This is a genomic window from Prochlorococcus sp. MIT 1303, assembly GCF_001631965.1.
Classification (GTDB): domain Bacteria; phylum Cyanobacteriota; class Cyanobacteriia; order PCC-6307; family Cyanobiaceae; genus Prochlorococcus; species Prochlorococcus marinus_D.
Map to the genome: position 1 here is coordinate 1 of NZ_LVHK01000032.1, position 54603 is coordinate 54603.

Consider the following 54603-nt stretch of genomic DNA (forward strand, 5'->3'; position numbering starts at 1 on the left):
CAACTTGCGGGTCTCTGGATTGACTTCTAGGAAGGCCACACCAAGGGTTTTTCCGAGAAGCGCTTCGTGATTCTCTCCATTTTGGAGCTGAGAGCGGGGGATAAATCCTCTCAGGCCTTCAAGGTCGCAGGTCACTCCACCACGGTTGAATCCATTGACCTTGACCTGGGCGACCTTGCCTTCCTTCTCCATCTGCTGCACCTTGGTCCAGCTCTTACGCAGCTCTAGAGCTCGACAGCTGATGGTGACCATCCCATCGGCATTTTGCTCTCGGGTGACGAGTACTTCGACCTCTAAACCCTTTGGGAAGCGCTCTTTGAGGCTGGTAATTACGCCAAGGCCGCATTCATTTTTGGGCATAAAGCCTGGTGCTTTCCCGCCGATGTCGACGTAAACACCATCACTTTCCAAAGCGATGACCTTGCCTGTAGCCACTTCCCCTGTGGTTCCAATTGGTTCGTTTTCATCTAGAGCAGCCAAGAAGGCGTCTTCATCGAAGTCGAAATCGTCGACACTGCGTGCTGGGTTGGATTGCCCTTCTTCGTTTCGATGATCGTTGCCCTTGGGGGCCGCACCGCTTCGGCGTGACTGATCGACCGGACCAAGTAGATCGGCCATCGTCATGTTTTGCAGCTCGCCGAGATCAAAACGACTCTCATCTGAGGCTGCATCAGCTGAGACGGATCGATTGGGGGCGTTGCTGAGCTGGCCTGATCCTGTAGTTGCTTCGCTGCCAGGGGACGTTGTTTCTGCGGCTTCTCGCAGTAGCTTTTCTTGCTCCCCACGCCTGCTGATGTGCATGACCTGCAGGGGCTTGCGAGGGGCTTCCGCTGCGGGCTTAGGGGGCTTTGGTCTATTGGGCTGCGGACTGCCTGATCCGGCCATGGGGGCCTTGGGGTCGTCGATCAAGCATTCTGACAGGCAGGGTGGGGTTCTGTTCGCAGATTGGTGCTGATGTCTATTTCTTGCAGGCGCTTTGACCATCTCAGCTGGCCAGAGGCTGCAGAGGCGGTTGGTCTGGGGGGATCCACCTTGGTTTGGCCATTCGGGGCCTGTGAACAGCATGGTCCGCATTTGCCTCTGATAACGGACGCTTTTTTCGCAGAGCGCATGTTGGTTGAGGTCCTGGAACGCTTGCCTGCAGACCTGCCGATCTGGATGTTGCCAGCCCAGTCATTGGGATTTTCTCCGGAACATGAGGCATTCCCCGGAACTCTTTCCCTTTCAGCGAACCTGATGTTTCAGCTGGTCATTGAAGTTGGTCAGCAATTGGCGGCCATGGGAGTTCGTCGTTTGCTGCTTTTCAATGCACATGGAGGCCAGATTGGCTTATTGCATGTGGCGGCTCGGCAGCTTCGTGCTCAATGCCCTGCGATGGCTGTATTGCCCTGTTTTCTCTGGAGTGGTGTGGGGGCATTAAAGGATTTGCTCCCTGAAAGTGAGCGTGAGGTAGGGCTGCATGCTGGTCTGGCTGAGACCAGCCTGATGCTGTCCATGGCGCCTGAGTTGGTAGGGCTTGAGCGCCCTATCGATGGTGACCACTACACCCCTGGCCTATCCACCACTCCGCCGATGGGTTGGAGCCTTGAGGGGCATGCTCCATGTGCTTGGCTTACGGACGATTTCAGTGAGTCCGGGGTGATCGGTGATAGTCGAGAGGCTAATGCTGCGCTAGGGAAAGCATTGGAGCAGGCTTTAGCCGATCACTGGGTTAATTTGCTGATCAGCCTGATGGGAAGCCAATGGCCTCCGGTGAGAGAACCAGAAGGCTTGTGATATTAACGGGCAGCTTGAGTCGATTTTCTCAAAGAGAAGGTTAAAGTCTCTCGACTGCCGACTCCTAAAAAGATCCATGCCTACGCTAGAGATGCCTGAGGCTGCTGTTCTTGACAGCACTGTTGGATCTTCAGAAGCCCTGCCAGACTTCACTTCAGATGCATATAAGGATGCCTACAGTCGAATCAACGCAATAGTCATTGAGGGCGAACAGGAAGCCCATGACAATTACATCTCGATTGGCACGCTGCTTCCCGATCATGTCGAAGAGCTCAAGCGGCTTGCCAAGATGGAGATGAGGCACAAGAAGGGCTTCACGGCTTGCGGCAAGAACCTTGGTGTCGAGGCTGACATGGACTTCGCAAGGGAGTTTTTTGCTCCTTTGCGTGACAACTTCCAGACTGCTTTAGAGCAAGGGAAAACACCTACCTGCTTGCTGATCCAGGCGCTTTTGATTGAAGCCTTTGCTATTTCGGCTTATCACACCTATATCCCTGTTTCTGACCCCTTTGCTCGCAAGATTACTGAAGGTGTCGTGAAGGACGAGTACACACACCTCAATTATGGCGAGGCTTGGCTCAAGGCCAATTTGGAGAGTTGCCGTGAGGAGTTGCTTGAGGCCAATCGCGAGAACCTGCCTCTGATTCGCCGGATGCTTGATCAGGTGGCAGGCGATGCTGCCGTGCTGCAGATGGACAAGGAAGATCTGATTGAGGATTTCTTGATCGCCTACCAGGAATCTCTCACCGAGATTGGCTTTAACACTCGTGAAATTACCCGTATGGCAGCGGCAGCCCTTGTGGGCTGAAGTGCTGCCTTTGGGCTTCCTTTCCGCTTATATCCATTTGTGAGCAGCTTGGTTGAAGGTCAAGCAATTGACCCTAAAGACCAGCATCCATGGGATTATGGTTGACTTGGCCCTCTCTAGGGCTTATAGGCTGAGCTCAGCTTTTCCGTACGTCAGCACTACATGTTTGGTCTGATCGGTCATTCCACCAGTTTTGAAGATGCCAGGAAGAAGGCACTTGAGATTGGCTATGACCATCTAGATGGAGATCTCGATGTTTGGTGCAGTGCTCCTCCCCAGTTTCTGGAAGAGATTGAGGTCGAAAGCCTTACAGGAAAGAAAATAGAAGGGGCTTATATCGATTCATGTTTTGTGCCAGAAATGTTGAGTCGGTTCAAAACTGCCCGTCGCAAAGTTCTCAATGCGATGGAATTGGCACAGAAGAGAGGCATTGAAATCAGTGCCCTAGGTGGATTTACCTCAATTATTTTTGAGAACTTCAATCTTCTTAAGCATCAACATGTCCGAAACACCACTCTTGAATGGGAGCGCTTTACGACTGGCAATACTCATACAGCATGGGTTATTTGTCGTCAGCTTGAGAACAATGCCCCACTTTTAGGCATTGATTTAAGTAAGGCGCGTGTTGCGGTAGTTGGTGCCACTGGCGATATAGGTAGTGCTGTTTGCCGTTGGCTTTCCTCTCGAACTGGCGTCGCCGAACTTCTATTGGTGGCTAGACAGCAAAAACCTCTTATTGAACTTCAAGCTGAATTAGCTGGCGGCAGAATACTGAGTCTTGAAGAGGCCTTGCCTGAAGCTGATGTTGTGGTTTGGGTTGCCAGCATGCCTCGAACCCTTGAAATTGATATGGAGAGTTTGCGCAATCCTTGCCTGATGATTGATGGGGGCTATCCGAAGAACTTAGATACAAAGTTTGCTGGGGGTGGGGTGCATGTGCTCAAAGGAGGAATCGTTGAGTTCTGCAATGACATCAGCTGGGATGTTGGCTGGATGGCAGAGATGGATAAGCCTGAGAGGCAAATGTTTGCCTGTTTTGCAGAAGCAATGCTGTTGGAGTTTGAGAATTGCCACACAAATTTCAGTTGGGGGCGTAACCAGATCAGCCTTGAGAAGATGGATTTCATCGGCATGGCGTCTTTGCGTCATGGCTTTTCAAGCCTCAATCTCAATCACCAACTTCAGGCTGCTGCAGCCTGAACCTTGTTTCCGGATCTTCTCTTGTTATGGCTCGTCGTTATCTGTTTGAGTTCGAAAAGCCATTGGTAGAACTAGAGCAGCAGATTGAGCAGATCCGAGAGCTTGCACGCGATTCCGAAGTCGATGTCAGTCAGCAGTTGCTCCAGTTAGAGACCTTGGCGGCGCGCAGACGGGAGGAAATTTTTCAAGCTCTTACACCGGCCGAGAAAATTCAGGTGGCTCGCCATCCTCATCGGCCGAGCACTTTGGATTTTGTCCAAATGTTTTGCGACGACTGGGTTGAGTTGCATGGTGACCGTCGTGGTAGCGACGACCAGGCGTTGGTTGGTGGTGTGGGCCGTATTGGTAAGCGCTCTGTGATGCTGATCGGACATCAAAAGGGCAGGGATACAAAAGAAAATGTGGCTAGAAACTTTGGGATGGCGACGCCTGGTGGTTACCGCAAGGCTCTTCGCCTGATGGATCATGCCGATCGTTTTCGTTTACCCATCCTCACTTTCATCGATACGCCGGGTGCATATGCAGGACTTCTTGCCGAGGAGCAGGGGCAAGGTGAAGCCATTGCAGTCAACTTGCGTGAAATGTTCCGTTTGCGCGTGCCTGTGATTGCCACGGTGATTGGGGAAGGAGGGTCCGGTGGCGCTCTTGGAATTGGCGTAGCTGATCGTTTGCTCATGTTTGAGCACAGCGTCTACACCGTGGCTAGTCCGGAAGCCTGTGCTTCGATTCTTTGGAGAGATGCCGCCAAAGCTCCTGAGGCGGCTGCTGCTTTGAAGATTACTGGTCCAGACCTACTTAGCTTGGGAGTGGTGGATGAAGTGCTTCCAGAACCAGCTGGAGGTAACAACTGGGCACCTCTTCAGGCGGGAGAGGTGCTCAGAGAGGCTATCGAGCGGCACCTCGATGATCTTCTTGGTTTAAAGGTTAATCAGCTTCGCGAATCGCGGTATCGGAAATTCCGGGCTATGGGTCGTGTTCTCGATCCAAGCTCGTCGGAAACCGGCTTGCCTGCCTAGGGTGATTGGGCTGCATTCGCTCCTTGCCTACTGCCCTGATTACTGGAGCATCTCGCGGTATTGGGGAAGCAGCTGCGCGGTTGTTTGCAAATTCCGGTTGGGATTTGATGTTGGTAGCCCGCAGCCAAGATGCACTTCAGGCACTTTCCCAAGAGCTAAAAAGTACAGGCCAGAATGTTCTTTTTAAATCAATCGATTTGGCTGATCCAGAAGCCATTGCTCCTGGTATCGAGGATTTGCTTGGACAGGGCCATTGCCCATCGGTGTTGATCAACAATGCTGGGGCGGCTTGGACAGGGGATCTTCTATCCATGCCTTTGAAGCGTTGGCAATGGTTGCTTCAGATGAATCTCACTAGCGTCTTCCAGTTGTGTTCTGTTGTGGTGCCTGCGATGCGTACCAGCGGTGGATTGGTGATCAATGTGAGCAGTCATGCCTCTCGCAATGCTTTCCCACAGTGGGGTTCGTACTGCACCACCAAAGCAGCATTGGCTACTTTTACTAGTTGCTTGGCGGCGGAAGAGCGCAATCATGGGATACGTGCTTGCACCCTCACGCTTGGTGCGGTCAATACCCCTCTTTGGGATACTGAAACCGTGCAAAGTAGCTTCGACCGTGATGCCATGCTGTCTGTTGAGCAGGCGGCCGCCGCCCTTCTACACTTGGCTCAGCAGCCACCATCACAGGTGATTGAAGATCTCACTCTAATGCCAGCCACTGGCGCCTTTTAACCAGCCTTTAATGACTTCCATAATCCCAGCATCATCTAAAGACCTAGGTCAGCATCGCAATGGCTTGCCTGGGAATGGTCAGCCAAAAAATGAAAATAAGATCTCTGAACGTATACGTGCCCGCCTTGTTGCAGAAGATGTTTCCTTCCTCGCCAACGACAATATTGCAGAACACATTCAACCTGGAGAGCTGAAGGAACTTGAAGCAGAAGTTGCTGATCGCGTGCGAGAACTGCTCCAAAGCCTAGTGATTGATATTGATAATGACCACAACACACAAGAGACTGCCGAGCGGGTTGCTCGCATGTATTTAAATGAAGTATTTAAAGGTCGATTCTATGAGCAGCCAGATGTTACTAGCTTTCCAAATACAAAAGATTTAGATGAAATTTATACTGTTGGCCCCATAACTGTTCGTTCTGCTTGCTCTCATCATTTGGTTCCTATCCTTGGTAACTGTTGGATTGGCATTAAGCCTGGCAGTCGTGTGATTGGGCTCTCAAAGTTTGCGAGAGTGGCTGACTGGGTCTTTTCAAGGCCACATATCCAGGAAGAAGCTGTAATGATTCTTGCTGATGAAATAGAGCGTTTATGTGAGCCTAAGGGTTTAGGGATAATAGTAAAAGCACAACATTATTGTATGAAATGGCGAGGAGTGAAAGAGCCAAATACCAGCATGGTGAACTCAGTTGTCAGAGGAGTTTTTCGTCATGACCCTAGCCTTAAGCAGGAATTTTTCGAGCTTGTTCGCCAGCAGGAGTCCACGCTAGGAGCTTAAAAGTTCTTTCTAGGTCTTTTAGAGGTATAAGGCTTAATAATGGCCAGCTCTGATTAACATGTGTGTATCAGCTTGGCTTGTTACTAGCCAAGTCGATGAAGCTCTGTCAAGCTAATTCTTGTATTTACAATTTAGGGGTTAATGTTTTCACCTTTGTTTGCAATGGCTCTTAATCTGAGCCCATTGGCGATTGGAGTGATTGTAGTTGCGACTGTCTTGGTGTTAGGCGCGAATGTCTTCTTTGGAATTCAGCAACGGCAGGAACAGCTCAATGATCAAGCTAAAAAATAATTAGTCGAAATCTTCAGATGGGTCGTTCTAGGAAGATTGTTTAAAGTTTTGGCTTAGGCATGTTTATCTTGACTTGATTGAAATTCTTATTGCCTACTCGCCCTTTATCGCCGAAATTCAATTTCAACCCATTGAAAAAATCTGCTGCAGCTCAAATTGTTTAAGAGCCTTGATTACATCACTGAATCTATTTTTGCTGCTGACGTACCGCTTGAACCAGGGCCTCAACCAGTTTTAGATCCTTGATCCCTGGCGAAATCTCGAGACGGCTTGAGGCATCCAAGCCCCATGGATTCACCTGGCTCAAAAGTTCTGGAATCCACTCTGCGGAGACACCACCCGCTAGCCACCAGGGCAGTTCAAATTGGCTTTGGTGGAGCCAGTTCAGGGGAAGGCGATGGCCTGTGCCACCTAGTTGTCCAGGCCTCCATGCATCGAGGAGTAGCGCGTCGACCTGGCCTGCATAGGTATGGGCAAGGGATAGATCCTCATGGCTACGTATGCGCAGGGCTTTCCACCACTGCGTGTTGGGGTGTTGCCTGCGCAGGTTTGCGCAGTGTTCTGGAGTTTCTTGGCCGTGAAGCTGGATTGTCGACGGTGCACCTTCTCCTTGCAGGGCTTCGGCTAGGTCGAGGTCATTTGGATCAGCGACCACCCAGACCCGTTGGAGTTCTGGCTTGAAGCTGTTCAGTTGAGCGAAAAGGTCTCGCCGTTGCTGTTCTGCGAGATAGCGGGGTGAGCTTGCAACGCCGATTACGCCAATGGCTTCGACACCCAGTGCTGCAATCGATTTGGCTTGGTCAATGTTGGTGAGACCGCAGATCTTCACTGCGGTGGATGTGGGAGACCCCATAGGCAAGACCATTGGCTCGAGACTTTTCTAAGATTGATTTGCTACTGGCCGCTGATCCGGCTCGATGGAGATGAAAGGGTGGGCGAAGGCTGGGAGCTGATGAAGATTCGGGGAATCCCTTTAAGGGTTCATCCCAGCTGGTTTGTGATCCTGTTGCTTTTTACCTGGATTTCACAAAATCAGGTGTCCGCTGCAGCTGAATCTTCGCTTCCAGCTTGGATCAGCTGGGGTCTGGGGTTGATTACGGCCCTGCTGTTGTTTTTGTCTGTTCTCCTGCATGAGCTAGGCCACTCTTTGGTTGCACTGCGTGAGGGGGTCAAGGTTCGCAGCATCACGCTTTTTTTCCTGGGAGGTGTTGCCAGCGTTGAGAGGGAGTGCTCTACACCGATGGCCTCTTTAAGGGTTGCTGCAGCCGGACCATTGGTGAGCTTGGTGTTAGCTGTTGCCTTGCTGACGGGAGGGGTGTATGCAGCTGATCACGTCAATCCGCTGCTTGCCAATCTCGTTGGGCAGTTGGGTGGGCTCAATTTGTTGCTAGCCCTTTTTAACTTGCTGCCTGGGTTGCCTCTTGATGGAGGCTTGATCCTTAAGGCTTTGGTCTGGCAGTGGACTGGCAGTCAGAGGAAGGGTGTCCAGGTCGCGACAGCAACTGGCCGTGCCCTGTCTCTCTCGGCAATGGTGTTGGGGGGTTGGTTGCTCTTCTTTAAAGGTGGTGGGATAGGTGGGCTTTGGCTGTTGATGCTCGGTTGGTTTGGTCTCGGTGCATCTCGCTCTCAAACCCAGCTACTTGCCTTGCAGAAGGTCTTACGTGAGCTCAACGTGGGCCTGGCGGCTGGGCGCAACTTCCGTGTGCTTGAAGATGACCAGTCGTTGCGCAGGCTTAGTCAGTTGCGTTTGTCTGGCAGCGAGGAGCAGTCTCCTCAGGAGTGGGTTTTGGTTTGTCGCTCTGGTCGATGGGTTGGTTACATGACGGACCAACCCTTAAAAGAATTGCCTGTGCAGCAATGGGATAGGCAATGCCTGGCGGATCACATGAAGCCGATATCTGAGTTGCCTTCCATTGGCGAGAAAGCCCCGTTATGGCAGGCGGTGATGGCACTAGAACAGGCTGAGGAGGGCAGGCTTCTTGTTTTTAATGTTGCTGGTCTTCCTTGCGGAACATTAGATCGAATTGACCTCTCCGAAGCTGTGCTTAAGCGTCTTGGGGTAAGGCTTCCTGCTCAGTTTCTCGAAGCTGCTCGCCGTCAGAACACCTATCCCCTGGGAATGGCACTGCCTAAAGTTGTGGAGTCGATGGTCTCGGGCGGATTGGTTGAGCAGCCTGAGGCATCCAGCAGTACTTCATAGTTCGGTGCTTTGTTGGCAACTGAGCTCCATTCATCGTTAGTGATAGGGCTCTCTTGCCAGTTCACCTCTGGCCAACAGGAGCGAAACGTTATTTGCAGGAGATGGCTCAGTTCCTCTCTAGGGATTGATGCTGGTGCGTCGCTAGGTGGTTCGCAATCGAAGACTTCTCGCCAGAGTCTTTGAGGGGGATTCAGGATGATCTCGCCATGTTGAAGGAGATGACCCTGCCGCCAGAGTTGTGCACTGCCGATGCGTTTGTGACCCTGAGAATCCACAAGATCAGCGGCTGTGGCTGTGGCGAAGCAGTTACTCTCGCTGGCCCCCCTGGCTGGGTGATCGCCAAATTGCAAAGGTAATTCGAGCTCTTTAAAGCCCCGTATGAGCCATTGACAAGCTTGTTTATAGGCTTGTTGTCTCTGGCGGGGAGGAGAGGGCCAGATCAGTGCATAAGTGAGCCCTCCTGCATGCAGGACTGCACTACCGCCACTGGGTCGCCGAACCAGCTCTAGATCTCCTCGTGTGGCCAGGGCATTCCAGTGCTCGGGCCAGTGGCGTTGGTTGCGACCAAGGGAAAGCCATGGACCGTTCCATTGATAGAAGCGCAGTGTTGGCAGTGGTTTCGCATCTGCTTGGTAAGACTCGAGCAGCACCTCATCGAGGGCCATCTGTTCTGGGCCAGACAATCGCAAAGGGGAGATCAAGCGGCCGCGACCTGGCGAGATGGGTAGGCAGGATGCGGCTGTTGGCATAGAGCAGTGATGGTGTTGTGGGATTTGCTGGTGTTTGTGCCTTTGGGGCTGTTGGCTGGTGGTCTGGCTGGTCTCCTGGGCATTGGCGGCGGTCTGATCTTTGCGCCCCTCCTGCTGTGGATGGGGCTTAGCCCTCATCAGGCTTTAGCAACCAGTACTTTTGCCATTGTTCCTACTGCGTTGAGTGGCACGCTGACCCATCTCTTCGCTGGAGGATTTCAGCTTCGGGCTGGATTGAGCATCGCAGTGGCCGCATTTTTGTCTTCGCTGCTGTTCAGCAAGATTGGTTTAGATGTTTCTGGCTGGCTTTTGCTGACGCTTCAGGTGGGGCTCTATCTCTTGGTGGCTGCCACGATTCGTTCAGAGCCTCATCAAGTAGTTCAGCAGCTCAAATCCACTCTTTTCCTGCCGGGTCTTGCAGTTGTTGGCGGTGTCGCAGGATTTTCAGCAGGCTTGCTTGGTTTGGGGGGTGGTTTGCTGATGGTGCCTTTGATGGTGAATGGTTTGGCTGTTCCTATTCACTTGGCGATCCGTTTAAGCACTCTCGCCGTGACATGTTCAGCGACTGCGGCCTCTTTACAGTTTCTTAGCGAGGGCCGTGGTTATGCTGGGATTGGGCTTTTGCTGGGTGGCGTGGCGGCTCTGGCCGCTCATTGGTCAGCGTCTCGGCTTGCAAGGGTTTCTGGCAATCTTCTGGCATGGATGTTGAGAACTCTTTTGCTGATGCTTGCTTTTGGCACTGGCTGTCAGGCCTTGATTCTGGTGTTGGGGCATTAACTATTCCTCGCGCAAGTTTCGGCGCGAAGCCTCGAGTTTCAAGAGCCCATGTTTTTTGCTGCAAGGCGTTATTAATGAGTTGATCTCAGGAACCCTTTCCCTCCGAGAAAGACGCTTCGAGACCTTGCTCTCAAGGGGCTTTGTGAGGCGTCTTTCCAGTCAGTGGATGGTGGGGAGATTGATCTATCAATGCCATTCGACGGAGGAGTTGCCATTGATAGGTGTGACAGGCCTTTGCGAAGACTGGTCTTAGGTACCGTTTTGCTAGGAGAATATGGATGCTTCTAGCGTTCCCCTTCCATCATGGGCATCACTGATATTGCAAATGTCGACTTGGCCGGTTTGTGCCTCGTGGTTGTCTTTCATTGCGGTGTGCTAGCTCTTCGCCTTGGCGTAACCCTTCATGAGGCTTGATTGAGGCCTTGATCTAATTGGGTCTAGCCCCTTGGCAGTTGAGGTTTGCTGCGCTACAAGCGGTCAACCGTTGAATAAACTTGGGCTCCTCCCTGGCTAGACCCAGGTCAAAACAGAAAAGCACAGCTCGGCGTCAGCGTAAGCAGATTCATCCTGAGGTGATGGATGCATTCACTATGGCGTCTACTTTGCAGCTGCAAGAGCAGCGCAGAGAGATTAATTTCAGCCTTTTGGCATTGACCATGAAGCTGGGATTGGTTTCCCTTTGTGTTGTGACTCTGGTCAAGCTCTCAATCGCTTATCAGGAACGTCTTGATCGTCATGGTGAACTTGTCGCCGTCTTGAACCTTGAATCTGCTCAGCTGAATACCCTTCAGCAACGTTTTGATCGTTTGTTCACCCTTGGAGGCGGCATTCGTCTGATGGACGAGCATGATCAGTGGATCGCCCCGAATCGTTTGAGGGTCATCTGGCGCTGAGTTTTGTTTTGCTTGCGTCGAGAGAGAAGCTCAGCGCTTAGTTTTATATCTATACCAACCTGCTGCTCTCAAGGCTGCGTCGATGGCTTCTTCTCAAGCTTCTCCAGGCACCGTCTTAATCACGGGCACGACCTCTGGCGTCGGGTTGTATGCCTGCAAGGCACTCGTCTATCGAGGCTGGCAGGTGATCACTGCAAATCGACATCCATTGCGAGCTGTTGCCGCTGCTGAGAGGGTGGGTATCCCAGCCGCTCAACTTCAGCATCTAAGGATGGATTTGAGTGATCTCCAGAGCGTTCGCGATGGAGTCGAGACCCTTCTCGGCTCGCTCGAACAACCGTTGGATGCGCTTGTTTGTAATGCTGCGGTCTATCAGCCCAGATTGAGCAAGCCGAAACGCTCAGCTCAGGGCTATGAGCTCTCGATGGCAACCAATCATTTCGGCCATTTCTTGCTGATTCAACTTTTGCTTGAGAACCTCGGCAAAGCAAAAGTATTTCAATCAGCGCGTGGCTCTTATTTGTCTGCTGCCCGAGTGGTCATTCTTGGCACAGTCACTGCAAATTATAAGGAGCTTGGCGGCAAGATCCCCATTCCTGCACCGGCTGATCTGGGTAATCTTTCAGGTTTTGAGCAAGGATTTCATGCGCCTATCAGTATGGCGAGTGGCAAAAGCTTCAAGCCTGGCAAGGCCTATAAAGACAGCAAGCTCTGCAACATGATCACCACGCAGGAGCTTCATCGGCGTCTACATGAACAATCAGGCATTTTATTTACCTCTCTTTATCCTGGTTGTGTGGCTGATACACCGTTATTCCGCTACACACCAAAAATCTTCCGGTTTTTGTTTCCTATATTCCAGAGGCTGATTACTGGTGGATATGTCACCCAGGCCAAGGCTGGCCAACGGGTTGCACAGGTTGTGACTAATCCAGAGTTTGGTGTATCAGGCGTGCATTGGAGTTGGGGCAATCGTCAGAAGAAGAACCGCGAAAGTTTCCGACAGGAACTATCGGAAAGGGCAACAGATCCCATCACCGCAAAACGGGTCTGGGAATTGTCGATGAAATTGGTTGGTTTGACTTAAATGATCAAGGGCTTTGCTCCTTTTAGAGGTTAGTCAAAGCCAAGCAGGTCAAAAATTTCACGATCTTTGAGAGGTTCCGCTTCAAGAGGCTCAACCTTATCGATCATTTTTTGTGCGAGTGCAAGATATTCATTTTGACATTCCATTACCCCCTCGTCTGATGAGTCCATCTCGAAAATTGTGCATTTTTTAAGTCTTGATCTACGTATTGCATCAACGTTTTTAAAATGAGCCATAGTTTTCAGCCCTGTCTGTTGATTGAATTTTTCTATTTGATCTAATTCGGCAGAACGATTCGCAATAACTCCGCCAAGGCGAACTTTGTAGTTCTTAGCTTTGGCGTTAATTGCAGCGACAATGCGATTCATCGCAAAAATCGAATCAAAGTCGTTGGCGGTGACGATGAGGCAGTAGTTGGCATGTTGCAAGGGTGCAGCGAAGCCGCCACAGACCACGTCTCCAAGGACATCGAAGATCACCACATCGGTGTCTTCCAGCAGGTGATGCTCTTTGAGCAGCTTTACGGTCTGTCCAGTCACGTAACCACCGCAACCGGTGCCGGCTGGAGGCCCACCACTCTCGACACACTTGACTCCATTGAAGCCTTCAAACATGAAGTCATCTGGTCGTAACTCTTCGCTATGGAAATCAACCTCTTCAAGGATGTCGATCACCGTAGGCACCATGCGATGCGTAAGCGTGAAAGTACTGTCGTGCTTGGGATCACAACCAATTTGCAGCACTCGTTTGCCGAGTTTGGAGAATGCGGCTGAAAGGTTGGAGGAGGTGGTGGATTTACCAATTCCGCCTTTCCCATAAACCGCGATTACCAGGGCCCCTTCCTGAATGCGAACAGAAGCATCCTGTTGAACTTGCACACTGCCTTCACCATCGGCTGGTCGTGTCAGGGTCGTGGTCATTGAGTGATCTTGCTCAAGTTCGTGTTGTTATTCAAGGCCAATGGATCTATCTCTGCTGGTTCCTAACAAATTCGATACAACTTCTTTGGTTGTTTGCTTGCTTTTCGAGACAAAGGGATTGACTATTGGAGAAAGATGAGTGTAAACACTCATCCCCTTTTCTCCTTGTAATGACTATAGGTTTCTCTATTTTTCTCTGATAGTCAAGCCCGAAAGTGGACTTTTGCGTCGTAAACGGTTTCGCTGTCGATACGTCTACAACCAGCCTGGCGCGCATACTTTTCCGTATTGCGACGAACCTTTCCTCGAACAAAGAAGGGGATCTTTGCGAGCTCTGCTTCTCCCTCTGGGGTCCAGAGAGGTGATTCCTCAGATGAGGAATCTGCATTTGATTGCGTTGATGGATTGGTTGCTGCTTGGCTTTGTTGTTGTTCCGTTTGGCTCTGATGTCCGCCTAGGTGTCCTAGGTGGCTTTGATGACCATCCACAAATTCAAAGTCATGGCGGAACATACCGATTAGATGCTCCTCAAGGCCCATCATCAATGGATGCACCCAGCTATCGAAAATGACGTTTGCACCTTCCCATCCCATTTGTGGGCTGTATCTGGCAGGGACGTCTTGCACGTGCATCGGTGTGCTGATGACTGCACAGGGAATACCCAATCGTTTGGCACTGTGCCGCTCCATCTGTGTGCCAAGCACAAGTTCGGGAGCTGCCTCTGCCATGGCAGCTTCCACGGCAAGGTAGTCATCGCTGATGAGTGCTTCAAGTCCTAGTTCTTTGGCTGCAGCTCGCACCGGTCTGGCCATTTCGCGGCTGTATGTGCCAAGACCCACCACTTTGAAACCCAGCTCTTGATCAGCAATCCTTGCTGCGGCAAGGGCATGGGTGCCATCGCCGAAAATGAACACGCGCTTGCCGGTGAGGTAGTTGGAATCCACGGACTGTGAATACCAAGGTAGTCTCGATTGCTCTGCACCTTCGCCTGGATTGGGTGCAGGCATCTCTAACAATTGATGGAGTTCTTCTAAAAAGTCTTTGGTAGCACCCACTCCGATCGGCACTGTTTTGGAGAACGGCATGCCGTAATTGCGCTCAAGCCAGAGACAAGTTGCTTCTGCGATTTCAGGGTAAAGACAGACATTCAGATCAGCATTGGGCAGCCGCATTAGATCGGCTGGTCTTGCTTCAAGTGGAGCCACAACATGTACATCAATGCCGTGTTGATTGAGCAGTTTTTCCAATTCGAGAATGTCGTCTCTACAGCGGAAGCCGAGCAGGGTTGGCCCCAAGAGATTCACTCTGGGTCGGCGTCCTTGGCTTTTCCATGCAGCAGGGCTATGACTGACGCCAGATTGCTCAGAAGGCTGCTTGCTGAGGATGCCTCGCACGAGTTGATAGAACGTTTCTGAGGCTCCCCAATTTTCTTTCTTGCTGTAGGCCGGCAGTTCTATACCCACAACAGGCATGTTGAAACCCATGCCTGAAGCAAGCGAGCCGGGTTGGTCTTGAATGAGTTCAGCGGTGCAACTTTCACCCACCAAGAGTGCTTCGGGGTTAAAGCGCTCCACGGCTTCACGCAGATGACCTTTGACCAATTCAGCCGTATCTCCTCCTAGATCCCTGGCTTGAAAGGTGGTGTAGGTCACGGGCGGCCTGCGTCCGCGCCGCTCGATCATCGTGAACAGCAGATCTGCGTAAGTGTCTCCTTGCGGGGCATGCAACACATAATGCACTCCTTCCATCGAGGAAGCGATGCGCATGGCTCCTACGTGAGGAGGTCCTTCATATGTCCAGAGAGTGAGTTCCATTGTTTTTTTAGACGCTTACGAGGAGTTGGTTGTTGAGAAGGTTGCGGCGATGCAGTGGCCTTGCAAACAGTTCGGCGAGGTCTGCGGCTTGATCAATGCCGTGGATGGGGCTAAAGATCAATTCGATTGACCATTTCGTTGCAATCTCTTCCGCTTCAAGGGGATTTGCCAAACCCATGCCGCAGACAACTAGATCAGGACGCTGCTCCCTAACCCTGTCGAGCTGCTTCTCCACATGTTGGCCCTCCATGACCTGTGTGTTGTGCGGCAGCAGTTCCAATTCAGACTGCATCATGTCTCGATTGAGATAAGGAACTCCAACTTCTACAAGTTCCATTCCACATTCTCTGTGAAGGAAACGCGCTAGTGGAATTTCCAACTGGGATTCAGGCATCAGGAAAATTCGCTTTCCAGCCAGTTGCTCTTTGTAGGGCGATAAAGCCTTTTGGGCGCGCACCATCAAAGGTTCAAGGATGGTTGCAACGTGACTGCCATTGATATCAAAAGCTTGGGCTGCCGCTTCCATCCAGAGTCGGCTTCCCTCAGCTCCCAGAGGGAAAGGCGCTTGAAGGATCTCGGCGCCTCTGTCTTTGAGTTCCCTAGCCGTGTCAGTTAAGTAGGGCTGGGTTAGCAAAACACGGGTGCCAGGCCCTACGGATGGCAGATCAGTCGACTGCCTTGGCGGCAAGCTGGACACTGAGGGGATGCCGAGGCGCTCGAATAAATGGATGAGACGATCTTCAACTGCGTTGGCCATGGTGCCAACAAGCAGTAGCTGCGCTTCGTTGCTATTAGGCATCAACGGCACCATGGCTTTGAGCGCGCCGTCCTCTCCCTGAGTAAAGGTGGTTTCAATGCCGCTGCCTGAGTAATTCAGCACGCGTACGCCGCCTTGAAGCTGTCCATTGAGTCGCTCGGCAACTCTTGCCAGATCTAACTTGATCACTTCGCTGGGGCAGGAACCCACCAGAAAGAGGGTGCGAATTTCAGGACGTCTCGCCAACAAGTCGTTTATCACCCGATCGAGCTCTTCATGGGCGTCTGCGAGTCCAGCGAGGTCTCGCTCTCCCAGGATGGCAGTGCCAAAACGCGGCTCGGCAAAGATCATCACGCCTGCGGCGCTTTGGATCAGATGTGCACAGGTGCGTGAGCCCACCACGAGGAAGAAGGCGTCGGGCATTCGTCGATGCAGCCAAACAATTGACGTCAAGCCACAGAAAACCTCCCGAGGTCCGCTTTCCTTTAGCAGCGTCGTGCTGCCCATGGGCTTCTCCAAAATCGCTATAACAATTTGCTTGATGAATGAACAAATCTGCGGGAGTTAATAAACTCTTCGGGATCGAGAAAAGCTTTTTGTTATAGAGGCCAGACAAATTGCTTCTCTTGCCATAGAGGAGGGGCCCACAGCCAGATATTGTTTTGTTCAAGTCAAGTGGGCAGGAGCACTACGTTTTGGCATTGATCCATGGATTTCATCTGCGCAATGTTCGCGGAGATCTATTAGGCGGATTGACCGCTGCGGTGGTGGCGCTGCCTTTAGCCCTCGCATTTGGCAATGCTGCCCTTGGCGATGGAGGCGCGATCTACGGTCTCTACGGAGCTGTGATTGTTGGCTTCTTCGCAGCGCTGTTTGGAGGCACTCCATCTCAGGTCAGCGGCCCGACAGGACCGATGAGCGTCACTGTGGCAGGAGTTGTCGCCGCTCTTGCTGCTGTTGGTATTTCCACAGCGTTGCCAACGGTTGATGGTCCAGGCGAGCTTTTGCCCCTGGTGATGGCCGCAGTTGTTGTTGGAGGTCTATTCCAAATTCTGTTTGGGGTCTTACGACTGGGTCGTTACATCACGCTTGTGCCCTATTCAGTGGTGTCTGGTTTTATGTCTGGGATTGGGGTGATCATCCTCATTCTTCAGATTGGACCTCTCTTTGGCATCTCAACCAAGGGCGGTGTGATTGCTTGCCTTACGCAGTTATCGGCAAACTTTCAACCCAACTGGGGCGCGGTAGCAGTGGCGGTGATGACCTTGGCCATTGTCTTTTTGGCACCTCGGCGACTCACCGAGGTGGTGCCTTCTCCGTTGTTGGCTTTGTTGATTGTTACGCCTCTTTCGGTTGTGCTGTTCAATGACGCGAACCTTGCAGCCCGAGGCATCGATGAGCTGCCGCGTATCGGCACGATCCCTGAAGGTGGCCTGGGCTTTTCTTTGCCCAGCTGGGACCCAGCATTTCTTCCTTTGATTATCAAATCAGGCTTAGTGCTTGCAGTGTTGGGAGCAATCGATTCGCTGTTGACATCCCTTGTTGCAGACAACATTACCCAGACTCGTCATAACTCAGACCGAGAGCTGATTGGCCAAGGAATTGGCAACTCTCTTGCTGGGCTGTTTAACGGATTGCCTGGCGCCGGTGCAACGATGCGGACGGTGATCAATGTCAAATCTGGAGGCAGCACGCCACTCTCTGGAATGGTGCATTCCATTGTGCTGTTGATTGTTTTGTATGGAGCAGGTCAGTTCGCGGCTTTAATTCCAACTGCCCTGCTTGCAGGAATATTGGTCAAGGTAGGTCTCGATATCATTGATTGGAGCTTCTTGCTTAGAGCTCATCGCCTCTCGATTAAGACAGCTGTTGTCATGTATGGCGTCTTGCTGATGACAGTTTTCTGGGATTTAATCTCAGCAGTTTTGGTTGGTGTGTTTGTTGCAAACCTATTAACCATTGATTCGTTGACACAAGCGCAATTGGAAGGAATGGATGCTGATAATCGTTTGATGGATGGTGATTTTGACAACAAATCAACTGGTGCTGCTGCTAATACTGAAGAGCCATCTTTGCCCCCTTCAGAACAAGCATTGCTTGATCGTTGTGGCGGGCAGGTGATGTTATTTCGCCTGCGCGGACCATTGAGCTTTGGGGCTGCTTCGGGGATCACAGAACGAATGGCTCTGGTACGTAATTACAAGGTTTTGATCCTTGACATTACTGAAGTTCCTCGGCTTGGCATTACTGCAACTTTGGCCATTGAACAGATGGTTCAAGAGGCAAAAAACCATTCAAGGAAAGCTTATGTTGTGGCTGCAAACGAGAGGGTCCGCAACAGACTTGAGAAGTTTGATGTGCAAGGCTTGATGGCTAATCGAACTCAAGCTCTTGAAGCCGCCCTGGCTGACTTGTAAGAGCAAGTGACAACTTATTAGAGATCCCAGTTTCATGAGACCACCTTCATGGGGTTGGGATCTTTGATGAAAATAATGATATAGTCTTCCTTGTAAAATCTTCAGCTTTTGAATGGTCTGAAAAATTGTCTACGCTTCTTTTAAGTTCCTCTTTCCCAGTCATTATCTAAAACAGCCCTTATCTCCCTGCAACCTTTTATATGATCACAGCAACCGCAACAGCACTTGATGCAGGGCTCATACTGGCAAATGTTTTATCACCAAAGGTTTTATTTTTTTTCTTGGGTGCGATTGCGGTTTTCTTGAATGCTGACCTTGAGATTCCTGCGCCGCTGCCGAAATTATTTTCGCTTTATTTGTTGATGGCCGTTGGCTTTAGGGGTGGCATGGCTTTGGCGAAAGATGGTCTCGGTGGCCAAGTTATCCCAACCATTACTGTTTCTGTGTTAATGGCGGCGGTCATCCCGCTGATTTGCTTCTGTATTTTGCGATTGAGGTTTGATGTCTTTAATGCAGCAGCAATATCAGCGACATATGGCTCAATTAGCGCAGTGACCTTTATCGCTGCTGAGAGTTTTCTTCAGGCTCAAAATATTTCTTATGACGGCTTTATGGTGGCCCCACTGGCGTTAATGGAATCACCGGCAATCATCGTTGGCTTGATCTTAGTTCGGATTGGTTCCCGTCAGGCTCGTCCTGGCTCTGAAGCAATGAACTGGCGCAAGGTTCTGCATGAATCGATGCTGAATGGCTATGTGTATTTGATTGCAGGTAGCCTTGTAATTGCTTTCATTGCTTCTATCTATAGCCCTGCTGGTGTAGAGAAGATGGAACCATTTATTTATAAGTTTTTCTATGGAGTCTTGTGCTTCTTCTTGCTTGAAATGGGGATGGTTGCGGCGCAGCGTTTTAAAGACCTTAAAAAAGCAGGCGCGTTTCTTATCTTCTTTGCGATACTGATGCCAATGTTCAATGCTTTAATCGGAGGCCTTGTTGCTAGGGCCCTTGGTTTAGGGTATGGCAATGCACTCTTGTTTATTATTTTGTGCTCTAGTGCCTCATATATTGCCGTCCCTACGGCAATGCGAATGACAGTTCCAGAGGCTAATCCAAGATATTACATTTCTAGCGCCTTGGGATTAACTTTCCCTTTTAATCATACGATTGGTATTCCGCTATATATGGGTTTGGTTTACAAGTTAATCCCTGCATCAATTTAAAATCATGAAGCGCCTGGATTTGATCGTAAGCGAGAGAGAGCTTGAGTTAGTGATTGAAGCTCTTGATAAAGCTGGGGCACCTGGCTATTCAGTTATTAGGCCTGTAACAGGTAGAGGGCCTGATACGTATGTGACAGAGGGTATGGATTTTAGTGGACTTGGTACAAATGCTCATGTGATTGTTTTTTGCGAGATAGAAGTTCTTGAGAAGTTGCGTGTATCGATAAACCCCTTGCTTAACTATTATGGTGGTGTAGCTTATGTTGCGGAAGCCTCCCCGCTCTGACAATCTTTTGAAAACATAAACGTTGACGATATGAGTATTGTTCGGCTTATTGGTAGCCGCAATTGATGCCGCATTAAAGGTTTAAGTTTTTTCCTCACACTAGAGGGATAACTTTCTCTTTGAAGTTAGCTTGATTGATTTGAGAGCACCATTCTCTTTCTGGTAACCAAGTCATAGCTGAATGCAATGATTCCAACTTGCAAGGAAAGAAATAATTAAAATATCGCATATGAATCTAAATATAAGCTTCTAAAATAAAGTGGGTTTTTCAATGACTTCTCCCCTTCCTGCCATTAGAACAGTATTAGCGGTGTTATCTGGATGTTGTCAAGAGATACTCGCCTGCGTTTGCAAGAGATTCTTGCTCGAGTCGCAAGCGATCAGCCCGTTAGCTTAAGTGAACGGATTTATATTCATAAGTTTGCTGACCGAAATCAGACTGTTGCAACCTGGTTGCATAGAGCGAGGAGAGAACAACAGAAATTGCAACCTCGAGATGGTATCGATCAGTTACTCGATGCTCTTCAGCTTGGATCGTCCGAACCAGATGATGACTACTGCTCGGAGGATGAAGACCTTGGCGAATGGTTTGGCGGAGCTCCGTCCTGGTTAGGGAGGAGCTGAACTTCGATCGTAGGTTTTTCTATCACAATGCAATGTGTCTGCACTTAGATTTTTTTAAGTGCAGACGAAACATGACTAAATTTACGAGAATCGATTTTTTGGATTGATGGCTGCAGTTCGCTTTTTGCCGGCAGTTCTGGCTTGATCTCTTACTCTTGCTTCTTGTGAGTCATCTAGCCAGAAAGAAACCAATGATGAAATCCAAGTAGCTGAGGGTGCTGAGCTGGCTTGCTCTGCTCGAAATCAAGTTGATCAGGCTGTAGCGGGGGGCAATGCGCTGACTCCTGAACCCACGATTGCCCAGGCTGAATTCAGTGAGTATCGTGACCAGGTGAAGATCTTCCGCGACGCTGTCGAGGAGATACGTGAGTAGATGGATCTGACTCTTGCTGAAGCTGCTGATCAGCTCAAGGGCAAAGTGGCTCCTGTGATTGCGGCCAGAGAACAATTGATGGCAACCACGGTTTGCATAGATTTTGAATAGTCGACTGAAAGAGAGTCAGACGATGAAGACGAGTCAGAAGACGAATGATTAAAGACAATCTCTTCTGGAGATTGATCAGTTTGATGATTAATTTTTGAGGGATTCACAGGCGGCGACGGAATCCATCGCCGCTGAATCCATCAACATTGCGCTCTGGAGTTTTGTCGGAACTGCTGAGCTTCCAAACGTTTCTGCTGACTCGCCTTGCGATTAGCCCTCCACGTCTGACTTCCTTTGAGCCGGGTCTAGCGCCAAGAAGTTTTGACACCTCAGCGGTGCTCAGTGGAGCACCAGTTTGAATGGCCAAAGATGTGAGCTCGAGGCGTTGTCGCAGAGCTAAAAGATCGGCTTGTCCGCCAGTCTCAGCTTGAGACCATGTCCATTCACTTGCACCTTCATGCATTTTTTGCATCAGGCCCAAACCAATTAAACCCAGTGCTTGCTCTGCTTTTAGATCTGTTGGAAGGTTTGTAGATTCAGATTTTTTTTCTTGCATGGTGGCCATAGTCCATCCCAATCATTGATTTGGACGGTATCGGCTCTAAGGCCACTTGCAAGAGCAGTGCATTTGAAAGATATGTTCAATCACAAGGTATTATCCCCGCCATGCAGCGATTTGCGGGTTTAGAAATTCGGGAGCGGCGTCAAGGTGGAAGCTCGCTGGTGACAGGAACTGAGGTTTTGCCTCAGGCCTCAGGGGCAAGCTGCGTCATTACGACTGATTCGGAGACAGCAAGGGTTGGCCGTCAAAATAGTCATGTGCAGCAAATTGAATTGCGCACGTATGTTTTCCTCGATTCACTTCAGCCTCAGCTAGCTGCCTACATGGGCACGGTGAGTCAAGGCTTTTTACCGATTCCTGGTGATGCTTGCCTGTGGATGGAGGTCTCACCAGGCATGGCTGTCCATCGAGTGACTGATATTGCCCTTAAGGCCAGCAATGTGCGATTAGGCCAGATGGTCGTTGAAAGGGCTTTTGGTTCTTTGGCCTTATACCACCGTGATCAGAGCACGGTGCTCCATTCCGGTGATGTTGTTTTGGATGCGATTGGCAGCACTGTTAGCCAGAGAAGTTCTTGTGATGTGAGCTGGACCGAGGTGATCCGTGCGATAACCCCAGATCACGCTGTTTTGATTAATCGCCAAAATCGTCGTGGTTCGATGATTGAAGCTGGAATGAGCATGTTCATTCTTGAAACCGAACCGGCTGGTTATGTATTAATTGCTGCCAATGAAGCTGAGAAGGCCTCCAATATCACCATCGTTGACGTGAAAGGCGTGGGAGCCTTTGGCAGGCTCACTTTGGCGGGGAAAGAAGGTGATGTAGAGGAGGCTGCTGCTGCTGCAATGCGAGCCATCGATCAAATCAATCGCTAGCTAAACAATCTGATCAAGTCCTAGTTGTTCTCGCAGGCAAGGGGCTAGTGCTCTAGCCGCTTTTCCTCGACTACCAAGCCTTGAAAGCTGTTGATTGTTGAGTTCTCCGTAGGTGCAGTTCGCTTCGCGAACCCAAAACAGCGATTCGAACTCGCCTCCTTCATAGGCAGGCGATCTAAGTAGTTCTCCCCAGCAAATCCCCTCTGCGGCTTTAAGAAGCTTCCCCTTGGAATTGCATAGAACCATCACACTGCGGAAGCGAGCACTCCGATATGGGTTGTTTTCAAGGGCCGCAAGGATTTTCTTGATTTTTTCTTGATTGCTGGCAGCAAAGCGGGCCGAATAAAGCCCCGGGGCTCCATCCAGGGCATCAACTTCTAATCCGGAGTCGTCAGCAATGGTCCAGTTTCCAACTCGTTTTGCGACTGCTCGAGCTTTGAGTAGGGCATTGTCTAGATAAGTGGAGCCCGTTTCCTCGACATCTAGATCTTTTGGTTGCCTCTGCACATCGATTGGTAGTGGACCAAGCATTGCTTCGATCTCGGCGACCTTGCGAGGGTTTCCACTCGCAATGGTTAGCAGTGGTTTAGCCAAAATCAAAAAAACTATCGCTCTTATTCTGCTTTAGGGGGTGGAAGTTCTCTCTTGGGAAGACCTGAGGCAGGATTTTTGATTGTTTCTGCTCCCCTTGGGCAAGCGATGGAAACTCCTGGAGCCGATCAATTGAGGCTTTCGCGCGGCTTGGCAACCAAATATGGCCAAGCGCTGACAGAAAAACGAACAGTCGTTCAAAACAGTCGTAGCAAGGGTGATTAGTCGAGCTTATAGAAGGGGCTACGGATGGTGATCTCCGTTTCGGCTGAATTTGCTTGACGGAAGTTGCCTGCGCAGAGCATTCTCCTTCCCGAACATTCAATCTCCTACTACAGGTAAGCAATGGCTAGCGAAACCATGGGCATCGCCCTAGGCATGATCGAAACCCGCGGCCTCGTGCCAGCAATTGAAGCTGCTGACGCCATGACCAAGGCAGCTGAAGTGCGCCTGATTGGTCGTGAGTTTGTCGGTGGTGGATATGTCACCGTGCTCGTGCGTGGCGAAACAGGTGCTGTGAACGCCGCCGTTCGTGCTGGCGCTGATGCTTGTGAGCGTGTTGGTGACGGCCTTGTGGCAGCGCACATCATTGCTCGCCCTCATCGTGAAGTTGAGCCTGCGCTAGGCAACGGCAATTTCTTAGGTCAGAAGGACTGAGGCCTTCTGCGATGGCTCTAAGAGCCGCGCTATCTCAACCTTCTATACCGACTTAAAAGGAGCTATTCCATGAGCAAGAAGTATGACGCAGGGGTTAAGGAGTACAGAGACACCTACTGGACTCCCGATTATGTACCCCTAGACACTGACCTGCTGGCCTGCTTCAAGGTCACTGGCCAGGAAGGAGTACCCAGAGAGGAAGTTGCTGCGGCTGTAGCTGCTGAATCTTCAACAGGTACTTGGTCCACAGTTTGGTCAGAGCTATTAACTGACCTTGAGTTTTACAAGGGCCGTTGCTATCGCATCGAAGATGTCCCTGGAGACAAGGAGTCCTTTTACGCTTTTATTGCTTACCCTCTAGACCTTTTTGAAGAAGGTTCAATCACTAACGTTCTGACCTCTTTGGTCGGTAATGTTTTTGGATTCAAAGCATTGCGCCATCTGCGCTTAGAAGACATCCGCTTCCCGATGGCCTTCATTAAGACCTGCGGTGGTCCTCCTAATGGCATCGTCGTAGAACGCGATCGTTTGAATAAGTACGGTCGCCCCTTGCTTGGTTGCACCATTAAGCCAAAGCTTGGCCTTTCTGGTAAAAACTACGGACGTGTGGTTTATGAGTGTCTGCGTGGTGGCCTCGACTTAACCAAAGACGACGAGAACATCAACTCTCAGCCTTTCCAGCGTTGGCGCGAGCGCTTTGAGTTTGTTGCTGAGGCTGTCAAGCTTGCACAACAAGAAACTGGAGAAGTCAAAGGTCATTATCTCAATTGCACCGCGACGACTCCTGAAGAGATGTATGAGCGCGCCGAGTTCGCCAAAGAACTCGACATGCCAATCATCATGCATGACTACATCACTGGTGGATTTACCGCCAACACAGGTTTGGCGAATTGGTGCCGTAAAAACGGCATGCTGTTGCATATCCACCGCGCCATGCATGCGGTGATTGACCGTCATCCCAAGCACGGAATTCACTTCCGTGTGCTTGCTAAGTGCCTGCGCCTTTCCGGTGGTGACCAACTCCATACAGGAACTGTGGTTGGCAAGCTAGAAGGTGATCGTCAGACCACCCTCGGCTTCATCGACAATTTGCGTGAGTCTTTTGTTCCAGAAGACCGCAATCGCGGTAACTTCTTTGACCAAGACTGGGGTTCCATGCCTGGAGTCTTTGCTGTTGCCTCTGGTGGTATCCACGTTTGGCACATGCCAGCATTGTTGGCAATTTTTGGAGACGACTCCTGCCTGCAGTTTGGTGGTGGTACTCATGGTCATCCATGGGGGTCTGCTGCAGGTGCTGCTGCTAACCGAGTCGCACTTGAAGCTTGTGTCAAAGCACGCAATGCCGGTCGTGAGATCGAGAAGGAAAGTCGCGACATCCTTATGGAAGCGGCGAAGCATAGCCCTGAGCTGGCCATCGCACTTGAGACTTGGAAAGAAATCAAGTTCGAGTTCGATACTGTCGACAAGCTCGACGTTCAGTAGATCGGCTTAATCGAGGAGACACCTGTCTCCTCAAAACTTGTTCTCAGATTTAGTTAGGCCAACACTTAATTGTATTGGCCCCCAAATATCCACATTCCAAGGTTCACCATGCCTTTCCAGAGCACAGTTGGTGACTATCAAACAGTCGCCACCCTGGAAACCTTCGGCTTTTTACCGCCGATGACCCAGGACGAAATTTACGATCAAATTGCCTACATCATTGCTCAGGGATGGAGCCCTGTTATTGAGCACGTTCATCCAAGCGGTTCCATGCAGACTTATTGGTCTTATTGGAAGTTACCTTTCTTTGGCGAGAAGGATCTGAATGCGGTCGTTAGTGAGCTTGAGGCTTGCCATCGTGCATACCCAGATCACCATGTGCGCATGGTCGGTTACGACGCTTACACCCAAAGCCAAGGAACTGCATTCGTAGTATTTGAAGGACGCTGATTTTAGTTTCAGCATCTATTCCTTAATAGCCTCGAGTTTTTTCGGGGCTATTAATTCTCATCAGAGGCGACGAGCCTCATTCCTCCTTACGACGTTTTTATTGGTTGGACATGGCAAAACAATCCAGTCGAGAGCTAGCGCTTGAACGCCGTAGGGCCCAGAGCAACTCAGGCAAGAAATCCACTTCATTAAATGGATCAAGCCCTAATCGCACCCGCAATGCTTCTGATGCACGTGTAACAAGGACTGATCAATCTTTCCTCAAGACTGGAAAAACATCTCCGCAGATAATCGCTGCTAAGAAAGAGCTATTAGATACGTCTTTTGTTGCTTCAAGAGAATCTTCTGGCGCTTCCCGTCGTCAAGTCAAATCCATAGCTAATCCTAGTCGAGAGTTGGTTTTGGCTCGTCGTGATCAGCTTTCTCGCCGTGGTCAGCCAGCGGCAAAAAGTAAAGATAGAACCCGTGCAGAAGTTGAGAAACTATCTTCAAAGCTTAGCCAGCAAGTTGCTGCAAAGAATGAGGTTAAGGATTTAGCCTCTAATCAAAAAAGTTTTGATGAATCTGCTGCTAATTCTTTGAGGACTTCTGATGCCATCTCAAGATTAAGTCCTAAACACTCATCTTCAAGCCGCCCTACTTCGAAACGCCGCTCAATACAGAATCCAAGTCGAGCATTGGTTCTTGCACGCCGTGAAGCACAATCGAAACACGGAAAAACAGCAGCCAATCAACCGACCTCTGCCGCATCAGTGGCGCGTCAGGGAGACCCTGACTTGTCAAGTAGAGAGATTTCACAGAGAGTGCGTGAATTGCGTAGTAAAAGTGGATCTACCGATAAAAAGCGTTCAGGTGCTTGTCGTCCCTGTGGCCCTAATCGTAATGGTTCCAAGCAGGCTGTTGCCGCAGATGCTCATTGGAAAGTTGGTTTAAGTGAAACAAATACAGGCCAGTTTGTTACTGGAACTCAAGCAAATCGCTCTTCTAAAACCACTGGCAACGAAGCGAGTACTTGTCGTTCAATTACAGGTACTCAATATTTAGGTTCAGAGGTGTTTGATGCTTTTTGTCAGTCATCTCCGCAACCAGGTCAGCCTTTGAAAGTTGCAGTTACAAATACTAGCCATGGAAATCGGGTGACCGGTAATGAAGTTGGTCGCTCCGAAAAAGTGACTGGTGATGAACCTGGGACTTGTAAGACTTTGACCGGCACTGAATATATTTCAGCTAATCAGGCCAATCAATATTGTGGAGTTAGCCAACCTTCCCCAAGAAAAGTTGGCCAGAGCATTACAGAAGATGGTCGAAAGGTTAGCGGTGTGATGGTGGGACGTTCCGAGAGGGTTACTGGAGACGAAGCTGGTTCCAATCGGCAACTGACTGGTGATCAGTATCTTGGAGCTGACCCACTCCCTGAAGGAAGACCTGCTGAAAAAGTTGGTTCATTTCATACTCTGCGTGGAGCAGGTGTAACTGGTACCAATGTTGCTCGCTCTGAGTACGTTACAGGCAATGAACCAGGTAGTTGTAAAAGAGTGACCGGTGATGAATATGTTGGTACTCAGCAATACAAAACATTTTGCGGTGGCAAGCCAAATCCTGAGGCCGCAAAGGTCGGTTTAAGCCTCACAAATAAATCTCAAACTGTTAGTGGAACTCTTACAGGTCGCTCGGAACTTGTAACAGGAGATGAACCTGGAACTTGTAAAGCGGTAACTGGAACTCCCTATAGCGGTGTTGAACAGGCTTCAGGTTGGTGTGATACAAATTCTGTAAGAGAAATTCAGGATAGAACTCCAAAATTGTTGGGTACACCTGGCGCTGTGATGACAGGTCTTCAGCCTGGAGTAGGTGGAGTGATGACAGGAGCAGAGAAAGGTGCTTGTGAACCTTTAACTGGCACCCCATATGTAGGTGGAGATCAACTTGTTCAAGCATGTGGAAGTGATGCTCCCGCTGGTAGTAATGATCACCAGGGTTCATCAGAATCATCTCCTTGGACTCACTTTAGTGTTCAGTCTCCTGCGAGAGCGATGCAGCTACAGCGTGATCCTCGCGCTGGTGTGACGGGAACAAGTTATGAGCAGGGCTCTCAGATTACGGGTCCTTTTAATATGGCGGTTGATAAAATTACTGGCACTGAGCAGTTCCGTTTTGACCGGAAACAACGTCATTTCAAGTCAGTTCCTGTTGAAGCAACCCCCAATGATGTAAGTCAAACACGCCCAGAATCACGAGTTACAGGAGAAGGCCAATCTGCCGGCCTCAATATCACTGGTGATGATTGGGATCGCAGTGAAAGGGTGACTGGTACCGAAGGAGCTTCTGCCCGTCGCCGTAATCCAACTCGGCCTGGCCCGATGTCTGCGATGCCTGTCGCTGATTTAAAGCGTAATGAGGAACTTTCTCAACCAATGAGTCGCGTAACAGGGTCAAGTGGTAACACTGATCAAGGCTCCTTGATCACAGTCTCTGGCGGCGCAAGGGGTTGATTGATTGATGGCCTATCGCAATCGCAATTTGGCCTCTCAAACGCAAAGACCCTTGGCGCCGACTGCTCCAAGGAGGAGGCCTGTGGTAACACCTCAGATCTCTGATCGCTCAAGGCTAAGAGGGTTTGCCAATGTTGGTTCAGGACCTTGCCACCCTCTCACAGACAGAGCTGCAAATCAGCATCTGCAGACTTATGAAGCCAATGTCAAAGGCTCTTTTGAGCTGATTGTTCCTTTGCTTAAAAGGATCTCAGCACTTCAGCATGATCAGGATTTTGTCTCAAAGTCTCAAAGTCTTTCTCGCTCTGAACTTGGTTTTGATTTGCCTAGCCACCTTTTGGAACAGGCTTGGGTACGAGCATTAGATATGAGGGCCTTATTTGCTTGGTGTGTGTTTCAGTCTCATCAGCAGGTGAGTGACCGCTTTTTTCAAGAAGACCCTCTGCAAGGAGGAGAAGGCAGCATTCAAGCAAAGCATTTCCAATCATTCCTTGTTGATTGTGGTTTTCATCTCCTTGATGTATCCCCCTGCGCTGATGGACGCTTGGCACATACGATTGCTTATGCCTTACGGATTCCATTTAGTTCAGTAAGACGTCGCTCCCATGCAGGCGCTCTATTTGATGTTGAGAAAACTGTCAACCGTTGGATTAAGACAGAACATAGACGTTATCGAGAAGGTGTTCCAAATTCAGCCGACTCTCCAACGCGTTATCTCAAGGTTGTCACCTATCATTTTAGTTCCCTTGATCCATCTCATCAAGGATGTGCGGCTCATGGGAGTGATGATGCCTTGGCAGCTTCTGCTGGTCAACAGCGCCTGCTTGATTTTCGTGAATCCGTCGAAAATAGTTTCTGTTGTGGAGCATCAGTAGACCTTCTTTTGATCGGGCTTGATACCGATACTGATGCCATTCGCGTTCATGTTCCTGCGGCAGATGGTTCAATTGTTTTAGACGAGTGGCTTTCAGCGGAAGATCTTTATAACGAGACGCTTTCTCTAACTTCAGATGAGGCGATGCAACATATTGCTGAACGTGTTGAAGCCAGTGCGCCTAAGAAACCCGACGAGGGGATGGTGGCATTCATTGTGAAATTGATTGCAAACAACTTTTCTCAGATTGACTACGTGAAGCAATCACATGCTGGACCCTACCCAGATGCTGGGCATGCAGAGCGTTTTATTGGAGTTGGAATAGGTTTTAAGGAAGTGCATCTTCGCAACCTAACTTATTTCGCCCATTTGGATACTGTCGAAGTAGGTGCCCCAGATTTAGATGTAGGAGTGAAAATTTTTAAAGGGTTGAATGTTTCTCGAGATCTACCAATTCCTGTTGTTGTTCGTTTTGATTATTCTGGCCAAGTCCCAGGGGCAAGGGATCGGGCTGTCACTGATTGCTATCGCGTAAATCAAGCTATTGCTGAGCGTTATTCAGATCTTTTCGATCAGGGTCTTCTTCATACATTCTTGACCATTCGTGATCGCGATAAAAAAGACACTTCAGAGGTCGTTGGTTCCTCCTTGGAGCCCATTCATCAGGAGGCACACTGACATGTTGATCTGCAAGGTTCTTAAGCCGCTTGTTTCCACCAATCGAATCCCGGGATTCGAACACAAACACCTTCAAGTTGTTCTCGATGGAAGTTCCAAGAAGGTTGCAGTTGATGCTGTGGGTTGTAAGCCAGATGATTGGGTGATTTGTGTTGGCAGCTCAGCTGCGAGAGAGGCGGCAGGAAGTAAATCTTATCCGAGTGATCTTACGATTGTAGGTATTATTGATCATTGGGATCCAGACGCCCCGAAGCCAGTTTCAGGGGGCTCAGCTTGATGGAAATCATGCAGGTGATGGGCCGCTTGGTTTGTACGCAAAGGGTTGACGGTCTCGGTCATATGCATCTGCGCATCTTGCGTAATAATGCCGGTAAGCAGTTGGTGGCTGTTGACCCTGTTGGTGCTCGAGAGGGCAATTGGGTGTTTACCTCCAGTGGATCAGCTGCACGTTTTGCATGTCCAGATCCCAACACTCAAACAGATCTGACAATTGGAGGAATTATTGATTACTGGTTGCCTGATGGATAGGTAATAAATGATTCGGATTTGATCCATCTCTGCTCTTCTTCTTAAACTTTTTATCCATGCCAAAACCTTCTTCCTCTAGTTCTTCAGACAGCCCCTCGTTGACGACAGCGAAACCTGCTGGCTCTGAAGTTGCCAAAAAAGTTCTTCCTGGCAAGGCAACACAAACTGTGGATGTTTCTGCTTCAACATCGTCTTCAGCAAGTTCAAAGTCGACTACGAGCAGAAGTGCTGCTACAGCTCGTACTTCCGCCAGTAGAGCAACGTCAGCGGGGTCTGCATCAAGGGGTGCTGCGGGTTCCAGTGGCAGTGGCTCTTCGTCTGGTGGTGCTATCAAGCCACCCGCCTCTTCCTCCGTGCCTTCTTTTGTTCAGGGGATTGCACTCGGAATGATTGAAACTCGTGGCATGGTTCCTGCCATTGAAGCGGCTGATGCAATGACTAAAGCTGCTGAGGTTAATCTCATCTCTAGGGAATATGTCGGTGGTGGTTATGTCACTGTGATGGTGCGTGGCGAAACAGGAGCTGTGAATGCAGCTGTTCGTGCTGGTGCAGATGCCTGTGAGCGGGTTGGTGATGGACTTGTTGCAGCCCATATTATTGCTCGTCCTCATCAGGAAGTTGAGCCAGCATTAAGACCCACGCATGCGAAGCGCCGCAGCTAAGTTGGGTACACCCTAATTTTTAGCTTTCTAATTTGCGGGTTTCTTCTGTGGCGAAGTTATTCAGAAATCTGGTTTGATCAACTTTGATAACAAGCATTAAGGTTATTCTTTAACTTCGAACAATCCATCTCCCCACTGTTGTGATGAATCAATGGCAGAAGCGCTCTCGTCCCATACGACTCGAACGGCGATTTGAATTCGAAACCTATGCAGAAACCAGGGATTTTTTAGACCGTCTTGGCGAGCACACTGAAGCCGCAAAGCGCTTCCCTGATATAAGTTTTGGACGTACCTATGTCAATATCACTTTGCGGCCGGAGGATGAAGAAGAAGAGGTTGAGTTAAATGATGATGATTATAAATTTGCAGCTGAGATAGATGGACTCCTCAATTGATCTCTCTTTGGCTTATGCCGATTCCGGAGTTGGAGAGGTACTAGATCAGTTGGATTGCGAGCTGATTGGCTTGAGGCCGGTGAAGACGAGGATTCGAGAAATTGCCGCTTTGTTGTTAGTTGATCGGGCCAGAAAAGATCTCGATCTTGCTAGCACGATGCCAAGCCTTCATATGTCTTTTACTGGACGACCTGGCACTGGAAAGACAACTGTTGCAATCAGAATTTCTCAGATTCTTCATCGCCTTGGATACCTGCGCAAAGGACATGTTGTAACTGTCACCCGTGACGACTTAGTTGGTCAGTACGTTGGCCACACGGCACCAAAAACTCGGGAGATGATTAAACGTGCACAGGGAGGTGTGTTGTTTATAGATGAGGCATATTACCTTTATAAACCAGGTAATGAAAGAGATTATGGAGCAGAAGCAATCGAAATATTGCTACAGGATATGGAGAGCCGGCGAGGTGATTTTGTTGTTATTTTTGCTGGTTATAAAGATAAGATGGATGCTTTCTATCAATCTAATCCGGGCCTTTCTTCGAGGGTTGCTCACCATATTGATTTTCCGGATTACAGCAATCAGGAGTTGATGGCTATCGCTCAGTTATTCCTGGTCCAGCAGAACTATTACTTTGGCGATGAAGCTGAGGGCGTTTTCGAGGATTACATCGAACGTCGCCGTCATCTTCCTTTCTTTGCTAATGCTCGTTCAATTCGCAATGCTTTGGACCGTACCCGTTTGAGGCAGGCGAATCGATTGTTTGCGCGCATGGGAGAACAGCTCAGTCGTGATGAACTGATGACGATCGAATCTGCTGATATCTTGGCAAGTCGTGTATTCCAAGGGGAGGTGGAAGGTCGACATCCGACTCAACCGCTTATGGAATCGTCTGAATGAGGATTGAAGATAGCTTTTTGGATGTTTTGGATGAAAACCATGCTCTACTTTGGTTGTTCCAGATCCCGTCTGATCAGCACAAGCAAGTAAGACGGTGCCTTGTAACGGCTGGGGAGGCAACGATTGAGGGTCTCAAGATGGCTCCAACACACTGTGCGCTCTATCTCTTGGGTGCTACGACCTTCCTGCAGCAGTCGCCTTAGGGCCTTGCAGTAAAGGGGATAACCCGCCTCGAGTTCGCCAATGGTCAACTTGGCTTCGGCCATGGTTTCTCGCAGTACGCCTCTAAACCTATGCAATCTTCAGACTACTCAGCGGACTGTCCGTCTTGGCGGATTCGGCTTTTGCTTTTAGGTTCCGCCAATCGTTTTTTCCCCTTTCAACGCTAGGGAAAGTCACAGGAGTTAGCAGTAACCCCACTTCCGCTGTCAATCAAAGTGATTAGGGTTGATCGGATCGAAGAACTCCTGCTAGGTCAGCGATAAGAGGACAGGGACAAGATTTTCTTGAGTCGCTACACGCTTGATCAAAGCGCTTCACGTCTCCACTGGTTGTTTTCAGCCGAGCCAAGCAACGCAATCGATTTCCACTCGACCACCTTTTGGGAGGGCAGCTACTTGAACACATGCTCTTGCTGGGCTGATGCCATCCCCGAAGATCTCGCCATAGAGAGCATTAACTCTCTGAAAGTCCGCTAGATCCGTGAGGTAAACCGTGGTACGAATCACTTGCCTTGGCTCAGCACCGGCTGCTGTGAGCACAGCCATCAGATTGCTTAGGACCTGGCGGGTTTCAGCTTCCACATCACCTTGCCCAACCATCACCCCGTTGGTTGGATCAAGGGCAATTTGACCAGAGCAGTACAGCCATCCTCCTGCTAGTACGGCCTGGTTATAGGGGCCGACTGGTGCTGGAGCTGATGCTGTTGTGATTGCTTGCACAGAAGGGGCGTTCATGGTCTGCTCTGAGCATCAATGGTGCATCATCGCTGTCAGCTTTTGTTTCTGTTGAAAATCCTCTGGGAGTGAGGCCGCTTCGTTCATGTTCGAGCGGCCTTGATCTCCATGGATTGCAATTTCACTGGCTGTTGGTCCTGTTCCAAGAGAACAGGACTGCCTTGTTGCTGAACAGTTTTGCCCGGGCAGGCCATTTTGATCTTGTTGCGTCAGATATTTGTGCTTAGTTTCGCCATTGATCCTTGTGTTGGCGAAGTTCCGCTAGCTCTTTGCTGTTCTGAGCACGCACGAAGAGGTTGGTACGTTGTTCTTCTGAAATGCTGCTAGGCAGGCTCAGGGCACCCCTCTGGCGGCGACTTGAAACGTCTACCAGTCGTTCGCTGATAGCAATATCTTCTGGATGCAGGGCGGAGGCCCAGCGCAGATTTGCTTCGGTGTATTCGTGAGCGCAATACACACGGGTCTTCGCTGGCAGGCAACAGAGACGTTGAAGAGCCTTGAACATGTCTTCGGCAGTTCCTTCAAACAGTCGGCCACATCCAGCTCCGAAAAGGGTGTCACCACAGAACACTGCTGGATCTTCACGATCTTCCTTGTTTGTGGGCAGGTAATAAGCAATGTGTGCTCTGGTATGACCCGCAACGGCGAGCACCTCAACACTGCTGTTTAGAAGAGAAATCTTGTCTCTATCACGAACGGAGATCGTCTGGAACGGAATGCGATCACGGTCGTCAGCGGCTGCTACCACGGCTGCGTTAGGCCAGTCCCTAAGCAGCTCAAGGGTGCCACCAATGTGATCAGCATGGTGATGGGTCTGAAGTACTGCTGCGAGTGAGAGCTTTCGAGTTTGCAGCCATGTCTTGACTGGTTCTGCGATTGCTGGATCCACAACGACAGCTTGGTCGCCTTTAATCCAGATCCAGATGATGTTGTCCTGAAGAACAGGAAGGGCATGGATCGATGAACGTTGTTTATCGCTAGTCGCAGCTGTTGAGGTTGCCTCCATCGTTAAAGTCCAGGTCGACGCATCGCTCCATGATCACTGTCGCGCTTGCAAAAGGAGCTTTGCTGAATGATTCGGTTGCTCGTTTTCAATCTGCTGGGTTGGATTTTTCAGCTGTACTTGATCCAGGCAATCGTCAGTTAATGGTGCCTTCCCATTGTGGCCGGGCCCGGGCACTGTTGGTGCGCAACGGGGATGTGCCCGTTTATGTTGCCTATGGTCAGGCCCAGTTGGGAGTTGTTGGTTACGACGTGCTGCGGGAGCATCAGATGCCCGTTGCCCAGTTGGTTGATCTTGGCTTCGGGGGCTGCCGTATGGCTGTGGCAGTGAAGGCCAGTAGTGGCTATCAGCACGCAGCTGATCTGCCTCCCCATTGTCGAGTTGCTAGCAAGTTTACCCATTGTGCTCGAGAATTTTTCGATGCTCTCGATCTGCCTGTAGAGCTTGTTCACCTGACCGGTTCGGTAGAACTTGGCCCTTTAACAGGCATTGCTGAAGCGATTGTCGATCTGGTCGCGACAGGCCGTACCCTTCGCGACAATGGATTAGTGGCCATTGAGGAGCTATTTCAGTCTTCGGCTCGCTTGATTGGTCATCCATTGGCCTTGAGGTTGGACCGTGGAGATCTTCAGTTGATTGTGGAGGCTATGCGCATTCAGGAATCATTACCTAAAAATCCAGCTTGATGGCTGTTACTGATTTTCAGCGGGTTCGGCGCCTTGGGCGTTATCTCCGTGAGGACCGTCGGCGTCTATGGATGGTCCTGTCCCTCTTGGTGCCGCTAGCTCTAGCTGGTGCGATTCAACCCCTCTTAGTTGGTCAGGCAATCAGTGTTTTGAAGCAAGAGTCAACCTTCCCTTGGCTCAGTGATCTGCCAGTGAGTTCAGCAATCAGACTTTTGGTGGGGATTCTGCTGATTTCTGTGCTTCTGCGCTTGGGTCTGCAGGGCTTTCAGTCTTTCAATATCGAGGCCTTAGGGCAACGGCTTACGGCGCGTATTCGTAACGATCTGTTTGGCCACGCCATGGCCCTTTCGCTGCGCTTTCACGATCGAATGCCTGTGGGCAAGTTGTTGACTCGGCTGACCAGTGATGTGAATGCACTGTCTGAGGTTTTTGGCAGTGGGGCAGTGGGAGTTTTGGGCGACCTCGTCAGCCTTGTGGTGATTGCAGTCACCATGATTTTGATTGATTGGCGGCTGGGGGGGGTGTTGCTGGTGACGCAGGTACCGGTCACCTTGGTGATCCTTTGGTTGCAACGCCGATACCGGAAAGCCAATTACCGCGTGAGGGAGGAACTCTCTCAGCTCAATGCCGATTTTCAGGAAAACCTTCAGGGGCTTGAGGTTGTCCAGATGTTTCGTCGAGAAACGGTTAATGGGCAGCTATTTGATCGCACTGGCTCGGCCTACAGGCAAGCCGTGAATGGAACGATCTTTTATGACAGCAGCATTTCAGCTTTTATTGAATGGGTGGCCCTGGCAGCCGTGGCTGCGGTGCTGGCGCTTGGGGGATGGATGGTAACTGCCGAGACAATGGGCCTTGGCACCTTGACAACGTTCATCCTTTATTCCCAGCGTTTGTTTGATCCCTTGCGTCAACTTGCTGATCGCTTCACTCAGATTCAGGGGGGACTGACTGCTGTTGAACGGATTGGCGAGTTGCTAGAGCAGCCCCTTGACATTGTCGATGCCAAGCCTGTTAAAGACGAACCCAGCGTTGTTAGGCCCTCGGCTTCTGCTGCTTGTGGTGAGGTGGTGTTTGAGGGAGTGAGCTTTGCCTATCGGCCGGACGAGCCGATTCTCCAGGACCTTAGTTTTCGCATTTCTGCTGGTGAACATGTTGCCCTGGTAGGACCAACCGGTTCAGGCAAGACGACCCTGATCCGCTTGCTGTGTCGTCTTTACGAGCCTCAAGTCGGGCGGATCATGCTTGATGGTGTTGACATCAAAACAATTCCTCTTTGGCGGCTACGCAAACAACTGGGGGTTGTGCTTCAGGACACCTTTCTATTTAGCGGCAATGTTGCAGATAACCTCCGATTGGATTCCTCGATTGAGGATGACCGTTTGCGGGCGATCTGTCGAGATCTTGGTCTTGACCCTTTGCTCAATCGGCTACCCAACGGCTTGGAGACTGAGCTCAGGGAGCGTGGCGGCAATTTGTCATCGGGAGAGAGACAGCTCTTAGCAGTTGCAAGGGTGGCCATTCGCAACCCCACTGTGCTGGTTATGGATGAGGCGACCGCTTTCATGGACCCTTCTACGGAAGCAACATTGCAAAGGGATCTAGATCGCTTGCTTGAACGTCGCACCGCGGTTGTTATTGCCCATCGCCTGGCCACTGTGGAAGCAGCCGATCGAATCATGGTGCTTCGGCGGGGCAAGCTGATTGAGCAGGGAACCCACCTTGAGCTTCGTGCTAAGGGAGGCCTTTATTCTCAGTTAGCGGAACTACAGGAAAGGGGACTGGCGAAACTTTGAATTTAGTTTTTGCTTTCAGCGATTGGATCTTGATTTCAGCTTCACGCTTAATGGCTATGGGCGCTGGTGAAGCAGGATCAAGACAGTTGAGCACTGCTGTGTGATCAGCTCCTGTTCGCTAACGCCGGAGGTGCTTGAGCAGGCCTATGGGCATGGAGCACGAGAGTGCCCGTCTTCTAATGAGCAGATCAACCTTGTCTTCAGTCAAAACCGTTCATTCGATCTTGTTGAGCTTGAACAATTGCTGGAGGCTGTGGGTTGGAGTCGCCGTCCGATGCGTCGAGTGCGTCTTGCACTTGATCACACTCTCTTGAAAGTGGGTCTTTGGCGCCATGATCCCCTGTTGCCTCGTTTGATTGGTTTTGCTCGATGTACAGGTGATGGAGTTCTTGAAGCCACAGTGTGGGATGTAGCGATTCATCCCATTTATCAGGGGGTGGGATTGGGTAAGCATCTAATGGATTACACCCTTGCATCTCTTAAGGAGATGGGTGTCAAACGAGTCACGCTCTTTGCTGATCCAGGTGTTGTCGATTTCTATGAGCGACAGGGTTGGACGCTGGAGCCTGATGGCCACAAATGTGCTTTCTGGTATGCCTAAGGATTATCGGTAATAGTCCTTTGACAGCTGCTTGGCTGCCTCTCCTCTGTGCCAGCGTCTACGCAATTGGGCGTTTTGCCAGGCTTGATTCAGTAGACCTAGCCGTTGCAAACGGCGGCCATCGGTGTAAAGGGGTAATCCCAGGCTTAGTAACCTGACTTGGCAAGAGAGTCGCTGCACCAAATCGAGATCTTCCATCAAAGGGATGGGTTTGTATCCCCCGATGTGTTGGTATAGCCTTTTGCTGATGAGCAAGCCTTGATCGCCATAGGGCCTTTGTAGCCAATAACTGCGAAGGGCCACCGCTAGTTCCAATAGACGCAGTTTTGTTCCCCTCCCTTGGATTTTGTAGTCGAAAAACCAAGCATTCAGGTCTCTTGCTGGCTGAGTAATCACTGCTTCAACGACAGCGGGCCATTGGGGCGGGAGGCGGCTGTCGGCATGCAGGAACATCAACCAAGTTCCTTTTGCATGGCAGGCTCCATGACTGAGCTGAGCACCCCGATTGGGATTGGCTACTTGCAGTACTTGAGCTCCTGAGAGTTGGGCAACGAGTTCTGTGCCATCACAGCTGCCAGCATCAACGATCCAAAGGTCAAGGGGTGTCGGCCAGCGTTGGAGATCGGCCAACAGCAGTGGTAGACGGCTGGATTCATTGAGGCTCGGCACAATCACGCTGAGGCTGGGCACTTCGCTCATGTTTGATGTTGCAGAGAACTGCCTGATTGGATTGGCTTAGAGGATCACGATAAATATGGTTGATTGGCTTGTTGTTTAAGCAACTGAATGGCGAGATCCAATAAGGGATATGGGGGGGCTCTTCTTAGGGAAATTGGTATTGCATGTTTGCAGAGTACATTTACTTGAGAAAAAAGAGTGACTAGAGTGGTACACTAAACGGATTAGAGAGCATGCTTTGGCTAATTAAACATTGAAGAGGGTCAATAGTTGTACCTTGGATATTGTCATGCAATGACGTGAAACTTTGGCGTGAAAAATTTGAAAAAAGATGTAGGCCTCTTCGCGTAGCCTTTTGAGCTGTATGTTTGTCAAATTTAAGCAAGAGTAGTTTTAACCTTTGTTGAAGCGCATAAAAAGCCCCGCCTTGGAGCGGGGCTTTGGACTGGTTTAATTGAATTTGATTGATGTGGTAGTACTTGATCGACGGTTCGGTTCGCTGACTTTGCAAGTTTTTGTATTTAGTAAAAACTCATTGGTTTGGCTTCTCCTGTCAGATGTCTTGAATGGTGGTCATCGCGATTGTTGGTATCAGCTCTGAAAAGTTTTTGGCTTGAATGTGAGGAATTGTCGGGCAGGGGAAGAGGCCTTTTGCTCTATAGGTTTCTCCAACTGAGGGGATCGCCTCGATTATAAATTCACCATTATCAGCAAAAGCCGATTTAATAGTGACAGACGTATAATCATGGTTGATAACACCATCCTTTGTAAGGAATTCTGGGCTTCGGTTGATAGTTTGGCCACTCTTTTGAAGGTGGTTAGTGAAATCATATAATGGGATCTCCATAGTTGAAACTTCAGGCATGACATCTTCTTGTCCTGTTATATCATCAAGATGATTGCCCCATGGTGGTGAACCAGCTTCATTTCCAGTGGACATGATTCCACCCCCTTCACCCCCTTCACCCCCTTCAACCCCTTCACCCCCTTCACCCCCTTCATCCTCTTCATCCCCGTCATCATCACCACCAGCGCCATTATCTTCTGTTGGGATGTGATTCGGATGGGGACCGAACCCTTCACCGCCTTCGTTCCAAAAATCTTCCCCTTCTTCTGGAGTCCAGTTAGCTTCTGAGCCAGGATTGGTGTTGCCATTGTTGGAATAGTCATCATCACCACCCCAATCATCATCGCCACCCCCTCCATTATTTTCAGTAGTGTCTTGATCCTCATTATGTGTACCACCTTGGATGATCTCGTTAATCAACTGTTCATTCCCTTCGATGTCGTTGAGAAGTTCATCGATGTTCATTTCGTCAAGGATTAGATCATTGGGAATCAGGACTTCAGGACTTAAACCATCTTGATCTCTGGGGTCTAGAACCTCATTCCCAATCGGGCCGTTTTGAGCATCATGACCGAATGGCTTTAGGGTAGGGAATTTTGAACTGACTGTGTTGTAATCTGGATTGGGCTCGACAGCTTTCGGATTTAATCTATCAAGGGAATTTGGATCTACAGCTTTTGGGTTAAGCGTATTTAGCCCTGTCTCTAAAGATTGTGGAATTTGATCATGTTCAAATGATCCTTCCCTTAACCTATTGCTGACCAGTAACCCTCTAACCTTTTCCCAGGGGGCATTCTCTTGCTGGAGGCCATTTTGGAGAAGTGTTTTGAAGTTCATTGCTTTGAGGTTGTGGGGAGGGATTTCTTCCTCGGTGAATACACCATCTCTCAATTCTTTGGCTGAGTTGATGACCCACCTCACTTAGAGCTGTGATGTTGCTCACTGATGAGAAGTTTTGAGCGGCACTGCTTCCCTTTTGAAAGAGGTTATCTTGTTCTCTCTAAACTCATTTTTCTAGCCTTAATCGAGTTGCTTCTGGTTCATATCCTTGTCATATCAATCCTTCCCCGCAGGCTTGCCATGGTGAAAGATCTTCAAGGCAATCGAGATCGTTTTGTTGACGAAGTAAGCAAGGCATCACGCCTGCATCCGCTGCTTTCTGCAGTGTGACTTGCTTCACTTGATTGCTCCCCCAAGGAATGCCGCAGAAGGGCCAGCGTGTCACGGGCTTTACCAAGCGCCCTGAGAGTCCAAGTAACCAGTACCCCCCATCAGTAGCGGGTCCAAGCACGAATTCATGCTCTTGCAAAGCCTCTAGGGCCTGAAGCAGATCCCGATCACAGAGATTTGGCAGATCCGTGCCGATCAGCAGTGTGGTGCGACCTGTGCTGATTTGTGGATGGTGTCGTTGCTGCGCTCGCAAAACCTGTCGGCGCATCCGTTCACCCAGGCTTCCCTTGCCTTGAGGCTCCACTGTGATCACACCCTGATCAAGCCCCCATCGCTTACTTGCCTTGGGAGCGAGGCCAGTGATCGCGAATTGCAGCTCGACCAGACCTCTATTGGCAAGATTATTTGCCACGCACAGAGTGTGTTTGCTCAGCCTGGCCTGGATAGATGCTGCACGCACTATTCCAAGATTGGTGGCCAGTCTTCGTTTGCATCTGCCTGCTGCCGGCCAGCGGGCCATCACAACCAGCGCGGGTTTTGCCATTTCACTTCACCCCTGCCGGGGTAGCTCTGCTGGTTTCACGATTAATTCGATCGTCTTGTTGTTTCGTTCAAGGGTGAGCGGCATGGGCTTGCCAACCTCCCCACGATCAACGGCAAGTTGTACTTGTGAAGGGTCGCGGACGACCTCACCATTGACTTCACGAATTAAGTCGCATTGGCGCACGCCGGCTTTGTCTGCAGGGCTGCGAGACATCACTTCAACAACGAGAACCGCATTAACTTCAGGCACTTGGCATGCCCCTCCTGTTGCGTTGATTTCTTTGGCTAGCTGGGGGGTAAGGCTCTGCAGCCTTACCCCGATATAGGGATGAGAAGCTTGCCCTCTCCCCACGATTTGTTGGGCAATTCGTTTGGCCAGGTTGATCGGTACTGCAAAACTCAGCCCGCCTCCCGGCGCAACTTTGATGGCAGTATTGATTCCGATCACCTGTCCTGAGGCATTGATGAGTGGTCCTCCGCTATTGCCAGGGTTTACGGCGGCGTCCGTTTGGATGTAAGGAACTCGTTGCCCCCCCCCTAAGGCGTTGGTGCGGTCGACGGAGCTGATGATGCCTGCAGTAACGGTGTTGTTGAGTCCAAGAGGATTGCCGATCGCGATTGCCCATTGCCCAGGCTTGATGTTGTTGGAATTGCCGAGGGGGGCTACGGGAAGTTTTTTCGCTACGACTTTGACCACGGCGACATCTGTAAGGGGATCACCACCAAGCACTTTGCCGCTGTAATTGCGTCCATCTGGAAGGGTTACTGATACCTGTTCTGCCCCATCAACCACATGAGCATTGGTGAAGATCAGCCCGTCAGAGCGTGTGATGAAACCTGACCCTTGGCCGGCTTGCCGTTGGATGGGAGGTCCGCCGCCGAAAAAGTTGCCAAGGGGGTTTGCGATCCGTTTCACCGTGTCGATGCGCACCACTGCCGGACCAACTTGTTCCACCGCAATCACGATCACATTGGTGCCAGGCTGCAGAGGCGCTGACTTGGGTGGATCACTGACGACAGGGGTGTTGTCTGGGCTTGTCTTAGAACCAATGCCGATACGTTGACGTAACCCTTCGTTGCAGCCACTTAGGTTGATGCTGATGAGGATCAAGCCAAGCCATTTGAGCGGATGCAGCCTGTGGGCAGATAGGGCAAGGGTCATGACAAACGCAGGTGCCAGGGAACGAGAACATCAGGGTCTTATTAAAGACGGCTTGCTCGATAGAAGTTGCGTAGATTCAGCCATCGCAGAGGAAAGGATGTGGTGCTAACGGGCAATGAGCTGTGGTCCAAGGTGCAGCAGGCCCTTCAGCACAATCTCAGCAAACCTACGTTTGAGACATGGATTCGTCCTGCCATTTGTAGTGGTTTTCGTGACGGGGAGTTGACTCTGATTGCTCCAAATAGCTTTGCAAGTAACTGGCTTCGCAAGAATTACGTTCAGACAATCGAGGCGGCTGCGGCGAAGATTTACGGCCAGTCAGTGAGGGTGTCCGTTCAGGCTCAGGAGGAAGACTCTGCTGAGAGGGTGTTGCCACCAATGACATCGGCGCCCATCCCTTCACCTTTGCCTACTGCAGAAACAACCACTGCCTCTGTAGCCCCTTCTAGTGGCCCTCGGCGGATTCTTCCAGGCCTGAACCTGCGCTATGTCTTCAATCGGTTCGTCGTGGGGCCGAATAGTCGCATGGCCCATGCTGCTGCGCTAGCCGTTGCAGAAGCTCCTGGGCGAGAGTTCAATCCTTTGTTCATTTGCGGCGGTGTTGGCCTGGGCAAGACTCATCTGATGCAGGCTATTGGTCACTACAGGCTTGAGATCAATCCCGAAGCAAAGGTGGCTTATGTTTCTACAGAGACCTTCACGAATGACTTAATTCAAGCTATTCGGAAGGATGGTATGCAAGCTTTCCGAGATCGATATCGGGCCACTGATTTGATTTTGGTTGACGATATTCAGTTTATTGAAGGCAAGGAATACACCCAGGAAGAGTTCTTTCATACCTTTAATGCTCTCCATGAAGCAGGTAGGCAGATTGTGATCGCTAGTGATAGACCTCCAAGTCAGATTCCAAAGCTTCAAGAACGCCTAATCTCTCGATTCTCTATGGGCTTGATCGCTGATATTCAGTCGCCTGACCTTGAGACTCGCATGGCAATTTTGCAGAAGAAGGCGGAACAGGAACGCATGATGCTGCCTCGCGATTTAATTCAGTACATCGCTGGGCGCTTCACCTCCAATATCCGTGAACTTGAGGGGGCTTTGACCAGGGCAGTTGCCTTTGCTTCGATCACGGGGCTGCCGATGACAGTTGAATCGGTAGCGCCAATGCTTGACCCTAATGGTCAAGGTGTGGACGTTACCCCACAACAAGTGATTGATAAGGTCTCTGAGGTTTTTGACGTGACTCCTCAAGACATGCGTAGCAGCAGTCGAAGGCGGGCCGTTAGCCATGCTCGGCAGGTGGGCATGTACCTGATGCGTCAGGGCACGGATTTGAGCTTGCCTCGCATCGGTGAGACTTTTGGGGGAAAGGACCACACCACAGTGATGTATGCCATCGAGCAAGTGGAGAAAAGGTTGTCCAGTGATCCTCAGTTGGCTAGTCAGGTTCGGCGTGTGAGAGATCTGCTGCAGATCGATTCACGCCGTCGGCGATAGGTTTCAACGATTTGATTATTTGACAAGATTAGATGAGGTGTATGAGATTTTGTTTGCATCAACATCAGCCTTGCAATGCCTTTCCCTCAAAGCGTTCCAGATGTCACCTTCAAGACTCGCGTGCGCGATGAATCTGTGCCCGGGTCTAATCCATTCCGCTGGCAAGACCTGACTAGTGCTGAAATCTTTAAGGGGCGCAAGGTGGTGGTGTTAGCCCTGCCAGGAGCTTTTACACCTACGTGCTCATCCAATCATTTGCCACGTTATGAGGAGTTGCATGCAGAACTTGTTGCCCAAGGTGTTGATCAGATTGTCTGTCTTTCAGTGAATGATGCTTTTGTAATGTTCCAGTGGAGCAAGCATTTGGGTACCAAGAATATCTTTATGCTCCCTGATGGGAATGGAGAGTTCACTCGTAAAATGGGCATGCTTGTTGAGAAATCGAACCTAGGCTTTGGTTTGCGTTCCTGGCGCTATTCGATGCTAGTGAATGATTGCAATATTGAAAAGATGTTTGTTGAGCCTGGCTTTAGTGATAATGCTGATGGTGACCCGTTTGAGGTCTCTGATGCTGATACGATGCTCGCTTACATTAAGGGTGTGCAATCAGCTGGTGTTAGTTCCCCGCGCCGTGAGTTTGAGGGTTAAACCCTTCACTTCTCACGCTCTTGCCTGTTTATTACATATAAAACTGATTATCTTTTCCTGCTTCACTCTATAGCTTACGTAACAAATAGCAATCCTCTTCTAGGACTGAGTCTTTGTCGACAAGCTCTTTGACTTCGTCAAGTTGCTTTGAGAGGCCGATGTAATTTGCTTGATCGATCAATTTGTAGCCTAAGAGATTCTCGTGGAATGTTTCGCTGAGTGTATTGGGAGAAAAGTGTCCTATCCCGTAGCCTTTCTCGCTGAATTTCCTTAGCCTTTGAAACATTGCCTTAGAAGTTTCGCTTGGCTTGAATGCATTCAGTGCGAGAAGGCTTCCGGCTATTTGTGTTTGCTGTAGATGTTTAAAAAGTGAATTGACTGAGTCTTGCGAAAGCCAGTATAAAAGCCCTTCCATGAGAATAAATGATTGGCGTGACCCTATCCATTGGCTTAATGAGTCGAATAGTTTTTTGTTTTCGCTGCTGTTATTGAGGTCTGTTGTACAGAGGAATAGGATGTCTCTTTCTGGGAGCTGCTGAGAGGATTGAAGCTTCTGTATTCTTTGCTGCTTTGACTTGATCAGGTTGGGCTTGTCTACTTCGCAGGATGCTATGGGAGTGTTGATTAGATAGGGGTAATTGGTGAACCCGGCGCCAATATTGATAAACACTCTATTTGTTGCTTGAATGTGAAACTCTCGAAGCTTTTCTAGAAAAAATCGATGCCTGAGGCAGTGGGCAATATCTTCGGATTCACCTACCTCTTTAAGGTATCGATTCGCAAGCTTCTCAGCTGGTTTGGTGACCCATAAATGTGCAAAGTTGTCGAGGCTAATGTTGGTATATTTTGCTCTAAAGCAATTAACCACATGCGCTGAGGCGTCTACTCCAGGAAGTACGTTCTTTTGTTTGTTGCAATCACTTTAGCGAGCTGTTGATCTTTCATGGAATCAGAGTCATCAAGAGATGCTTGAGGAAGGAGAAGCTATGTACAGCGCAGCTTGCTGATCAGCAGGCTCAAAAGTAGAGCGGCTGCTCGATGCCCTTGTAAAAGTGTTTACCAAGTATTCAATCCGACAAGAGTTGGCTTAAGCAGGCTTGAGGGGATGCCTCCTACAACGTCGCCATGCCAGCAAGCTTGGAGGCCTAGACATGGCAGGAGTCGATGTAGGCAATGCCGATGTCACAACTAGAGAGAATTGCTTTCAAAGTGGCCACCAAGCCAGGCTTTCTCTAGGCAAAAAACCATGAGTAGGAATTGGCTTGCATCAGAAATAATCAGTAGAGCAGGCATTGATGGCTGCTCGCCGGCTATTAGTCGCGGCATTTGTTTCTCAGCGGAGAAAGTCATCAGTGCTAACCCCCCGTTGCTTCCTGCAAAAGCTGTAAGGCAAATGTTATTTAAAAGGATTGATAGCTCTGCGATAGATCACCAGAAAGGATCATCGGCGAACTCCACCTTGAGTTGGCATGACTTCGCTCTGGGAACGATGGCGATGCAGGCTCGCACCACTTCTCCATTTACTTCAATCTCACAAGCACCACAGCTCCCTTGTAAGCAACCTGTGGGAATGATGATCCCTGCGTCTCGAGCAACCTGGAGCCAATCAAGCCCTGGTTCTGTAAGGGAGCTTGTGCCATTGGGCCACTGAATCTCAATCTTAGAGATCGTCATGTTCCCAGCAGTGGGTTGATGTTGACATGTTCTTCGAAAACATCGGCGAGACGATTGAGTAGTTGTTCTCTTTGTTGCTCATGGTGGGATATATCGGTCGGCAAGTCTGCTAAGCCCTTTTGCTTCCTTATCAGATTGAGCCACAGCCTTCGCCAGCGACCATTCTCGAAAATCCCGTGCAGGTAAGTTCCCGCGACTTGGCCGCAGCTCTCATTTTTACTGACCCAACCCATTGAGGGATCGTCAGCCATAGGTAGGACAGACTCATGGCTCCCTTGAATGAGTTGGCTATTGCCATGGTGTAATTCAAACCCCTTCACCTTGGCATTGTCTGGCCACTGGGTGATCCTTTGGCATTGTTTTAGAGCCTTACTGCGTTTGAAAACGGTATCTAGAGGCAGCAGATTGAGTCCTGCCATGCTGCTTGATGGGTCTGTTGTTGTGACGCCTTCCAGACCTAGTGGATCTGCCAGAGTTCGCCCAAGCATTTGCATGCCGCCACAGATGCCAAACACATGCCCGCCGCTTTGGGCGTAGGTTTGCAACTGACGCCCTAAACCACTGCGGTTTAGCGAATTTAGATCGCGCAGTGTCTGCTTGCTGCCGGGAATGATGACAGCATCTGGTGTCCCGAGGAATGTGCCGGGTTCCACCCATCGCAGCTGAACTGTGGGTTCTGCTTCTAATGGATCGAGATCGGAAAAATTACTTAGGGATGGCAATTTCAAGACAGCGATTTCGATCTCGGCATCATTTTTTTTGCTTCTTCTCTCCAGTAGATCAAGGGAGTCTTCGGGCGGGAAGAGCTCTTCCAGCCATGGCATTACACCGATGACGGGAATACCGGTTTCGGCTTCTAGCCAATCGCGCCCTTCCTCAAAAAGTTCGCGTCGGCCACGGAAACGATTGATGAGTAGCCCGCGTATCAATTGCTTTTCTACCGGCTTCAGTAAAGACAGGGTTCCAATGATCTGGGCAAAAACACCACCGCGTTCGATATCTGCAACGAGCAAACAGCGGGCACGCAGGAACTGAGCCAATCGCAGGTTGGTGAGGTCTCGCCGTTGCAGGTTGACTTCCACTGGGCTGCCTGCACCTTCCAAGACAAGCCGGCCATGGGTGTAAGAGCACTGAAGGTCTTTTAGCGCCTCACGGATGACGCTCCATCCAGGACGGAACCATTGCTCGTAGTAGGTCTCGGCACGCGCCGTGCCAACGCTTTGACCTAGATGGATGACTTCACTGGTGCTGTTTCCCTGGGGTTTGAGCAGCACAGGGTTCATGGCGCATTGGGGCTTGAGTCCTGCTGCCCAAGCTTGCAGGGCTTGTGAATAGGCCATCTCTCCGCCGCTCTCATCAACCCAGGCGTTGTTGCTCATGTTTTGCCCTTTGAAGGGTATGGGAGTTTCGCCTCGCCGAAGCAGCAGCCTGCAGAGAGCGGCCGACATTAATGATTTACCAGCTCCACTGGATGTGCCTAACACCATCAGGGGGGTCGACATCCCATCGGTGCTCATTGTCTGGGCCAAAGTCGACGCAGATTGTGTTGCAGTCTTTCGAAAATCCCAGCTCGTTGTGTTGGTAACCCTGGTGACTGTTCAAGTAGCTGGCGGCCCAAGGGGGTTAGACGGATTTTCGCTGTCAACCCCTGCCCATCGACTTCACGGCGCAACACACCAACGGTAATTAACCAGCGAAAATCGGCTTCAACAGCATCAGCACGCTGAAACCAGCTGCATCCAGGCAAGCAGTATTGCCGGGCTTGCTGCCAAACGCTCTCAGCATTGAGCCCTGTTGCTTGGGCATCGGTATAAAACCTGGTGTCAAACCGAAGACAACGCATGGCTTGGGCAGCACGTTTTTTGCTGCGCATGTCAAGCAATTCCATCTCGCTTGTCATGGCAACGGAGGCAAGGTCGACCATTAATGGCAGCCTAAGAACTTGTTCTCGCTGCTGTAATTGTGTTGATGCTTGCCTCGGCTTCTCCAGCCCGCCGTCGACTGCTTCAACAGGCCGCGATTCCCCATCAAGTGATGGTGAGTGGGGTTGATGAAGAGACTATCCACCATCTTGATCCAGTGCGGCTTGTCCAGCATTTAGCGGAGGCGAAGGCTGGGGTGGTGCATCAACAAATTAAGGCGGCTATGCCGGTGCTTGGCTGCGATTCAGTGTTGGAGTTTGATGGCACAGTGTTTGGCAAGCCAGCCACGGCGGTGGAAGCCAGTAGCCGTTGGCAGCGAATGGCTGGGGCTTGGGGGCTTTTGCATACCGGTCACTGTTTGCTCAGTGTTAATGGTGAGCGCCTCAGCGAAACAGTCACGACACGTGTGCTGTTTGCTGCCTTGAGTGATTCTGAGATCGAGGCTTATGTGGCTACTGGTGAACCATTGTTATGCGCGGGTGGCTTTGCTCTTGAGGGGCAGGGTGGCTTGATGGTGGAGCGCATTGAGGGTTGTTTTAGCAATGTGATTGGCTTGAGTTTGCCCCTGTTGCGGCGCTGGTTGCTAGTTATTAATGAATAAGTTGGATTAACTGATGGTGAGTTGTTGAAAGCTTGGCGCTAATTTTTTAATTGTTAAGGTTGATCATTGCTGCATTTTTTTGAGGCAAGTTGTTGCTTTTAAGGCTTTATTGAGCATGTGATTGTTGCGCTGTTTTTTTTGATGTGCTTTGGCTGCAAGAAAAAAACCCTCGCCGCAATGGCGAGGGTTGAAGGTTTTCCCGATTAACAAGATCGATGCTTGATGTTGAGAATCAGTCGAGATCAGGCATTGACAAGGCTGGTTCGGTCTTACGATCGATGCCTTTTTCAAACCCTGCTGCAACAGCCCTGGCGCGACCAGCGTGGAACCAGTGCCCCACGATGGTGAACCAAGCTAGGAAGAACGCATGACCAGCTAACCACTGGCGAAGGTTCACGAAGTTAACCGAGTTGGGCTCGGTGATGATTCCACCTACTGAATTGATGGAGGCGTTGGGGGCGTGGGTCATGTATTCAGCAGCACGACGTACTTGCCATGGCTGAACATCGTTCTGAAGCTTTTCAAGGCTCAGGCCGTTAGGGCCACGCAGTGGTTCTAACCACGGACCACGGAAGTCCCAGAAGCGCATCGTTTCTCCACCAAAGATGATTTCACCAGTGGGAGAACGCATCAGGTACTTACCAAGGCCAGTTGGCCCCATGGCAGTACCAATATTTGCTCCAAGGCGTTGGTCACGAACAAGGAAGGTGAAGCTCTGGGCTTGAGAGGCTTCGGCGTTCGATGGACCGTAGAACTCTGATGGATAGGCGGTGACGTTGAACCATATGTAGGCCGTGGCAATGAAACCACAACAGCTCAGGCCAGCAAGGGCGTAGCTGAGGTAGGCCTCTCCGTTCCAGATGAAGGCTCTACGAACCCATCCCCATGGCTTGGTGGCAATGTGGAAATGGCCGCCAACGAATAGAAGAGCAGCAACGTAAATGTGGCCGCCAATGAGGTCTTCCATTGAGTTGACACCAGTGATCCAACCGGTACCTCCCCAAGGAGAACTGAACACGTATCCAAAGATCACGCCGGGATCAAGTGTGGGGCTGGTGATTAATCTCACGTCGCCACCACCTGGAGCCCAGGTGTCATAGATGCCGCCAAAGAAGCAGGCCTTGAGGACAAGAGCAAGAGCTCCCCAGCCTAGAAAAATCAGGTTGTAACCAAGAATGTTGGTCATCTGATTTTTGTCTTTCCAATCAAGCCTGAAAAATGGAGAGCTGTAATCCTGCAGTTTTTCAGGGCCGACCAAGGCGTGATAGACCCCACCTAAGCCGAACACAGCAGAGATGATTAAGTGCATCACCCCGCAATGGAAGAACGGGTAGATGTCTACGATTTCGCCACCTGTGCCAACGCCATAACCAAGCGCTGCCACATGTGGCATGCAGATCAGGCCTTGTTCGAAAATTGGCTTGTCGAAGGTGAAGTGACTGACTTCGAACAGGATCATGGCTCCTGCCCAGAAAGTCATCAGACCTGCATGGGCAACGTGGGCGCCAAGTAGGCGTCCAGAAAGGTTGATGAACCGGGCATTACCTGCCCACCATGCATAACCGGTGGATTCAAGGCTGTATCCCCCGGCATTCTGCAGTATGGAAGATTTAAAGGGCGTTTCCACGTGGCATTACCTCTTCAGGGAATACAAAGTTTTCGTGAGGTTGGTCCGCAACGGACATCCAGGCTCGGATACCTTCGTTAAGAAGAACGTTCTTGGTGTAGAAGGTCTCGAATTCGGGGTCTTCAGCGGCGCGTACTTCCTGCGACACGAAGTCGTAGGCACGAAGGTTGACTGCTAAGCCAACGATGCCAACTGAAGGCGTCCACATGCCCATGACAGGCACGAACAGCATGAAGAAGTGCAGCCAGCGTTTGTTGGAGAAGGCGATTCCGAAAATCTGGCTCCAGAAACGGTTGGCGGTGACCATTGAATAGGTCTCTTCTTCCTGGGTGGGATCAAACCCTTTAAAGGTGTTTGACATAGCGCCATCCTCGAACAAGGTGTTCTGCACCGTTGCGCCATGGATGCCACAAAGCAAGGCTCCACCGAGGATTCCTGCTACTCCCATCATGTGAAAGGGATTCAGAGTCCAGTTATGGAAGCCCTGCAAGAAGAGAATGAAGCGGAAGATTGCTGCAACCCCAAACGAGGGAGCAAAGAACCAGCTGTGTTGTCCTAGGGGGTAAATAAGGAAACACGCCAAGAAGACAACGACTGGGCCTGAGAAGGCAAGTGCGTTGTAGGGGCGGATGCCAACCAAACGGGCAATCTCGAACTGTCTCAGCATGAAGCCGATCAGAGCGAAGGAGCCGTGAAGGGCTACGAAGGTCCAGAGGCCACCGAGCTGACACCAGCGCACGAAATCACCCTGAGCTTCAGGGCCCCATAGCAGCAGCAAGCTATGACCCATCGCATCTGCGGGGGTGCTTACAGCGGCGCTAAGGAAATTGCAGCCTTCCAGATAGGAACTTGCAATGCCGTGGGTGTACCAGGAGGTAACGAATGTGGTGCCGGTAAACCAGCCTCCTAGGGCCAAGTAGGCCGTAGGGAACAAGAGAAGGCCGGACCAGCCAACAAAAACGAAGCGGTCGCGCTTGAGCCAATCATCGAGGACGTCAAACCATCCCCGCTGAGGCGCGCGTCCTACAGCGATCGTCATGGGAAAAAAAAACGGTGCGGTTCTGCCGCAAGCTGTGGGATACCCAAAGACTTTAACAATCCCCAAGGGGCCTTTGGGAGTGAGTTGCCTTGAGCTGAAACCCCTTGTAGTGGTGTTGCTCCTTTGGCTTGCTTCAAATCTGCCCGTTGTGGGCTGTAGCAGTCCAGAATGGAGATTCATATTGGGTAGTCATGTCAGCTGATCTCCAGGAAACCCCTAAGGCCGGAGATGCTTCTCTAGAGCGGCTTGAGCAATCGGTTCTCGGTTTTCGACGTCTCTCCAACCAGCTCTTGGCCGTCATCGTCACAATCGGCGGCCTTGGCTTCACACTGACCTGTCTGTCTAGTTATTTGGGGCGAGATCTTCTTCCCATCGGCAGTCCTTCGTCTCTCCTATTCGTGCCTCAGGGCTTGGTGATGGGTCTGTATGGCATCGCAGGTTTGCTGCTTGCGAGCTATCTCTGGGCGATGATCAACATCAATTTGGGTGCAGGTAGCAACAACTTTGACAAGGCTTCCGGGATGGTGAAAATTTGCCGTCGCGGATATTTCAAGCTGATCAGCGCGGAGTTCCCCCTCAAGGATGTCAAAGCCGTCAAGGTTGAGGTACGTGATGGTTTCAATCCCCTTCGCCGCTTGTCCTTGCGGGTTCAAGGTCGGCGAGACATCACTCTTACCCGCGTCGGTCAGCCTCTCCCCCTCGCACAGTTAGAACAGGATGGTGCTGAGCTAGCGCGTTTTCTTGACGTGAATCTTGAAGGGCTCTGAATTGTGTTGCTCTCATCTCTTGCGCGTTTGATTCGGCGTCAAGACATCTGGGGAATACTGCTTTGTGTGCCCTTATTGGTTGGCTGCAGCAAGTCCACTACGGCATCGATCAAGGCGGTTTGTTCCTCGCTGACTAGCCCCTGCTTGCAGGGCAAAGCAAATGTGCTCATGAGTACAAATCGAGGCGCAATCACCCTTGAGGTGGATGGTGATGCTGCTCCTGTTACCGCAGGTAATTTTGTCGATCTTGTTAAACGTGGTGTCTATAACGGCACCGTTTTTCATCGGGTCGTGAAAGAGCCCGTTTCCTTTGTTGTTCAGGGTGGTGATCCTGCTTCAAAGGACCCTAAAACGCTCAAGACCAATTACGGGAAGGGTAGTTTCATCGATCCCGCCAGTGCTCAGGCCCGCTTCATTCCCTTTGAAGTGAAGTTGAAAACAGATGACCAGCCTCGCTATGGAAAGTTGATCACCAACCCCAGAGAGTTGCTGCAATTGCAATTGACTCATAAGAAAGGGGCTTTGGCGATGGCTCGTTCTCCGGCGCCGGATTCAGCCAGTGCTCAGTTTTACATTGCTTTGCGCCCTTTACCCGAACTTGATGGCCGTTATGCCGTTTTCGGCAGGGTGATCAAGGGGTTGGAGGTGGTGGATTCGATTCAGCAGGGTGATCGTATTTTTAAAGCCAGCCTGGTAATGGCGAAATAAAAACCCTTAATGCATTGCCAATCACTTAGGCCGGTATTCGGCTGCCGCTCGGAGAGACCTTTAAGAGTTCGGTGTTGACCCCTGAGGCCCTTACCAGAGCGACCTTGCCGGTACGGGCGATTTCGATGATCCCGTAAGGGGTCAGCAAGCTTTCGAGCGCCACTAGCTTGCCTGGGTCTCCCACCACCTCAAGGGTAAGCGCGCCATCGGCCACATCAACCACTTTCGCTCGGAAGACCTGAACGAGATCGAAAATGGAGCTGCGCTGGTGAGCGGGTGCGGAAACTTTGAGCAGCATGAGTTCTCGTTCGACTGCAGGTTGCCTGGTTAGATCAAGCACCTGCAGGACGTTGACGAGTTTGTCGAGCTGTTTGCTCATCTGTTGAAGGGCATGATCGTCTCCCTCTACAACCATCGTGAGTCGAGATTGTCCAGGCGTTTCGGCTGGGCCCACCGCAAGGCTGTCGATGTTGAAACCACGGCGTGCAAAAAGTCCTGCGATCCGGCTTAGAGCTCCGGATTCGTCTTCGACTAGCACTGAAAGGGTGTGCTTCATGCCCGTTGTTGATCATTCCCTAAATTAAGGTTCAGCCAGCTGAACACGGCTTGATCAAAAGCCTGAGTGGATTCGTCATGGGGGCAATGGCCTGTTTCATCAAGCACTGAAAGAGTGATCCATGGGTATTGATGCTGCAGTCGATGGCCAATTTTTAATGGCACAAAACGGTCCTCTCGTCCCCAGAGAAGCAATATGGGGGGGCGATCGGGCCTGCTAGCCAGGCGTTTTAGTAAGCGAGGAGCTGTGCAGCCAACTGGCCGCAGTGTCATGCCAACGCACATCGCTCGTAGGGCGCGAGCTGCCGAGGGTCGCCTTGCAGGTTGGGCAATCAGGTGTAGTAGCTCATGGTCTAACTGGATGGAGTGGTGGTAGCCCATCTGAAGAGCTGCTTTAAGGAGTGGCGTTCGTGCGATGAGAGGAACAATCAGTTCAAGAGGCAAGAGGCGGAAGATGATTGTGATCAACTTGTGCTTCAACCGGCGCCACCAGCGGGTGGGGCGGAAGCTCAATGGTTCAACCAATGCAGGATCCGCTAATGGAGCTGCTACCACAGCTCCAACAAGGTCTGGGCGGAATGCGGCTGTGGTGAGAGCCGTTAGTGCTCCTAGGGAATTGCCTATTAGTACTGCTTGTTGAGAGGGGCTGGCCTGGACAATCTGCTCAAGAAAGGCTGCTAATTGTTTGCCCCACAGTCGATTGTCGAGGCGTCGAAATTGTTTCAGTCCTGGCTGGGCTGAGGCTCCAAAACCGATCAGATCAAGGCTGTAGATGCGGAATCCTGCCGCTTTTAGGGGTGCAGCATTGTGTCGCCAATGAGCGCTGCTGGCACCGAATCCGTGGATGAGCACGAGTGGACGTGCATCCTCTGCTCCCAGTACACGCCAGTGACAACGTAGGCCTTGCCAATACCAATCATGGGATTCGCCCCAGTCAGCACCTGTCTCTTGAATGGCCCGCTCGGCAGTCTGGAAGTCAGTTGCAAACAAAGCGGCTTGAACCAACCCACCACCCACTATCGCGAAGGCTCAGTCGTTTTGGAGCCAGGAGGTGGTTTCTTCCGCCCAGCGTCTCGCCCTTCCCGTGATCTTTCGGTTTTATTGGCTGCTTTTCAGCAGCAGAGGAGAGAGAAGTTTTCGCCTGCTTTGCGCTGGTTGGACCTTATGGCTGGTTGCGGTATTCGTGCTTTGCGCTGGGGGTTGGAGGCTGTTAAACCCTCATTGTTGGCGTCAGGAGTAGAGCCGCTGCCAGAGCTGTGGGTGAATGATGCCGATCTTGAGCGCGCTTCTCTTTTGGAGAGGAATCTGTCCCCTCTGCGCCCAGAGCAAATCTCGCTAAAGCTTTTTCATCAGCCCGCTGAGGTCCTGCTGAGCCGTGCCTACCTCGATCAGTGTCGTTTTGATCTGATTGATCTCGATTGTTTTGGTTGTCCGAATGCGTTTCTGCAACCTGTGTTGCAGGTTCTGGCTTCTGAGGGGTTGTTGCTGCTTGCAAGCAGTGATGGTCGCTCTCCCACAGGCCATGACCGGCCAGGGGCAATTCGCAGTTTGGCTGCTGCGGCTCGGGTGCATCCAGCCAGCTGGGAGATCGCCTTGAGGCTGCAGCTTGGGGTTCTTGCACGACATGCTTGGCTGCTAGGGCGTGGTTTGGAGCCCCTGGTCAGCTTTAGTGAAGGTCGTACTTTTCGTGTTGCGGTAAGGATCAAGCGTCGACTTGCTGCCGGTGAGGAGAGCCGGCTTGGGCTTTTAGCTCGCTGTGAGGCTTGTGGTGCTCAGCTTGCCCAACCACTGCTTTCCCTGCAGGGATGGTCAGAGTGTATGTGTTCTCAAGGAGGTGGTCGCTGGGCGGTGAGCGGTCCCCTTTGGCTGGGCCCCCTTCAGTCGCCAGATGTGTTGGCCGATTTGTTGGTGTTAGCAGAACAGTCGATCGTTCCGATCGCATCCGCCACACTTCGGCTGTTGCATCGCTTGCAGTCTGATATCGGCTTGCCGGTCTTTTGCTGGTCCACAGCTGAACTGGCCAAGCGTCTGGCTTTGTCTGGCCCGCCGTCTGTTTTGGCATTGGTCAAGGCTTTGCGTTCTGCTGGCTATGAGGCTTGCGGCAGTGCCGTTATGGCAGGACAACTACGAACCGATGCGACAGTGACCGAGCTTTTGCGGATTTGCCACGAGATGTGTCAGGAAGGGCGTTAAATGGTGTGCGTGATT

General features: G+C 50.6%; 61 protein-coding genes. 37 read left to right on the forward strand and 24 right to left on the reverse strand.

From position 1 onward, the window contains the following. A partial coding sequence (locus tag PMIT1303_RS02380; protein ID WP_156486882.1) for a S1 RNA-binding domain-containing protein occupies positions 1 to 885 on the reverse strand: 885 nt, incomplete at its 3' end. Positions 886 to 954: 69 nt separating this feature from the next. Here PMIT1303_RS02380 and PMIT1303_RS02385 point away from each other — a divergent pair. The 7 genes from PMIT1303_RS02385 (at position 955) to PMIT1303_RS14195 (ending at position 6600) form a co-directional block, all read left to right on the forward strand. Beyond that, positions 955 to 1776, forward strand: coding sequence for a creatininase family protein (locus tag PMIT1303_RS02385; RefSeq protein ID WP_063397398.1), 822 nt, complete (start codon positions 955 to 957; stop codon positions 1774 to 1776). A gap of 76 nt (positions 1777 to 1852) precedes the next feature. Next, positions 1853 to 2584 (forward strand): aldehyde oxygenase (deformylating), encoded by a 732-nt coding sequence (locus PMIT1303_RS02390; RefSeq protein ID WP_063397362.1) that lies wholly within the window; start codon positions 1853 to 1855, stop codon positions 2582 to 2584. A 162-nt stretch (positions 2585 to 2746) separates the two neighbouring features. Next, positions 2747 to 3784 carry a long-chain acyl-[acyl-carrier-protein] reductase gene (locus PMIT1303_RS02395; RefSeq protein WP_063397363.1) on the forward strand — a complete coding sequence of 346 codons (1038 nt, stop codon included), beginning with the start codon at positions 2747 to 2749 and terminating at the stop codon, positions 3782 to 3784. Between the two features lie 26 nt (positions 3785 to 3810). Beyond that, the gene (locus PMIT1303_RS02400) at positions 3811 to 4800 is read left to right on the forward strand and encodes an acetyl-CoA carboxylase carboxyltransferase subunit alpha (protein WP_063397364.1); all 990 of its coding nucleotides are present in this window, start codon (positions 3811 to 3813) and stop codon (positions 4798 to 4800) included. 23 nt (positions 4801 to 4823) lie between these two features. Continuing rightward, positions 4824 to 5531: an SDR family oxidoreductase gene (locus tag PMIT1303_RS02405; RefSeq protein WP_041375069.1), complete on the forward strand. Its 708-nt coding sequence runs from the start codon at positions 4824 to 4826 to the stop codon at positions 5529 to 5531. Between the two features lie 10 nt (positions 5532 to 5541). After that, positions 5542 to 6309, forward strand: coding sequence for a GTP cyclohydrolase I (gene folE / locus PMIT1303_RS02410; protein WP_063397365.1), 768 nt, complete (start codon positions 5542 to 5544; stop codon positions 6307 to 6309). A gap of 162 nt (positions 6310 to 6471) precedes the next feature. Beyond that, a complete protein-coding gene (locus tag PMIT1303_RS14195) occupies positions 6472 to 6600 on the forward strand; it encodes a hypothetical protein (protein ID WP_255359752.1) in 129 nt (42 codons plus the stop codon). A 187-nt stretch (positions 6601 to 6787) separates the two neighbouring features. Here PMIT1303_RS14195 and PMIT1303_RS02415 read toward each other — a convergent pair whose 3' ends face one another. Then, the gene (locus PMIT1303_RS02415) at positions 6788 to 7465 is read right to left on the reverse strand and encodes a phosphoribosylanthranilate isomerase (RefSeq protein WP_063397366.1); all 678 of its coding nucleotides are present in this window, start codon (positions 7463 to 7465) and stop codon (positions 6788 to 6790) included. A 66-nt stretch (positions 7466 to 7531) separates the two neighbouring features. Here PMIT1303_RS02415 and PMIT1303_RS02420 point away from each other — a divergent pair, with 66 nt between their 5' ends. Further along, positions 7532 to 8800 (forward strand): site-2 protease family protein, encoded by a 1269-nt coding sequence (locus tag PMIT1303_RS02420; protein WP_063397400.1) that lies wholly within the window; start codon positions 7532 to 7534, stop codon positions 8798 to 8800. On the opposite strand, the gene PMIT1303_RS02425 is transcribed toward PMIT1303_RS02420, so the two are convergent. Further along, positions 8707 to 9549: a lipoate--protein ligase family protein gene (locus tag PMIT1303_RS02425; protein ID WP_063397367.1), complete on the reverse strand. Its 843-nt coding sequence runs from the start codon at positions 9547 to 9549 to the stop codon at positions 8707 to 8709. The two genes, PMIT1303_RS02420 and PMIT1303_RS02425, sit on opposite strands and share 94 nt — an antisense overlap. A gap of 9 nt (positions 9550 to 9558) precedes the next feature. Between PMIT1303_RS02425 and PMIT1303_RS02430 the strand changes: the two genes are divergently transcribed. The 4 genes from PMIT1303_RS02430 to PMIT1303_RS02445 all read left to right on the forward strand — a co-directional run bounded on the left by PMIT1303_RS02430 (position 9559) and on the right by PMIT1303_RS02445 (position 12306). Next, positions 9559 to 10326, forward strand: coding sequence for a sulfite exporter TauE/SafE family protein (locus PMIT1303_RS02430; RefSeq protein WP_063397368.1), 768 nt, complete (start codon positions 9559 to 9561; stop codon positions 10324 to 10326). A gap of 303 nt (positions 10327 to 10629) precedes the next feature. Continuing rightward, positions 10630 to 10740, forward strand: a complete 111-nt coding sequence (gene psaM / locus PMIT1303_RS02435) for a photosystem I reaction center subunit XII (RefSeq protein WP_011130590.1) — start codon at positions 10630 to 10632, stop codon at positions 10738 to 10740. Positions 10741 to 10820: 80 nt separating this feature from the next. Beyond that, positions 10821 to 11219 (forward strand): hypothetical protein, encoded by a 399-nt coding sequence (locus tag PMIT1303_RS02440; RefSeq protein ID WP_231901253.1) that lies wholly within the window; start codon positions 10821 to 10823, stop codon positions 11217 to 11219. A gap of 82 nt (positions 11220 to 11301) precedes the next feature. Next, positions 11302 to 12306 carry a protochlorophyllide reductase gene (locus PMIT1303_RS02445; protein ID WP_063397369.1) on the forward strand — a complete coding sequence of 335 codons (1005 nt, stop codon included), beginning with the start codon at positions 11302 to 11304 and terminating at the stop codon, positions 12304 to 12306. A gap of 29 nt (positions 12307 to 12335) precedes the next feature. Here PMIT1303_RS02445 and bchL read toward each other — a convergent pair whose 3' ends face one another. The 3 genes from bchL to PMIT1303_RS02460 form a co-directional block, all read right to left on the reverse strand. After that, a complete protein-coding gene (bchL, locus tag PMIT1303_RS02450) occupies positions 12336 to 13226 on the reverse strand; it encodes a ferredoxin:protochlorophyllide reductase (ATP-dependent) iron-sulfur ATP-binding protein (protein ID WP_063397370.1) in 891 nt (296 codons plus the stop codon). Between the two features lie 203 nt (positions 13227 to 13429). Then, positions 13430 to 15040: a ferredoxin:protochlorophyllide reductase (ATP-dependent) subunit B gene (locus tag PMIT1303_RS02455; RefSeq protein WP_063397371.1), complete on the reverse strand. Its 1611-nt coding sequence runs from the start codon at positions 15038 to 15040 to the stop codon at positions 13430 to 13432. Between the two features lie 7 nt (positions 15041 to 15047). Then, positions 15048 to 16304, reverse strand: coding sequence for a ferredoxin:protochlorophyllide reductase (ATP-dependent) subunit N (locus PMIT1303_RS02460; RefSeq protein ID WP_063397372.1), 1257 nt, complete (start codon positions 16302 to 16304; stop codon positions 15048 to 15050). Between the two features lie 188 nt (positions 16305 to 16492). On the opposite strand from PMIT1303_RS02460, the gene PMIT1303_RS02465 reads away from it, so the two are divergent. The 4 genes from PMIT1303_RS02465 to PMIT1303_RS02480 all read left to right on the forward strand — a co-directional run bounded on the left by PMIT1303_RS02465 (position 16493) and on the right by PMIT1303_RS02480 (position 20344). After that, positions 16493 to 18214, forward strand: coding sequence for a SulP family inorganic anion transporter (locus PMIT1303_RS02465; RefSeq protein ID WP_063397401.1), 1722 nt, complete (start codon positions 16493 to 16495; stop codon positions 18212 to 18214). Positions 18215 to 18414: 200 nt separating this feature from the next. Continuing rightward, complete coding sequence (locus PMIT1303_RS02470; protein WP_063397373.1) at positions 18415 to 19434, forward strand: sodium-dependent bicarbonate transport family permease; 1020 nt, start codon at positions 18415 to 18417, stop codon at positions 19432 to 19434. A gap of 4 nt (positions 19435 to 19438) precedes the next feature. Continuing rightward, positions 19439 to 19720: a hypothetical protein gene (locus PMIT1303_RS02475; protein ID WP_063397374.1), complete on the forward strand. Its 282-nt coding sequence runs from the start codon at positions 19439 to 19441 to the stop codon at positions 19718 to 19720. Positions 19721 to 20041: 321 nt separating this feature from the next. Then, on the forward strand, positions 20042 to 20344 hold the full coding sequence (locus PMIT1303_RS02480) for a hypothetical protein (protein ID WP_063397375.1): 303 nt from the start codon (positions 20042 to 20044) through the stop codon (positions 20342 to 20344). Positions 20345 to 20513: 169 nt separating this feature from the next. On the opposite strand, the gene PMIT1303_RS13225 is transcribed toward PMIT1303_RS02480, so the two are convergent. Both PMIT1303_RS13225 and PMIT1303_RS02490 read right to left on the reverse strand, forming a co-directional pair. Further along, positions 20514 to 20792 carry a hypothetical protein gene (locus PMIT1303_RS13225; protein WP_063397376.1) on the reverse strand — a complete coding sequence of 93 codons (279 nt, stop codon included), beginning with the start codon at positions 20790 to 20792 and terminating at the stop codon, positions 20514 to 20516. 139 nt (positions 20793 to 20931) lie between these two features. Continuing rightward, complete coding sequence (locus tag PMIT1303_RS02490; RefSeq protein WP_011825468.1) at positions 20932 to 21333, reverse strand: hypothetical protein; 402 nt, start codon at positions 21331 to 21333, stop codon at positions 20932 to 20934. A gap of 101 nt (positions 21334 to 21434) precedes the next feature. Between PMIT1303_RS02490 and PMIT1303_RS02495 the strand changes: the two genes are divergently transcribed. Further along, the gene (locus tag PMIT1303_RS02495; RefSeq protein WP_011130579.1) at positions 21435 to 22205 is read left to right on the forward strand and encodes a hypothetical protein; all 771 of its coding nucleotides are present in this window, start codon (positions 21435 to 21437) and stop codon (positions 22203 to 22205) included. On the opposite strand, the gene PMIT1303_RS02500 is transcribed toward PMIT1303_RS02495, so the two are convergent. After that, entirely contained in the window at positions 22206 to 22799 is a 594-nt protein-coding gene (locus tag PMIT1303_RS02500) for a non-canonical purine NTP pyrophosphatase (protein WP_063397402.1), read from the reverse strand. It lies immediately after the preceding gene. A gap of 342 nt (positions 22800 to 23141) precedes the next feature. On the opposite strand from PMIT1303_RS02500, the gene PMIT1303_RS02505 reads away from it, so the two are divergent. The 10 genes from PMIT1303_RS02505 to cbbX all read left to right on the forward strand — a co-directional run bounded on the left by PMIT1303_RS02505 (position 23142) and on the right by cbbX (position 31915). Next, positions 23142 to 23453: a BMC domain-containing protein gene (locus PMIT1303_RS02505; protein WP_011130577.1), complete on the forward strand. Its 312-nt coding sequence runs from the start codon at positions 23142 to 23144 to the stop codon at positions 23451 to 23453. A 69-nt stretch (positions 23454 to 23522) separates the two neighbouring features. Then, positions 23523 to 24935, forward strand: coding sequence for a form I ribulose bisphosphate carboxylase large subunit (locus PMIT1303_RS02510; RefSeq protein ID WP_011825472.1), 1413 nt, complete (start codon positions 23523 to 23525; stop codon positions 24933 to 24935). A gap of 108 nt (positions 24936 to 25043) precedes the next feature. After that, positions 25044 to 25385 (forward strand): ribulose bisphosphate carboxylase small subunit, encoded by a 342-nt coding sequence (locus PMIT1303_RS02515; RefSeq protein ID WP_011825473.1) that lies wholly within the window; start codon positions 25044 to 25046, stop codon positions 25383 to 25385. Between the two features lie 110 nt (positions 25386 to 25495). After that, positions 25496 to 27877 carry a CsoS2 family carboxysome shell protein gene (locus tag PMIT1303_RS02520; RefSeq protein ID WP_063397377.1) on the forward strand — a complete coding sequence of 794 codons (2382 nt, stop codon included), beginning with the start codon at positions 25496 to 25498 and terminating at the stop codon, positions 27875 to 27877. Positions 27878 to 27884: 7 nt separating this feature from the next. Beyond that, on the forward strand, positions 27885 to 29429 hold the full coding sequence (locus PMIT1303_RS02525; RefSeq protein WP_063397378.1) for a carboxysome shell carbonic anhydrase: 1545 nt from the start codon (positions 27885 to 27887) through the stop codon (positions 29427 to 29429). 1 nt (position 29430) lies between these two features. Further along, on the forward strand, positions 29431 to 29706 hold the full coding sequence (locus tag PMIT1303_RS02530; RefSeq protein ID WP_011825477.1) for a carboxysome peptide A: 276 nt from the start codon (positions 29431 to 29433) through the stop codon (positions 29704 to 29706). Continuing rightward, complete coding sequence (locus PMIT1303_RS02535; protein ID WP_011825478.1) at positions 29706 to 29957, forward strand: carboxysome peptide B; 252 nt, start codon at positions 29706 to 29708, stop codon at positions 29955 to 29957. The genes PMIT1303_RS02530 and PMIT1303_RS02535 overlap by 1 nt, the downstream gene beginning before the upstream one ends. A 56-nt stretch (positions 29958 to 30013) precedes the next feature. Next, positions 30014 to 30619 (forward strand): BMC domain-containing protein, encoded by a 606-nt coding sequence (locus tag PMIT1303_RS14280; RefSeq protein WP_063397379.1) that lies wholly within the window; start codon positions 30014 to 30016, stop codon positions 30617 to 30619. Positions 30620 to 30762: 143 nt separating this feature from the next. Next, entirely contained in the window at positions 30763 to 31014 is a 252-nt protein-coding gene (locus PMIT1303_RS02545; RefSeq protein ID WP_063397380.1) for a 4a-hydroxytetrahydrobiopterin dehydratase, read from the forward strand. Beyond that, positions 30998 to 31915: a CbbX protein gene (cbbX, locus tag PMIT1303_RS02550; RefSeq protein ID WP_063397381.1), complete on the forward strand. Its 918-nt coding sequence runs from the start codon at positions 30998 to 31000 to the stop codon at positions 31913 to 31915. Before PMIT1303_RS02545 ends, cbbX begins: the two co-directional genes overlap by 17 nt. 44 nt (positions 31916 to 31959) lie before the next feature. Here cbbX and PMIT1303_RS02555 read toward each other — a convergent pair whose 3' ends face one another. The 3 genes from PMIT1303_RS02555 to gloB form a co-directional block, all read right to left on the reverse strand. Further along, positions 31960 to 32181, reverse strand: a complete 222-nt coding sequence (locus tag PMIT1303_RS02555; RefSeq protein ID WP_011130567.1) for a DUF3136 domain-containing protein — start codon at positions 32179 to 32181, stop codon at positions 31960 to 31962. Between the two features lie 291 nt (positions 32182 to 32472). Beyond that, positions 32473 to 32871, reverse strand: a complete 399-nt coding sequence (locus tag PMIT1303_RS02560; protein ID WP_011825483.1) for a Rid family detoxifying hydrolase — start codon at positions 32869 to 32871, stop codon at positions 32473 to 32475. Between the two features lie 223 nt (positions 32872 to 33094). Continuing rightward, entirely contained in the window at positions 33095 to 33877 is a 783-nt protein-coding gene (gene gloB, locus PMIT1303_RS02565) for a hydroxyacylglutathione hydrolase (protein WP_011825485.1), read from the reverse strand. 29 nt (positions 33878 to 33906) lie between these two features. Here gloB and hisG point away from each other — a divergent pair, with 29 nt between their 5' ends. From hisG to PMIT1303_RS02580, 3 genes are all read left to right on the forward strand, one after another. Continuing rightward, positions 33907 to 34560: an ATP phosphoribosyltransferase gene (hisG, locus tag PMIT1303_RS02570; RefSeq protein ID WP_011130564.1), complete on the forward strand. Its 654-nt coding sequence runs from the start codon at positions 33907 to 33909 to the stop codon at positions 34558 to 34560. After that, entirely contained in the window at positions 34560 to 36356 is a 1797-nt protein-coding gene (locus PMIT1303_RS02575) for an ABC transporter ATP-binding protein (protein WP_063397382.1), read from the forward strand. The genes hisG and PMIT1303_RS02575 overlap by 1 nt, the downstream gene beginning before the upstream one ends. Positions 36357 to 36456: 100 nt before the next feature. Further along, positions 36457 to 36957: a GNAT family N-acetyltransferase gene (locus PMIT1303_RS02580; RefSeq protein ID WP_063397383.1), complete on the forward strand. Its 501-nt coding sequence runs from the start codon at positions 36457 to 36459 to the stop codon at positions 36955 to 36957. 3 nt (positions 36958 to 36960) lie between these two features. Here the strand turns inward: PMIT1303_RS02580 and PMIT1303_RS02585 are convergent, their stop codons facing one another. The 4 genes from PMIT1303_RS02585 to PMIT1303_RS02600 all read right to left on the reverse strand — a co-directional run bounded on the left by PMIT1303_RS02585 (position 36961) and on the right by PMIT1303_RS02600 (position 41357). Further along, positions 36961 to 37656, reverse strand: a complete 696-nt coding sequence (locus PMIT1303_RS02585) for a TIGR04283 family arsenosugar biosynthesis glycosyltransferase (RefSeq protein ID WP_063397384.1) — start codon at positions 37654 to 37656, stop codon at positions 36961 to 36963. Between the two features lie 532 nt (positions 37657 to 38188). After that, positions 38189 to 39403, reverse strand: coding sequence for a hypothetical protein (locus PMIT1303_RS13240; protein WP_063397385.1), 1215 nt, complete (start codon positions 39401 to 39403; stop codon positions 38189 to 38191). Between the two features lie 130 nt (positions 39404 to 39533). Further along, positions 39534 to 40196, reverse strand: coding sequence for a TIGR04282 family arsenosugar biosynthesis glycosyltransferase (locus PMIT1303_RS02595; protein WP_063397386.1), 663 nt, complete (start codon positions 40194 to 40196; stop codon positions 39534 to 39536). Positions 40197 to 40202: 6 nt separating this feature from the next. Beyond that, entirely contained in the window at positions 40203 to 41357 is a 1155-nt protein-coding gene (locus PMIT1303_RS02600; protein WP_063397387.1) for a trypsin-like peptidase domain-containing protein, read from the reverse strand. Between the two features lie 99 nt (positions 41358 to 41456). On the opposite strand from PMIT1303_RS02600, the gene dnaA reads away from it, so the two are divergent. Beyond that, positions 41457 to 42854, forward strand: coding sequence for a chromosomal replication initiator protein DnaA (dnaA, locus tag PMIT1303_RS02605; protein WP_063396389.1), 1398 nt, complete (start codon positions 41457 to 41459; stop codon positions 42852 to 42854). Between the two features lie 75 nt (positions 42855 to 42929). Continuing rightward, complete coding sequence (locus PMIT1303_RS02610) at positions 42930 to 43502, forward strand: peroxiredoxin (RefSeq protein ID WP_063397388.1); 573 nt, start codon at positions 42930 to 42932, stop codon at positions 43500 to 43502. Between the two features lie 67 nt (positions 43503 to 43569). Here PMIT1303_RS02610 and PMIT1303_RS02615 read toward each other — a convergent pair whose 3' ends face one another. Then, the gene (locus tag PMIT1303_RS02615) at positions 43570 to 44370 is read right to left on the reverse strand and encodes a class I SAM-dependent methyltransferase (RefSeq protein ID WP_063397389.1); all 801 of its coding nucleotides are present in this window, start codon (positions 44368 to 44370) and stop codon (positions 43570 to 43572) included. Between the two features lie 229 nt (positions 44371 to 44599). On the opposite strand from PMIT1303_RS02615, the gene PMIT1303_RS13245 reads away from it, so the two are divergent. Further along, positions 44600 to 44752, forward strand: a complete 153-nt coding sequence (locus tag PMIT1303_RS13245) for a hypothetical protein (protein ID WP_156486885.1) — start codon at positions 44600 to 44602, stop codon at positions 44750 to 44752. 178 nt (positions 44753 to 44930) lie between these two features. On the opposite strand, the gene PMIT1303_RS02620 is transcribed toward PMIT1303_RS13245, so the two are convergent. The 3 genes from PMIT1303_RS02620 to PMIT1303_RS02630 are packed head-to-tail and all read right to left on the reverse strand — an operon-like array spanning position 44931 to position 47076. Further along, entirely contained in the window at positions 44931 to 45176 is a 246-nt protein-coding gene (locus PMIT1303_RS02620; protein ID WP_011825497.1) for a 2Fe-2S iron-sulfur cluster-binding protein, read from the reverse strand. Then, positions 45173 to 46678 (reverse strand): cobyric acid synthase, encoded by a 1506-nt coding sequence (locus PMIT1303_RS02625; RefSeq protein ID WP_063397404.1) that lies wholly within the window; start codon positions 46676 to 46678, stop codon positions 45173 to 45175. Before PMIT1303_RS02625 ends, PMIT1303_RS02620 begins: the two co-directional genes overlap by 4 nt. An 11-nt stretch (positions 46679 to 46689) precedes the next feature. Then, a complete protein-coding gene (locus PMIT1303_RS02630; protein WP_231901254.1) occupies positions 46690 to 47076 on the reverse strand; it encodes an Npun_F0494 family protein in 387 nt (128 codons plus the stop codon). A gap of 62 nt (positions 47077 to 47138) precedes the next feature. Here PMIT1303_RS02630 and PMIT1303_RS02635 point away from each other — a divergent pair, with 62 nt between their 5' ends. Continuing rightward, positions 47139 to 47699, forward strand: a complete 561-nt coding sequence (locus PMIT1303_RS02635; protein ID WP_063397390.1) for a nucleoside triphosphate pyrophosphatase — start codon at positions 47139 to 47141, stop codon at positions 47697 to 47699. A 232-nt stretch (positions 47700 to 47931) separates the two neighbouring features. Here PMIT1303_RS02635 and psbC read toward each other — a convergent pair whose 3' ends face one another. After that, on the reverse strand, positions 47932 to 49326 hold the full coding sequence (psbC, locus tag PMIT1303_RS02640; protein ID WP_063397391.1) for a photosystem II reaction center protein CP43: 1395 nt from the start codon (positions 49324 to 49326) through the stop codon (positions 47932 to 47934). Continuing rightward, positions 49310 to 50365, reverse strand: a complete 1056-nt coding sequence (gene psbD, locus PMIT1303_RS02645) for a photosystem II D2 protein (photosystem q(a) protein) (protein ID WP_041374731.1) — start codon at positions 50363 to 50365, stop codon at positions 49310 to 49312. Before psbD ends, psbC begins: the two co-directional genes overlap by 17 nt. A gap of 191 nt (positions 50366 to 50556) precedes the next feature. Here psbD and PMIT1303_RS02655 point away from each other — a divergent pair, with 191 nt between their 5' ends. Beyond that, entirely contained in the window at positions 50557 to 51132 is a 576-nt protein-coding gene (locus PMIT1303_RS02655; RefSeq protein ID WP_011825507.1) for a photosystem I assembly protein Ycf4, read from the forward strand. A gap of 3 nt (positions 51133 to 51135) precedes the next feature. Further along, on the forward strand, positions 51136 to 51840 hold the full coding sequence (locus tag PMIT1303_RS02660; protein WP_063397393.1) for a peptidylprolyl isomerase: 705 nt from the start codon (positions 51136 to 51138) through the stop codon (positions 51838 to 51840). A gap of 25 nt (positions 51841 to 51865) precedes the next feature. On the opposite strand, the gene ilvN is transcribed toward PMIT1303_RS02660, so the two are convergent. Together ilvN and PMIT1303_RS02670 are read right to left on the reverse strand one after the other, a co-directional pair. Further along, positions 51866 to 52396 (reverse strand): acetolactate synthase small subunit, encoded by a 531-nt coding sequence (gene ilvN, locus PMIT1303_RS02665; RefSeq protein WP_011130547.1) that lies wholly within the window; start codon positions 52394 to 52396, stop codon positions 51866 to 51868. Next, positions 52393 to 53400, reverse strand: a complete 1008-nt coding sequence (locus PMIT1303_RS02670; RefSeq protein WP_082824424.1) for an alpha/beta fold hydrolase — start codon at positions 53398 to 53400, stop codon at positions 52393 to 52395. The genes ilvN and PMIT1303_RS02670 overlap by 4 nt, the downstream gene beginning before the upstream one ends. Between PMIT1303_RS02670 and PMIT1303_RS02675 the strand changes: the two genes are divergently transcribed. After that, positions 53314 to 54588 carry a N2,N2-dimethylguanosine tRNA methyltransferase gene (locus tag PMIT1303_RS02675; protein ID WP_063397405.1) on the forward strand — a complete coding sequence of 425 codons (1275 nt, stop codon included), beginning with the start codon at positions 53314 to 53316 and terminating at the stop codon, positions 54586 to 54588. The two genes, PMIT1303_RS02670 and PMIT1303_RS02675, sit on opposite strands and share 87 nt — an antisense overlap. Positions 54589 to 54603 lie beyond the last annotated feature (15 nt).

Excerpts from the sequence above, each read along its gene's own strand:
- PMIT1303_RS02585 (WP_063397384.1), bottom strand. The coding sequence starts at position 37,656 with ATGAGCGAAGTGCCCAGCCTCAGCGTGATTGTGCCGAGCCTCAATGAA.
- ilvN (WP_011130547.1), bottom strand. The coding sequence starts at position 52,396 with ATGAAGCACACCCTTTCAGTGCTAGTCGAAGACGAATCCGGAGCTCTA.
- PMIT1303_RS02445 (WP_063397369.1), top strand. The coding sequence starts at position 11,302 with ATGGCTTCTTCTCAAGCTTCTCCAGGCACCGTCTTAATCACGGGCACG.
- PMIT1303_RS02555 (WP_011130567.1), bottom strand. The coding sequence starts at position 32,181 with ATGGCCGAAGCCAAGTTGACCATTGGCGAACTCGAGGCGGGTTATCCC.
- PMIT1303_RS02510 (WP_011825472.1), top strand. The coding sequence starts at position 23,523 with ATGAGCAAGAAGTATGACGCAGGGGTTAAGGAGTACAGAGACACCTAC.
- PMIT1303_RS02505 (WP_011130577.1), top strand. The coding sequence starts at position 23,142 with ATGGCTAGCGAAACCATGGGCATCGCCCTAGGCATGATCGAAACCCGC.
- PMIT1303_RS02460 (WP_063397372.1), bottom strand. The coding sequence starts at position 16,304 with ATGGGCAGCACGACGCTGCTAAAGGAAAGCGGACCTCGGGAGGTTTTC.
- PMIT1303_RS02490 (WP_011825468.1), bottom strand. The coding sequence starts at position 21,333 with ATGGCCACCATGCAAGAAAAAAAATCTGAATCTACAAACCTTCCAACA.
- PMIT1303_RS14195 (WP_255359752.1), top strand. The coding sequence starts at position 6,472 with ATGGCTCTTAATCTGAGCCCATTGGCGATTGGAGTGATTGTAGTTGCG.
- bchL (WP_063397370.1), bottom strand. The coding sequence starts at position 13,226 with ATGACCACGACCCTGACACGACCAGCCGATGGTGAAGGCAGTGTGCAA.
- PMIT1303_RS02520 (WP_063397377.1), top strand. The coding sequence starts at position 25,496 with ATGGCAAAACAATCCAGTCGAGAGCTAGCGCTTGAACGCCGTAGGGCC.
- PMIT1303_RS02610 (WP_063397388.1), top strand. The coding sequence starts at position 42,930 with ATGCCTTTCCCTCAAAGCGTTCCAGATGTCACCTTCAAGACTCGCGTG.
- PMIT1303_RS02475 (WP_063397374.1), top strand. The coding sequence starts at position 19,439 with ATGAAGCGCCTGGATTTGATCGTAAGCGAGAGAGAGCTTGAGTTAGTG.
- PMIT1303_RS02560 (WP_011825483.1), bottom strand. The coding sequence starts at position 32,871 with ATGAACGCCCCTTCTGTGCAAGCAATCACAACAGCATCAGCTCCAGCA.
- psaM (WP_011130590.1), top strand. The coding sequence starts at position 10,630 with ATGGGCATCACTGATATTGCAAATGTCGACTTGGCCGGTTTGTGCCTC.
- PMIT1303_RS02575 (WP_063397382.1), top strand. The coding sequence starts at position 34,560 with ATGGCTGTTACTGATTTTCAGCGGGTTCGGCGCCTTGGGCGTTATCTC.
- hisG (WP_011130564.1), top strand. The coding sequence starts at position 33,907 with ATGATCACTGTCGCGCTTGCAAAAGGAGCTTTGCTGAATGATTCGGTT.
- PMIT1303_RS02430 (WP_063397368.1), top strand. The coding sequence starts at position 9,559 with ATGGTGTTGTGGGATTTGCTGGTGTTTGTGCCTTTGGGGCTGTTGGCT.
- PMIT1303_RS02600 (WP_063397387.1), bottom strand. The coding sequence starts at position 41,357 with ATGACCCTTGCCCTATCTGCCCACAGGCTGCATCCGCTCAAATGGCTT.
- PMIT1303_RS02655 (WP_011825507.1), top strand. The coding sequence starts at position 50,557 with ATGTCAGCTGATCTCCAGGAAACCCCTAAGGCCGGAGATGCTTCTCTA.
- PMIT1303_RS02620 (WP_011825497.1), bottom strand. The coding sequence starts at position 45,176 with ATGACGATCTCTAAGATTGAGATTCAGTGGCCCAATGGCACAAGCTCC.
- PMIT1303_RS02455 (WP_063397371.1), bottom strand. The coding sequence starts at position 15,040 with ATGGAACTCACTCTCTGGACATATGAAGGACCTCCTCACGTAGGAGCC.
- PMIT1303_RS02545 (WP_063397380.1), top strand. The coding sequence starts at position 30,763 with ATGAATCAATGGCAGAAGCGCTCTCGTCCCATACGACTCGAACGGCGA.
- PMIT1303_RS02495 (WP_011130579.1), top strand. The coding sequence starts at position 21,435 with ATGCAGCGATTTGCGGGTTTAGAAATTCGGGAGCGGCGTCAAGGTGGA.
- PMIT1303_RS02630 (WP_231901254.1), bottom strand. The coding sequence starts at position 47,076 with ATGACAAGCGAGATGGAATTGCTTGACATGCGCAGCAAAAAACGTGCT.
- gloB (WP_011825485.1), bottom strand. The coding sequence starts at position 33,877 with ATGGAGGCAACCTCAACAGCTGCGACTAGCGATAAACAACGTTCATCG.
- PMIT1303_RS02595 (WP_063397386.1), bottom strand. The coding sequence starts at position 40,196 with ATGGCAAAACCCGCGCTGGTTGTGATGGCCCGCTGGCCGGCAGCAGGC.
- cbbX (WP_063397381.1), top strand. The coding sequence starts at position 30,998 with ATGGACTCCTCAATTGATCTCTCTTTGGCTTATGCCGATTCCGGAGTT.
- PMIT1303_RS02515 (WP_011825473.1), top strand. The coding sequence starts at position 25,044 with ATGCCTTTCCAGAGCACAGTTGGTGACTATCAAACAGTCGCCACCCTG.
- PMIT1303_RS14280 (WP_063397379.1), top strand. The coding sequence starts at position 30,014 with ATGCCAAAACCTTCTTCCTCTAGTTCTTCAGACAGCCCCTCGTTGACG.
- folE (WP_063397365.1), top strand. The coding sequence starts at position 5,542 with ATGACTTCCATAATCCCAGCATCATCTAAAGACCTAGGTCAGCATCGC.
- PMIT1303_RS02470 (WP_063397373.1), top strand. The coding sequence starts at position 18,415 with ATGATCACAGCAACCGCAACAGCACTTGATGCAGGGCTCATACTGGCA.
- PMIT1303_RS02525 (WP_063397378.1), top strand. The coding sequence starts at position 27,885 with ATGGCCTATCGCAATCGCAATTTGGCCTCTCAAACGCAAAGACCCTTG.
- PMIT1303_RS02425 (WP_063397367.1), bottom strand. The coding sequence starts at position 9,549 with ATGCCAACAGCCGCATCCTGCCTACCCATCTCGCCAGGTCGCGGCCGC.
- psbD (WP_041374731.1), bottom strand. The coding sequence starts at position 50,365 with ATGACGATCGCTGTAGGACGCGCGCCTCAGCGGGGATGGTTTGACGTC.
- PMIT1303_RS02415 (WP_063397366.1), bottom strand. The coding sequence starts at position 7,465 with ATGGTCTTGCCTATGGGGTCTCCCACATCCACCGCAGTGAAGATCTGC.
- PMIT1303_RS02385 (WP_063397398.1), top strand. The coding sequence starts at position 955 with ATGTCTATTTCTTGCAGGCGCTTTGACCATCTCAGCTGGCCAGAGGCT.
- PMIT1303_RS02390 (WP_063397362.1), top strand. The coding sequence starts at position 1,853 with ATGCCTACGCTAGAGATGCCTGAGGCTGCTGTTCTTGACAGCACTGTT.
- PMIT1303_RS02480 (WP_063397375.1), top strand. The coding sequence starts at position 20,042 with ATGTTGTCAAGAGATACTCGCCTGCGTTTGCAAGAGATTCTTGCTCGA.
- PMIT1303_RS02535 (WP_011825478.1), top strand. The coding sequence starts at position 29,706 with ATGGAAATCATGCAGGTGATGGGCCGCTTGGTTTGTACGCAAAGGGTT.
- PMIT1303_RS02395 (WP_063397363.1), top strand. The coding sequence starts at position 2,747 with ATGTTTGGTCTGATCGGTCATTCCACCAGTTTTGAAGATGCCAGGAAG.
- PMIT1303_RS02400 (WP_063397364.1), top strand. The coding sequence starts at position 3,811 with ATGGCTCGTCGTTATCTGTTTGAGTTCGAAAAGCCATTGGTAGAACTA.
- PMIT1303_RS02675 (WP_063397405.1), top strand. The coding sequence starts at position 53,314 with ATGGGATTCGCCCCAGTCAGCACCTGTCTCTTGAATGGCCCGCTCGGC.
- PMIT1303_RS02530 (WP_011825477.1), top strand. The coding sequence starts at position 29,431 with ATGTTGATCTGCAAGGTTCTTAAGCCGCTTGTTTCCACCAATCGAATC.
- PMIT1303_RS02625 (WP_063397404.1), bottom strand. The coding sequence starts at position 46,678 with ATGTCGACCCCCCTGATGGTGTTAGGCACATCCAGTGGAGCTGGTAAA.